Raw genomic sequence first — 57,671 nt, forward strand, 5'->3', positions numbered from 1 at the left:
CGCGATGCAACTCGAATTATTTTGGGTGTATACCTGCCGTACTTCAAGTTGCTTTCAGGTGGTCCATAATTCAATTAAGCGACCATCTGAGTACAAAAACAGATTAAAACTCGCCGGTGACATCTTGCCAACTTTTTAATATCTTCAGTTGGTGCTTTTGGTAATAGCGGGTAAATATTTTAATCACGTTATTAATATCGGCGGTGGTATAACGATAATGCGTAAAATCGTTATCAGTCATCAGGCGGGTTTCAATCATATATTGATTATCGCTGAGCGCGGCCTGTAAATAGATAGAGCCATCAATGGGCGTTTCCGGCTCAAGCACAATAAAACTATCAATATCGTCATATAACCCAATGATAGCCTGCTGTAATACCTCAAAATCTATTCCTACCTGTACCCGACCATTGATCATAATGTTGAAGTTCATAAGGTACCGGTTCTCTTGTAGGGAATTAAGGAGCAACAATTTTAAGCTAACGGAAATAATACTGCGTTCTTACCCGTAATTATAGTGATTATCACCGTCTTATCAGGTCACGGGGTAATTGAATTTGACAATTCATCACGCCTGCTGAATATTGACCCCTTTTTACGCTTAATCCTCGGAGATGGTCTTGGCATTTATTACTCAATTTAGTCAGGCACAGGAAAATGCTATGCGTTTCTCAGCTGCTTTAACGCATTCTGAGTCAGGTTTTTTTTGCCAATCTGAACACCATCAAAGCTGGTACTATTTTCCGGATGCAGACGTTTTTGCACCGGCTGAATTTATTGGATATCAGGATATTGGTGCAGACTATTGCCCGTCGGATAACATTGACGAGCTGCTCCAAATCACTGACGTTCTGAACGACTGGTTTTATCTGTTAGACCGAAATACCTCAATGTATCAGGATCTGGCTCTGCGTCTGAAGGCACTTTTGGCTCAGCCAGCCGGTCAATGGCATGATGAAACTACTGCGGATAACCTGAAAATTTATGTTCCGCTAGCGGAGTGGGTAGTCACGCACTACCCTGATGATATTACTTCTGAATATTACCGGCACAGCGGAATCAGAACGGTATTGGTTAACGGCTATGAGCGCGATCCCAAAGCCCGCGCCGCCTGCATCGAATACTATGGCTGTGCTTGCTACATCTGCCACTTTGATTTCTCTAAAGCGTATGGTGAGATTGGTCGGGAATTTATTCATGTGCATCACCTCAAAGAAGCTGCATTGATTGGTGATGAATATGAAGTAAATCCTATTGCCGATCTTCGCCCGCTATGCCCTAACTGTCACGCGATGGTTCACCGCACCAGACCTGCGATGTCGCCAGAGGCATTAAGAAGTTTGATTGATGAAAACCTAAGTTAAAGCAGGGCTAAGCTAATGATTGAGATTGAATTCGAACAGCCGACGCGTGGTATTTGCGAATGCTGTGGTAACACAACCACGCGCCTGACGCGTTTTGTTTATCAAGATGGTGATGCTTACGCGGTCTATTATGTTCAGTTAGTTGACGGACATCAGGATCACACTGCCGATGTATTAGTGAGCTTGGGTGAATGGGGTGAAGATAGTACTCCGCAACAGCGTTTAGCGTTCGCGGTGAAAATTCGCTCGGCCAATGATAACTGGCAGGTGATGGTCGTCAATCGGCAGCAATCCCCGTGGCGGGAGAGTACGTTCCTTGGTCAAATTCTTGACAGAGAACAGGCTTTAGCTCACTCATGGCTGAGTGAGGTATTTCATATTACAGACCATATTGGCGCTGATGATTCTGATTTTATTTCATTTTTTAAAAACTGAAGCTGTTTCAGGCATCAGGTGCTTCAGGGATAACCGACTTGATTATCCCGTTAATATTTAACCCTTTCTTTTTCCTATCGGCGTACGTAAACGCTGTGCCAGAATGACCCCGATTAAGGCCACGCCGCCGCCAATAATATGATAGCTGTGTAATGGCTCATGCAAAAAGGTAATGGCGATTATCGCGGTAAACAGCGGTGTCAGGTTCATAAACAGTGCGGCTTTATTGGCTCCCAGCTTCATTACGCCATGAATCCAAAAATACGGAGCCAAAACGGATGCCGGAATGCCGGCGTACAGCACCAGCGGAATATTGGTGGCGTTCAGCGCAACATCTTCGGTCATTAAAAAGTTAGGCAGCAGAACTAATGCACCAAAGAATGCCTGCATATACAGTGACTGCCAACTGGTTAGCGGAATTGCCCAGCGCTTAGTGAGTACGCCATATAGAGCATAAGAAATGGCTGCCGCCAGCATCATTAATTCGCCTTTACCAACGCCCATTTGTAATAGCTGACCGGGATTGCCGCCGCTGATTAACCACACGATGCCGCAGAAAGACAAGATACCGCCGAGAACGGTTCCCAATGTTGGCGGGGTCCGTAATACGATAATACTGATCAACACTGTCAGCAGGGGAATAAGTGAAACAAAAATCCCGATGGTCAGCGCGCTGATGGTATAGGCGGCGTAGTAAGCCAGGCTTTGGTAAAGCGCCATACCCAACACGCCAAGTACCAATAATTTCCCTAGGTTAGGATAAATATTTGCTCTGTTGCGGATCAGGCCGGGAAGAATAAAGGGGGCCATGACAGCCAGCGCCAATGCCCAGCGATAGAAGGAGATCGCCGCCGGATCGATCGCCCCGGCAGACAACTTATTCACTATCGCATTAATTGCCCAGATAATGACGGCAAACAGAGGAAAAAAAATAGCCATGAACAGAAAATTCTCATACCGCTAGAAATTAAGGGAGAGAGTGTACAGCTGTCTGGTTTGAAAGATATACTTAATATCAGACAAACGGTAACGTCTTTCAGACAATCGATCGGATTGTTCCCTTAATGAGGGCTATATGGCCACAGAACAACGCTTAGCTTCTTCCGAGTCTCACCCTGACAGCATTCTTTTTTTCCGTTGTGAAGACGTCAATGCCGATACTGAGTTTCAGCCTCATAGTCATGACTGGGGGCAGATTATTTGTGTTAAGTCAGGCGTATTTGCGCTTAACGTTGGCGGCCAGCGTTTTCTGGCACCGTCTGGATTTGCCATTTGGATTCCGGCAGGTATGGACCACTCCAGCCATAACCGCAAACCCACCAGATTTCGGTCAATTAATATAACCCAGCGTTTCTGCCGGGAAATGCCAGAACAGCCTTGCCTGCTGGACGTTAGTCCGGTTTGTAGTGCGATCGTTGAGTCCTGTTTTGAACGCAATATTATGGTGCCGAAAACCCATGCCGACCGTCGCTTATGTCGGGTATTGGTTGATCAACTTACCGCGGCTCCGGTACAGCATACTTATCTCCCTGACAGCGATGATAAGTATCTGTCGCCGATTTTGCGTGCGCTGGAGTCTACGCCATCTGATAATACGCCTTTGGCGGAATGGGCCAAAAGGGTCTACACCACGGAAAGAACGCTGGCCCGCCGTTGTCAGCAAGAGCTTGGTATGTCATTTAGTGAGTGGCGCCAGCGGTTACGGTTTCTGTATGGAATTTCGCTGCTGGAACAGGGCAAAACGGTAAATGAAGTGGCGTTAGACGTCGGTTACAGCTCTGCTTCTGCGTTTATTGCCATGTTCCAGCATATTTCCGGCACCACGCCAGAGAGATATCGCAAAGGGTAATAGCCATAATTACCGATATATTCAAAAATATTGCTCCTCGGTCGCGAGGAAAAATCAATATTCTGATGTTGATTACGCGCACCAAATTTGCACTGAATTAAACGACTTTATCAGCAAGCTAATCAGGCAATACTTAGGCTATTGCCTGAAAGGTCTGCCATTCATCCAGCAGCAGCCATCCGGCGGTTATTGCCAGCGAGCCGGCCATCAGGCCGTTAAATACTCTTAATCTCCAGCCGACCTGTAGCGTTTCCTGAAGCTTATCGCCCATCCACGCCCAAACATAGACGCAGGGGAATCCAACAATAGCAAACGCCGCCGAGATCAAAATAGCGCTATTAATAATATTGCCATCTTTAGCGGTAAACAGAATGGCTGCGTTAACCAGCATTAGCCAAGCCTTCGGGTTAACCCACTGAAATAACATTGCGCCGACCAGCGTCATTGGCGTCGCGTTCTCTCGTCCTACCGGGCTTCCCGCCAGCCATATTTTCCACGATAGCCATAGCAGGTACAGGCAGCCAAATATCGCCAGCGGCAGCCGGATAGTGGAGATATGAGTCATTATGGTACTCAGAGAAAAGGTAATGCACAGGCAGAGAACGCCACAGCCAAGACTGATCCCTATCAAGTGAGGAAGCGTGCGCTTCAAACCAAAATTTACGCCTGAAGCCGCCAGCATCAAATTATTCGGGCCGGGGGTAATACTCATCACGATGATGTAACTGATTAGCGCGATATCTGGCATAGGTGTTCCCGCATAAACTAACAAAGTATCCAATTATTTTGGCTATATATTAGGTATGAAACTTAGCAGGTAACAGATACAGAAAATAGATATTTTGATGGGTACAGTTATGCTAACGTTATCCCTTATGTTTCAAATCCGGAGGCTGGCTGATGATACCTACTGACAATGAATTTACGCTGTACCAACAGCTGGCCGACGGTTTTATTGATGCGATTCGGCGTGGTGCACTTAAGGCGGGTGACAGGTTGCCGTCGGTTCGCAAAACGGCCCAAAGCCGCCAAATCAGCATTAATACGGTATTAACCGCCTATCGTAGTCTGGAGGACTGCGGGTTTATTGAGGCGCGGCCTCAGTCCGGGTATTACGTTCGGGCCAAACTGGCCGATGTACGTAAGATTCCCATGCCGGCAACTGCGGTATCATCACCAAAAACGGAAGTTCTTGACCTTATCGATCTGGTGTTTGCTGCCCAACAAGATGCAGAATTTATTAACGTTTCACTGGCCTGCCCTCAGGGCGGAGAATTTTACCCTGAGAAAAAGCTGGCGCGTATTCTTAACCAGTTAGTTCGCCGCCAGCCGGGTATGATTGGTACCTATAGCTTACCGCCGGGCAGTATCCGTTTACGTCAACAGATTGCCCGTCGGGCATTGCTATTGGGAATGTCTATTGGTGCCGATGACGTTATTTTGACCCACGGTTGTATGGATGCGTTACAGCTTTCACTGCGTACGGTGACTAAGCCCGGCGACTGTATCGGGCTAGAATCGCCAACCTATTTTTATATGATTTCCCTGATAGCCAGCCTGGGTTTAAAGGCGATTGAAATACCGACCGATCCGCAAAAAGGCGTATCCGTCGATGCTATCGAAACCTTGCTAAAAGAGGGGAAAGTTAACGCTTTATTACTGATGCCCAGCGTACAAAATCCGCTGGGTTGCAGTATGTCGGTTGATGATAAAAAACGGTTGGCGGGGCTGGTTAATCACTATGAAATACCGCTGATTGAAGACGGCCTGTATGCAGAGTTGGTATTTAACGGCGAGTTAGCGCCTACGGTTAAATCTTTTGACCGTAACGGCTGGGTTATCTTTTGTACCAGCTTTACTAAAACGCTGGCCCCTGATTTTCGTATCGGATGGATGTCCGGCGGGCGATTCAACCAACAGCTACGGCGAATCAAATCCCTTTCATCAATGTGTGAACCTGCGGTGCTGGCAGAGACATTGGGGCTGTTTTTAGAGGCTGGTGGATACGATCAACATTTACGCACCCTGCGTAAGCGCTACGCCTTTCAGGTACAGGAAGCCCGCGCATTGATTGCCCGCTATTTTCCTGAAGGAACGCGTGCGACCCAGCCCTGTGGCGGGTTTGTGATTTGGGTCGAATTGCCCGAAGGGGTGAATGGGGTTGAGCTGTTCCATACTGCGCTGGCTGAGCGTATCAGCCTGAATCCCGGGGTGCTTTTTTCGCCGAACGGGCGATACAGTAATGCGTTTCGCTTATCCTGCTGCTACCCGTTTAATGAGCGTTATAGCTGGGCAATTAAGCGGGTCGGAGAGCTGGCGGCAGTGATGCTTAATAACCACCGGAAAAGCGTTAAATCATAAACCGATACCCGACGCCAATTTCGGTAATTAAATGCTTTGGCCGGCTAGGGTCTTGTTCCAGTTTTTGTCGCAGATGACCCATATAGATGCGCAGATAGTGGCCATGCTCGGTGCTGTTGGGGCCCCAAACGCTGTTTAATAGCTGGCGCTGGGTGAGAACTTTTCCCGGACTAGCAACCAGTTCTGTCAATAAACGGAACTCAATCGGCGTTAAATGAATGATTTCTCCATTGTCTGTCACCTGCCGGTTAATTAGATCGACGCTGATATTGCCAAAGGTGATGACCGGATCTTCCTGAGCTGAGTGTGGCCTGCGGCGCAGGGCAACCCGGACTCTGGCCATCAGTTCACTGACGCCAAAGGGTTTAACTAAATAGTCTTCGGCGCCGGCATCTAATGCGCTGACCTTGTCCTCTTCTGAGACCCTGGCCGATAGCACGATAATCGGGATGCTGCTCCACTGGCGCAGGTCGCGGATAAAATCCAGCCCGTCACCGTCAGGCAGGCCCAGATCGAGAATAATTAGATCGGGCTTACGGGTTCCCGCTTCAATCAGACCACGCTGTAGGGTTTCACTTTCAAACACCCGACAGTTTTCATGCTCTAGAGCCGCTCGTACAAAGCGGCGTATCTCTTTTTCATCTTCAACAATTAACACCACCGGGGATACTGAAATCATTGTTCTTCCATTCCGGTTATCAGCACTGGCTGAGGATCGAGTGGCAGAGTGAAATAAAAGCAGGCTCCGCCGTCAGGGCTATTTTCAGCCCGTATAGTACCATTATGTAATTGAATAATAGCCTGACAAATGGCTAATCCCAATCCGATACCATGGATAGCCGATTCTTTACTTCCCCGAGAGAACTTATCAAAGATAGCCTGTTCCTGACCATCAATAATGCCATTGCCGTTATCTCGAACTTCGACTTCAATCGACTTGCCGTCGGTATGTTGATAAGCCCGAATACTGATAGCGGCTCGTTCTCCGGCGTATTTAACCGCATTCTCCAGCAGGTTGAGAAAGACCCGCTCAATTAATGATGAGTCACAATTAATTAATGGCAGGTCCGGCGGTAAATCGATATTGACCTGATGCTGATCGAGTAAATGGTCCAGCGTGTGTAAGGCGCTGCCAACAATTTCCTCCAGCGATTGCCACTCTTTCTTCGGTGTAAAACCGCCGGACTGAATTCGCGCCATATCCAGCAAGTTATTCACCAATTGAGTTGTATTTAATACATATTGACGAATTTTCTCAGCCTGAGGGGCATGTTCTGAACCGACTGCTTTCAGGTTGAATGCCAGAATATCGGTTTGGCCGAGCAGTACGGTCAACGGCGTGCGTAGATCGTGAGACAGGGCAGCCAGCAGTGAGTTACGCAGCTGTTCTCTTTCAGCATTGAGTTTGGCGATTTCCGCCGTGCGGGTTAAGTCTAAACGCTCCAGCGCATTGGCGATCAGCACCGTATAGGTTTGTAATAGCCGCTGCTGTTCCGGGATCATCAACTGACGCAGGCTGGCGGGTTCAATTGCCAGCACGCCGAAGGTTTTGTTTTGCGTGGTTAACGGCTGAAGCTGGTAGGGTACGCTGGGTAGGGTATCCGTTCCTGAACCTGCCGGAGAGCGTTTATCAAAGCACCAGCGTGAGATGGCGCTATCTACGTTAATTACGCCATGATTATTTAAGCTGACAGGCACTAAACCACCGCTTTCATCGGGTAACAGCAGGCTATTTTTAGCGTTAAAGCTGCTGGAAATAAAATAGCTGCTGCTCTTGGCAATATCTTCAATAGTCAGGGAGCGGCTGAGCATTTTAGACATTTCATACAGATGCTGAGCGCGCTGTTCACGCGTGCGGGCCACTTTAGCCTGATAGCGGACTCCGGCAGTTAAATTACCGATGACCAGGCCGACCATCAGCATTACGCCGAAGGTGACAATATATTGCACATCGGTCACAGAGAAAGACCAGCGGGGCATAACAAAGAACAGGTCAAAGCTGGCGACGTTGAGAACCGTTGCCAATACTGACGGCCAGCGTCCATAGAACAGGGCCACCATCACTACGCCCAGCAGATAAATCATCACGATGTTGGCCAAATCGAACATCGGTAACTGCCAATATGCTAATAGCGTAATCAGCCCGCACAGCAGCAGGGCGACAAAGCAGCCTTTAATTTCCAGCCCCCACTTTTCGGCAAACGGTCGAGAGTCATTGTCTCCGATATGGCGGGGCGGCGGGGCTTCGTCTACGGCAATAATCACCAGATCGAGATCGGGGCCGAGTTTCCCCAGACGATCGGCAAAACTTGCCCGCAGCTTCCAGCGTTGCTCACTGCGGCGACCGATAATGATTTTACCTAGGTTATGTTCTCTGGCGTAACGTAGTACGGCTTGCTCTTCACAAGGGTCGGACAGGGTAGTTGTTTCCGCCCCCAGCTCTTGAGCCAGCTTTAAGGAGCGCAGAATAGCCCGCCGCTGATTTTTGGGGATCTGATGTAAGCGTGGCGTTTCGACATAGACGGCATGCCATATACATCCGAGTCGGGCTGCTAAGCGGGCCGCGGTGCGTACCAGCTTATCACTGCCACTGTGGCGTCCGATGCACAATAAAATAGCATCCCGGGTGTGCCATACGCGCTCGTTATCACCCGTTTTGCGAAACGCCTGCATCTGGTCGTCAACCCGATCGGCGGTACGCCGCAGCGCCAGCTCACGCAAAGCGATTAAATTACCTTTACGGAAAAAGTGTTCAATGGCGCGTTCAGCCTGCCCCGGTAGATAAACTTTGCCGTCGTTTAGCCGCTGGCGTAAATCGTCGGGTGGAATATCAACCAGAATAATATCGGTTGCGTCATCAAATATCCGATCGGGAATGGTTTCCCGTACCCGAATCCCGGTAATGCCACCGACAACGTCATTCAGACTCTCCAGATGTTGCACGTTGACGGTAGTAAATACATCGATTCCTGCGTTAAGCAGCTCTTCAACGTCATTCCAGCGCTTAGGGTGTCGGGAACCTTTGACATTGGTATGGGCCAGTTCATCAATCAGAATAACCGCCGGATGGCGGGCCAGCGCGGCGTCTAAATCAAACTCTCTGACATGGCGGTTTTGGATATTAATCCGTTTGAGCTGCAATATTTCCAGCCCGTCGAGCAGGGCTGCCGTTTCAGAGCGGCCGTGAGTCTCAATCACTCCGGCAACCACGTCCAGCCCCTGAGCTCTCAGCCGTTGGGCTTCTTGCAACATGGCATAGGTTTTCCCTACGCCGGCACAGGCCCCAAAGAATACTTTTAGCTTGCCGCGGGCCTCTTCAGCAACCTGAGCGAGTAGCTTATCGGGATCGGGCCGCTGAAGTTCGTTATCCGTCATAGGTATCCTTATTGTCTGGCCTGAGTTTCGATATCCAGCGCCAGATTAAGTTGCAGCACGTTAACCACCGGTTGACCAAAAACAGCAAGGGGCTCTGATGTATTGAGTTTAATCAGTTGCTTGACTCTGTCCAAGGGAATTTGGCGCGTCACAGCAATTCGCTGAGCCTGATAGTAAGCACCTTCAGGTGAAATCTGAGGGTCTAAACCACTGCCTGATGCGGTGACCAAATCAACCGGAATCAGGCCTGACTGAGCCGGATTATGCTGTTGAATTTGCAAAATATCCTGCTGTATGCGCTGTTTTAGTAATGGATTACTTCCTGCAAGGTTACTGCCACCGGAAGCCAGAGCATTATATGGCGTTTCTGCCGTTGCCGAAGGGCGACCGTGAAAGTAATCCGCGCGGGTAAAGTTCTGGCCAATAAGCGATGAGCCTATAATGTGGTTATGGTCGGTTACCAGTGAACCCTGAGACTGCGCAGGAAAGACCAACTGCGCTAGTCCGGTAACGGCCAGAGGGTAAATAATACCAGTAGCCAGCGTTAATAATATCAATAACACAAAGGCAGGGCGTAAGTAGCTCATAATGTAGATTCCCAGTTTAAGCCAGACCTAACACGGTCAGTAGCATATCGATAAGTTTAATTCCGGCAAAAGGAACGATCAGTCCGCCCAGTCCATATATCAGCAGATTACGGCGCAATAATGCGGCAGCCGACATGGCGGTATAGTTCACGCCTTTTAGCGCCAGTGGAATCAGGAATACAATAATCAACGCGTTAAATATCACCGCCGACAGAATGGCCGACGTCGGTGACGTCAGGTGCATAATGTTGAGCATGTTCAACTGTGGGTAAGTCGCTGAGAATGCCGCAGGAATAATGGCAAAATATTTGGCTACGTCGTTAGAGATACTGAATGTTGTCAGCGATCCCCGGGTCATCAGCATCTGTTTACCGATGTGTACCACTTCGATAAGTTTGGTCGGATTAGAGTCGAGGTCGACCATATTACCCGCCTCTTTTGCCGCCTGAGTACCCGAGTTCATGGCGACGGCGACGTCGGCCTGAGCCAGTGCCGGCGCATCGTTAGTACCGTCACCGGTCATGGCAACCAAACGCCCCTCTGATTGGTACTGGCGGATAAGCGCCAGTTTGGCTTCAGGGGTCGCTTCTGATAAGAAGTCATCGACACCGGCTTCTGCGGCAATTGCGCCGGCGGTTAAGTGGTTATCCCCGGTGATCATCACGGTTTTTATGCCCATGGTACGCAGTTGGGCAAAGCGTTCTTTGATTCCGCCTTTTACAATATCTTTCAGCGCGACGACGCCGAGTACCCGGTTACCCTCGGCTACCACCAGCGGTGTGCTACCGGTACGGGCTACTTGTTCCACTAATCCGTTAACTTCTGCCGGAAAGACGCCCTTATTTGATGCCATGTAGTTACGGATAGCATCGACAGCACCTTTACGGATATTGCGACCCTGAACGTTAACCCCGCTCATCCGGGTTTGGGCAGAGAAGGGAATAAAGGTCGCATCCAGAGTGCTGAGATCGCGTTCACGCAGGTTAAAACGTTGCTTAGCCAGTACCACGATGCTGCGGCCTTCCGGCGTTTCGTCAGCCAGTGAGGCTAACTGTGCGGCGTCAGCCAGCTCTTGTTCTTTTACGCCATGGGCCGGTAAAAATTCAGATGCCTGACGATTACCCAGCGTAATGGTACCCGTTTTATCCAGTAGCAGAACGTCAACGTCACCGGCGGCTTCAACGGCCCGCCCGCTGGTGGCGATCACGTTAGCCCCCAGCATCCGGCTCATGCCCGCAACGCCAATGGCTGAAAGCAGGCCGCCGATGGTGGTAGGTATCAGGCAAACCAGTAGAGCGATCAGTATTGTGATAGATACGGCAGTACCCGAACCGCTGGCCTCGACGCTGAACTGAGAGTACGGAAATATGGTGGCGGTAGCCAATAAGAACACAATAGTTAAGGCAATCAGTAAAATGGTTAAGGCCACTTCATTTGGCGTTTTGCGACGCTTTGCGCCTTCCACCATGGCGATCATTCGGTCAAGGAAGGTTTCACCCTGATTAACGGTGCTCTGGATAATTAGCCAGTCAGACAGCAGTCGAGTACCACCGGTGACGGATGAAAAGTCACCGCCGGATTCACGAATTACCGGTGCTGATTCACCGGTAATCGCGCTTTCATCAACCGATGCGCCACCTTCAATAATTTCACCGTCGCAGGGAATCATTTCACCGGCTTTTACCAGTACGATATCGCCTTTCTGTAAATTCTCTGAGCTGACTCTTTCTGACGGAGAGTCCAGACGAGGTTCTGCCAGTTTATTGGCCCAACTGGTTTTTTTGGCGCCTTTGAGGCTTTCAGCCTGTGCTTTACTGCGGCCTTCCGCCAACGCTTCGGCAAAGTTAGCGAACAGAACGGTAAACCATAGCCACAGGGCAATGTTACCGGTGAAAATAGCGCTTCCCTGCGTCTGCCCGGCTAAGATCATTAGCCAGATGATGGTAGCAATAATGCTGCCCAGATAGACCACAAACATTACCGGATTGCGCCATTGAATGCGTGGACTCAGTTTTTTAAACGCATCTTTTAGCGCAGTACGCATTAATGCAGGTTCAAATATTGCGCGTTGTTTACGAGTCATTTTGTTGTCTCTTCTATCAGAACTGGAGATGTTCAGCGATCGGACCCAGGGCCAGAGCCGGAATAAAGGTCAGCGCGCCTACCAGTAAAATTGTGCCGACTAATAGGCCGATAAACAGCGGGCCTTGAGTCGGTAAGGTTCCGTTACCCGCAGGTTGGCGTTTTTTGGCTGCCAGTCGACCGGCAATAGCCAGAACCGGAATGATTACGCCGAACCGGCCGAAGAACATCATTACTGCCAGCATTAGGTTATAGAATGGCGTATTAACGCTTAGCCCGGCGAAAGCACTTCCGTTGTTGTTGGCTGCCGATGAGAAGGCGTAGAGTACTTCGGTAAAACCGTGAGCACCCGGGTTCAGAATTCCCGCTTTTCCCGCATCGGTGACTAAAGCGATGGCCGTGCCGATTAATACCAGCGTTGGAGTAACCAGAATGGCCAGTACAGTCATTTTGATTTCATATACTTCGATTTTTTTACCCAGATATTCCGGGCTACGGCCAATCATTAATCCTGAAAGGAATACGGTCAGCAGTACGTACATCAGCATACCGTAGAGCCCTGAACCGACACCGCCGAATACCACTTCGCCGATTTGCATTAGCCACAGCGGCATCATGCCGCCCAGAGCCGTAAATGAGTCATGCATTGAGTTGACTGCGCCACAGGAAGCAGCGGTTGTGACAACGGCATATAACGAGGAAGCGATGATGCCAAAGCGCGACTCTTTACCTTCCATATTGGACTGACTGTCCAGCCCAAGTTGAGTGAAATAGTCTGGTCCGTTAAGTTCGGAATAGGTGACGATCAGCACAGCAACGATAAAGATAATCGACATTGCCCATAACAGAGCGTTGCCTTGACGGCTATCGCCAACTGCCCGGCCAAAGGCCATACACAGCGCACAAGGGATTAGAAATATGGCTAACATTTGTGCCATATTGCTCAGACCGGTAGGATTCTCAAACGGATGGGATGAGTTTGAACCGAAGAAACCACCACCATTAGTACCCAACAGCTTTATTGCTTCCTGTGAGGCTACCGGCCCCATGGGTATTATTTGCTGCGTTCCCTCAAGGGTTGTCAGGTGTAGGTAAGGACTCACATTTTGTATTACGCCCTGACTAACGAAGAACAGGGCAAAAATCAGTGACAGAGGAATAAGTATATAAAGCGTGATGCGAGTTAAATCGACCCAGGCGTTACCAATCGTTAGTGATGAATGGCGGGCGAAGGCTCTGATCAACGCAAAAACCACGGCAATACCGCTGGCGGCGGATAAGAAGTTCTGTACCGTTAACCCGGCCATCTGGCTGAAATAGCTTAACGTACTCTCGCCGCTGTATGCCTGCCAGTTGGTATTAGTAACAAAACTGACTGCGGTATTGAGGGCCAGATCCCATGACAGATTAGGCAACTGCTGCGGATTAAGCGGCAGTCCGGACTGGGTCATCAGCAAAATAAACAACAGCGCGAGACCGCATAGGTTAAATATCACGATGGCCAACGCATACTGGAGGCCGGTCATTTCCTTTTGCTTAATGGCACAACAGCGCCAGAGTTTTTTCTCTATACGCAACAGGCCATAGGCTGGCTCACCTTCGATAAGCTGAACCAATAACTTACTCAGCGGTAATGACAGAGTAAGTAGGACTGCCATAAAAACGGCAATGGTAAGAAACAGGGTCATGTTCATCAGAAATCCTCTGCGTTAAACAGGGCGTAAATTAAATAGCCGAGTAACAGAATGACGAATAACACGCCGGCGATAATGCTAAAGCTCATGATATGCCTCCGGGCAAGCTAATTTGGATGTCGCCAGATTAGGTAGTCGGGTGCAAAGATGTTGATAAAAGAGTTTATAAAGGTGTAAAAAAAGTATAAAAATGGTCAGATTTGTCCGGTATATATTGCTGTTATTGGGTATTTACCCAAACGAATTAGTTGTTATAGTAACCGGTAAAATCTTCAGGAACGAAGGGGCGTGGTAAAGCAACCTTACCGGCGCAGATACCCGATTTCGTTTTTATGCTCTCAACATATCAGGATTAAAAGGCATGGTGATCTTAAGACGAGTTTCTTGGGTATTTGGCGTTCTGTCAGTACTTGTTCCTGTCGCACTATTTTTATGGCAATGGATTCAGCATCAAAAGCTGCTTGAGTCCGGCGTTATCGTTGATGAAATTGGCTGGTCTTTGAGCGTACTCTTTGTTGATGTCTTTGCCGCGGGCGTTTTGGGGTTCTTTGCCGTTCTCTTTAATGCTATTGCGCTGTATCGGGTTCCAGCCGGAGTTGAATTTAATCCGGTGTCCCGAATTATAGAGATGGTCATACTGTCTCTGCCGGTTTTTGTCTGTTTATTCTTTTTAGGTACATTTATGATTCATGGCTAAGGGCTTTCTTAGTGATGAATAGTTAGCACCTGTGTTATTCCACTCTTCTATTTGTGCTTCGGTCGTTGTCTCGTTTTTAACGAAATGACGGCCGGAAAAATTTCACCCTAAAAGCGATTGAGTCCGGTGCCAGAATGATTAATTCTGGTTGTTATCCACCCGATTCCCTCCCGTTATTATAAAAAAATCACCAAAAACCATAATATGAGTTGAAATCAGGGTATATAAGCTCAGATAATCGTTTGCTTAACCGAATCTCACCCAAATTTTACTTCCAGAGGACATGTTATATGTCGAGTATTGACGATCAGAAAGGCAAATCTGCAGGCCAGTCCGGTGGCTTTGATCGCTATTTTAAAATTTCTGAGCGAGGCAGTAATGTCCGTCAGGAAGTATTGGCAGGACTAACCACATTTTTAGCAATGGTATATTCCATTGTTGTCGTGCCTAATATTCTTGGTCAGGCGGGATTCCCGGTTGAAACCGTATTCGTTGCGACTTGTTTAGTCGCCGGTGCCGGTTCTATCGCGATGGGCGTATGGGCCAACTTACCGATGGCGGTAGGCTGTGCGATTTCACTGACTGCGTTTACCGCTTTCAGCCTGGTGTTAGGCCAAGGGCACTCTATTCCGGTGGTTTTAGGTGCCGTATTTGTGATGGGTATTCTATTTACCCTGATTTCTGCAACCGGTATTCGGGCATGGATTCTGCGTAATATTCCGATGGGGATTGCTCACGGTACCGGTATTGGTATCGGACTGTTCCTGTTGTTGATTGCCACCAGTGGGATTGGTGCAGTAATTAAGAACCCGATGGACGGTCTGCCGGTTCAGTTTGGTGACTTTAAATCTTTCCCTGTGATGATTGCATTTGCCGGTCTGGCAGTGATTATTGGTCTGGAAAAGCTGAAAGTTCCCGGTGGTATTCTGCTGGTGATCGTTGGTATTTCTGTTCTGGGCCTGATTTTCGACCCTAATGTGACCTATAAAGGTTTAGCATCAATGCCAACGCTGGTGGCGGCAGATGGTACCTCTCTGATTTTTAGCCTGGATATTAAAGGCGCGCTGCAAATGACCGTATTGCCAAGCATTCTGGCGCTGGTTATGACGGCGGTATTTGATGCTACCGGAACCATTAGGGCAGTGGCCGGACAGGCTAATTTGTTAGATAAAGACGGCCAGATTATTAACGGCGGCCGCGCGCTGACAACGGACTCGGTAAGTAGCATTTTCTCTGGTCTGGTCGGGGCTTCCCCTGCTGCGGTGTATATTGAATCGGCAGCCGGAACCGCTGCCGGTGGTCGTACCGGGTTAACGGCGTTAGTGGTAGGCGTATTGTTCTTATCGCTGCTGTTTTTATCACCGTTAGCCAGTTTGGTGCCGGGTTATGCAACTGCTCCGGCGCTGATGTACGTGGGCTTACTGATGTTGAGTAACGTTTCTCGCTTAGATTTTGGCGATTTTGTCGATGCCATGTCCGGCCTGATTTGTGCCGTGTTTATCGTATTAACCGGCAATATCGTTACCGGCATCATGTTAGGTTTTGCCTCACTGGTTATCGGGCGTATTTGTTCCGGTGAGTGGCGTAAACTGAATATCAGTGTAGTTCTGATTAGCATCGCGCTAGTGGCCTTCTATGTTGGCGGCTGGGCTATTTAAGCCCGCTGAATAAAGAACATATCATTGGCCTTATAAAATTCACTTATAAGGCCAATGAAGCAGCTGTTTACACCTCTATATTTTCCCGCCTGCTTTCTTATTTTATGATTTCCTTCGCTATTATTTAGCTGAATAAGCCGAGCGGGACTCTTTTTCTCGCCGCTTTAATGCAGCTCGAATTATTTAGCCTATAGACGATTCGTGCTTGTTGGTTTAAAAGGCATTTTTTCCTTTTGGCTGAAAAAAGGTTAATGGTATTTTAATCTGTGTTTTTGGGTTCGGCTCTGTCTGTTAGCGCGTTGTCATCAGCGATAAGGAATTTATGGAAATCTTTTTTACTATTCTTATTTTGATTTTGGTCGTGTCACTTTCCGGCGTGGTAACCAGAATGTTGCCATTCCAAATTCCTTTACCATTGATGCAGATAGCCTGCGGAGCACTGTTGGCCTGGCCGACTTTTGGCTTACACGTTAACTTCGATCCTGAGCTGTTTTTAGTCTTGTTTATCCCGCCGCTGCTGTTTGCTGATGGCTGGAGAACGCCGATTCGCGAGTTTTTACACCACGGGCGTGAAATTCTCGGGCTGGCCTTAGTGCTGGTGTTGTTAACCGTTGTCGGTGTGGGTTATCTGATCCACTTACTCATTCCGAGTATTCCTTTAGTTGCCGCCTTTGCATTGGCTGCTGTGCTGTCTCCGACCGACGCCGTAGCCCTTGGCGGAATCGTCGGTGAGGGGAAGATCCCTAAGTCGATTATGGGCGTGCTGGAAGGTGAAGCGCTAATGAATGACGCCTCCGGTCTGGTTTCTTTGAAGCTGGCGGTGGCCGTTGCCATGGGCGTCATGGAGTTTACCGTATCGGGGGCGGCTCTGGACTTCACTATTGTCGCCATCGGTGGTGTGCTGTCGGGTATTTTGGTGACCTGGCTGTACAGTAAATCACTGCGTTTGTTAAGCCGCTGGAGCGGTGACGATCCGGCGACTCAAATTGTTCTGATGCTGTTATTACCTTTTGCCTCTTATTTGATTGCTGAACACCTTGGGGTGTCAGGCATTTTAGCCGCGGTTGCTTCAGGTATGACTATCGGCCAGTCGGGGGTCATTCGTAATGCGCCTCTGACTATGCGGCTCAGGGCGAATAGCGTCTGGGCGATGTTGGAATTTGTGTTTAACGGCATGGTCTTTATCATGCTGGGTCTGCAACTGCCGGATATCTTGTCTGCATCGATTCTTCAGGCAGAAAGTGACCCAAGCATTGAAACCTGGCATCTGTTTTTAGATATTGTCTGGATTTACGTTGCCCTGATGATTATGCGTTTTTCTTGGCTATGGCTGATGAAAACCTTAAGTAATCGCATCTTTAAGAAACATCCGTTGCTGTTCGCCACTTACACCATGCGCGATATGCTAATTGCCACCTTTGCCGGGGTGCGCGGTGCGATTACGCTGGCGGGTGTTTTATCTATTCCTTTATTGCTAAGCAGCGGTCTGCCTTTTCCGTCCCGCTATCAGTTGGTGTTTTTAGCCACCGGCGTGATTCTGTTTTCTTTGGTGGTCGGGGTTATTGCTTTACCGCTATTGCTCAGAGGGTTGGTCGTTACCGATCGTGCCAAAATTGAGGAAGAGGAGAGCATTGCTCGGGCCTCAATGGCAGAGGTAGGCATTGTCAGCCTGGAAAAACTGCGCGATCGTATTCAGGCCAGCAGTGAGGAAAACGTCGATCCTCATCTGTTAACCGAAGTTAGCTCAAGAATTATTGGCACACTGCGTAAAAGAACCTATACCAACGACGAAAAAGTTCGGGCTCTGGAAGAGGAACAGCTTGAACGTCGCTTCCGTTTGACCGCTCTGCGCGCCGAAAGAGGGGAGCTATATCACCTGCGTGCGACCCGGGCGATAAGCAATGATACCTTGCAGAAGATGCTTTACGATCTCGACCTGCTGGAGGCTTTACTGATCGACAAGCAGCACTAAGACTTTTATGTGCAGGCCCCTTATTCACCGGGGTCTGCTGGCGTGACCGCGTTTTGAACGATCGCCGTGTGCGGTGTAAGCTGAATATAGATTTAAAAACGAGGGGTTAATATTAAACAGTGATGTTAGCTTCTGGGTAAACAGTGAGTTTTGGGGGGCTTTAGAGTCTATCTTTCCACTTCACGTTGGCTTCATCGGTGCTTCATTAAACTGCGCTAGCATCTCTGTTAACTGATTTCAGACCAATGTCACTATGCTTGAGATATTAAAACCGCTTAAACATAAAGTTATCTTAGTTGCTGGGTTTATTGCTTTGGGCGATTACCTCGGTCTGGTTGAGGTGAACCTTTTTATCTTGGCCGGGCTCTATATTTTAACTGCCTATGGCGTAGTCACCTTGGTTAAGCTGTTTTTGTTTAAGCAGCAGTTATCGAAACGGCTCACCTTACTGCGCATTTTTACCACTTTTATTCTCTCTTCTATGATGATTTCTACTCTATTTGTCGATCGTATTGAGTGGAATCGTTTATACGATCTTGGCCACTCAGGCCCGATTCGCTGTGAGTTTCAAGATAGCTTTGGTTTTAGCGGCGAAGGGTATTATCGATATGTTGAGTACATTCCTTTAGGTGTCGCTGACATTGTTATTAATCAGCATATCTATAATCAGGCGTGGATGATTAAAGAGCATCGGGACAAACAGACGATAGCGGCTCAGGTGGATTGGGATAAGCAGGAACAAACGAATAGATTTAACCATGCAAGAATCAGCCGGTTAGCCTATTTGGTGATGGGGCATGGCTTAACGATGAAAGTAGGGTGTGGGCGATAAAAGCTAAGGCCTAGATAAACAAAAAGCGCCACCGGTTGCCCGGCAGCGCTTTTAAAGCATGAAAACTGACTAGTATCAGTTCATACCGTATTTTTTAAGTTTCTTGCGCAGCGTACCGCGGTTGATACCCATCATTGTCGCTGCACGAGTTTGGTTACCGCGAGTGTACTGCATAACCATGTCTAACAGAGGCTGTTCTACTTCAGCCAATACCAATTCATACAGATCGTTCACGTCTTGACCGTTCAGTTGAGCAAAGTAGTTCTTTAATGCTTGTTTAACCGAATCACGCAAAGGTTTTTGGGTAACTTGGTCTTGTGAGTTTACGGTGGCGACTGTTAGTACGTCAGAATTTACGCGTTGTTCGAACATAGTTCTGTTAGCTCTTTTATCTGTTTAGGCAAAATTTTCAAAATATGCCCCCAATACCTCCAGCTGTTCGCTGGCATCCTCTATGGTATTGAAGGTGCGCCGAAACTGGTCATTTGGGGCATGTTCCCGGAGATACCAAGAAACGTGCTTACGTGCAATGCGGAGTCCTTTGCCTGGACCATAAAAGTCGTGCAACTCTCTCACATGCTCGTTTAACAAGCGTTCCACTTCTGCCAACGGCATGGGTGGTAACAGCTCCCCTGTGTCCAGGTAATGTTGGATTTCCCGGAAGATCCACGGTCTTCCCTGAGCAGCTCGTCCTATCATCAGAGCGTCAGCTCCGGTGTAGTCCAAAACGGCTCTGGCTTTATGCGGGTCAGTAATATCCCCGTTAGCAATAACCGGTATATCTACATTCTGTTTAACCGTACGGATGCTGTCGTATTCTGCTTCGCCGTTGAATAAACAATGACGGGTGCGGCCATGTATTGTAATGGCCTGAATACCACTGCGTTCCGCCAGTTGGGCAATTTCAACGCAGTTACGATTATCGGGATCCCAGCCGGTACGAATTTTTAGCGTCACCGGAACGTCAACTGCGTTCACGACGGCGTTAAGAATTTTACCGACTAACTCCGGATACTGTAACAGTGCTGAACCTGCCAGCTTACGATTCACTTTTTTTGCCGGACAGCCCATATTGATATCAATGAGCTGTGCGCCGTTTTCTACATTGATGCGCGCCGCTGCCGCCATATCTTCCGGATCGCATCCGGCGATTTGAACGGCCCGAATACCGAGCTCATCAAGGTGGACCATACGCAATCGTGACTTATCGGTTCGCCAGACTTCTGGATTAGAAGACAGCATCTCCGAAACGGTCATTCCTGCACCCATCGCATAACATAACGTTCTGAACGGACGGTCCGTGATTCCCGCCATCGGGGCGGCAATTAAACGATTTGTTAGTTGAAGGTTACCAATGCGCATCGACAACGAAAGACCATATATGTCTGCAAGGGCGCGTATATTACGCATTTTTTGACGCAGATGAAAGGCCAAACTTTGAACAATTCGCGACTAAAATCAAAGAAAGAAATGCGTGTTAATGGTCAAGTTTTTATTCATTATGTTTAACAATAAGTTAGGTTTTATCCGGCTAATTATTATTTTGTTATATTTCATAACGATTATCGCCATTGAGCACTTTTTGAACAAAAAATATCACTTTTTGAGATGAGATATTATATTTTTCACGCTTATTGTGGGGGACGGTATTGGTTTACAGAAGGGAAAAATCGCCTAACGGTGGGGCGTTAAATGACGAAATAGCTGCAATAAAAAATCCGCTGACGCCGGGTAAATGGCATCAACGGATCACGCTAATTCAACTCTTCGGTAGATTGGTTTTACTTTCTGATACCCGTGATGCGGCACCATTCTTCTTTTTCAGCTACCGGATCAAGCTGAAACAGCGCCTGATAAGCCTCAGCAACCCCTTCTGCCTGAGTCGCCAGCACGCCGGACAGGCCTAAATGACCATGAGCTTTGGGTAACTGACCGATAATAGGGGCCAGTTCTCTGAGAGGGCCGGCAAGGATGTTAGCTACCACCACGTCGGCTTTTAAGTTCTCAGGCTGGTCCTTAGACAGATAAAGCTCTAAACGCTCTGAGACTTGGTTACGTTGGGCATTATCGCGGCTGGCTTGAATAGCCTGAGGATCGATATCAATACCAATGGCTTTAGCCGCACCTAACTTTAGGGCTGCAATGGCTAAGATGCCGGAGCCACAGCCAAAGTCGATGACCGTTTTTCCTTCAAGATCTAGTCCGTCTAACCATTGGAGACATAATGCGGTGGTCGGGTGAGTTCCGGTACCAAATGCCAGACCGGGATCAAGCATAACGTTAACCGCATTGGCATCCGGAACGTCGCGCCAGCTCGGGCAGATCCACAGGCGTTCGCCAAAACGCATCGGGTGGAAGTTATCCATCCATTCACGTTCCCAGTCTTTGTCTTCTAACTGTTCGATTTTATGTATAAAACCGAGGCCGAGTAACGGGTTGTATTCCAGCATCGCAACAACCTGCTTCATATCTGTTTCAGCATCGTACAGACCAATAACGTCGGTATCGCCCCACAGGCGGGTCTCTCCCGGAAGCGGTTCAAACACCGGCACATCGTGGGTGTCCTGAAAGGTGACTGACACCGCACCGCTTTCAACCAGCGCATCGCCAATGGCTTCAGCCTGAGCACCGGTGGTATTTAACTTGAGTTGTATCCAAGGCATAGCAAATTCTCTTACGGGGGGATAACAGCGCTATCCCACAGATTAATAATAAACTCCCAGTGATTGATTGGTTTTAAACACAGTCAATCCTAGGCCCGGAGCACGCTATACTTAAAAACGTCGCCCCTCGGCCGCTAAAAAATGATCATATTCCGACGTTCTATTTGCGGACGAAACTTACGCCACAATTAAATTAAACTACTTTGTTCGTACTCTCGAGATAACCAAATTATCTCGATTATTTATACTGTACGCACCGATCCAGCAGCTAACCGTTCACCAAACAAATTGGCCAGCAGAAAGGTTACTGCCCCCAAAATCAAAGAAGGAACGATCGGATGTAACCCGTACATATGGATATTAAAGGTGGCCAGAATGGTGTAACACACCGCACCACAGACCATTGAGGTCAAAGCACCACAGGCATTAGCCCGTTCCCAATACAGACCAAAGACCAATGGCCACAGGAACACCGCTTCCAGACCGCCAAAGGCTAGCAGGTTCCACCAAATAATCATTTCCGGCGGTCGCCATGCAGCCAGTATCAGTAGTAGTCCTAAAACCAGCGTTACCGTACTTGAAATACGCGATAACCGACGTTCGTTATGAATCTGTTCAGGTTTAAGGCTGAGATAGAGATCCTTGATTAACGTTGCCGAAGACTGCAACAGTTGAGCATTGATCGTTGACATTATTGCCGCCAGCGGCGCGGCTAAGAATATTCCGGCGGCGAATGGCGGTAGTACGGTGATCATCAGGGTTGGAATTACCTGATCCGGAATGGTTAAGTCCGGTAAAATTGCCCGACCCAGCGCACCGGCAAGATGCATACTGAACATCAGAATAGCGACAACAATGGTACCGATGATAATGCCACGGTGTACCGCTTTACTGTCTTTATAAGCGATACAGCGAACCGCAGTATGGGGCAGGCCAATCACGCCGAAGCACACTAAAATCCAGAATGAGGCCATAAACGGCAGGGAGAGGAAATCATCTGCGCCGGTTGGGGTAAGCAATTTCGGATCAATCTGCTGAAGTTTATCGACTGCACTGTTTAATCCGCCGGCCGCGTAGATGACAGCGACCAGCAGCAAAATAGCGCCAACCAGCATAACCAGCCCTTGTAAGGCATCATTCAATACGCTGGCGCGGAAACCGCCGAAAGAGGTGTAAAGGGCGATAGTTACGCCGAAGATCAGTAACCCGATATCGTAAGGAATGCCGGCTGCGGTTTCCAGCAGTCGGGCACCACCGATAAATTGAACGGTCATTGCGCCGATAAAGGCTAACAGTAAACTGATACTGGCAAACCAAACCAGCAGCTTACTTTTGTAGCGGGCGTATAGCACGTCGTTAAGCGTGACGGCGTTATAACGGCGGGCCAGAATGGCAAACTTCTTCCCTAACACGCCAAGGGATAGCCATACGGCAGGCAGTTGAATCATCGCCAACAAGACCCAACCCAGGCCATATTTATAAGCCGCACCGGGGCCACCGATAAATGAGCTGGCGCTGATATAGGTCGCGGTTAGCGTCATGGCCAGAATAAATCCGCCCATAGAACGATCGCCAATAAAGTAATCGTTGAGGAAATTTCCTTTCTGACGCTTGGTGTAGGCATAAATAGACAGGCCAAACACCAGTATCAGGTAGGTTGCCAGAGGTAAAATGATATCAATCTGCATCATTGTCCTCCAGAGGAATGTCGCGGAAGACGTAACGCACCATAAACCAGCACAGTAAAATGAATACCAAAGGGATCAGCAGACAAGACATTTCGAACCAATAAGGTAGTCCGGTAATGCCCTGTTGGTTACCCGGTAGGTATGCGGCCAGAAACCAGGCTATCAGGTAGGCAATGGTAAGCCCCAATGCCCAAAGCGCTTCTTTATGGGCTTGAATAAAGCGAGGATCCGTCATGTTCTTCATCGCCATTGGTTAAAAATAAACTGAGGGATAGGATTGTACGGAAAGGAATACGTTTGCCTAGGACTTTTTTATGTCGTCCCGCAAACGTTCGGTTTCAATCGATAATCAGGGAGCTGTGATGTGCTTTAGAGAAGAAAAGGGGCAATAACGCTCGTCTTTGGCTGTTAAAGTGCTCGATAAACATCATGATGAAAGCCTCCGCGGATTAACATTCGTATCTTATATAAAGCTGCTTGGCTGTTCACGCTAAGTACTGCTGTCGCTTCGATATTCACTCTTTCCGCCCCCTAAAATTTCAATAGCATCCATTATGCCCCTTATTGTGTAATTTGTGACCTGAGTTGTGAAATTCACATTAATATCTTCTTTTTAAATATTTTATGTTGATTTAAAAGATTTTGAGGTTGAGTATTGGTTGGTCTTGTAAACACAAAGGAAAGCATAATGAAAGCACTGGCAAGATTTGGTAAGGCCTTTGGTGGCTATAAAATGATTGATGTACCGGAACCGATTTGCGGTCCCGATGATGTAATTATTGAAATTAAAGCGGCGGCAATCTGTGGCGCAGATATGAAGCACTACAATGTTGACAGCGGTTCTGATCAATTTAACTCTGTTCGTGGTCATGAGTTTGCCGGTCGTATTTCACAAGTGGGTGAGAAGGTAAAAGACTGGAAAGTAGGCCAGCGAGTGGTCTCTGATAATAGCGGACATGTCTGTGGTATTTGTCCGGCCTGTGAACAGGGCGATTTTCTGTGTTGCACAGAAAAAGTCAACTTGGGTTTGGACAATAATCCTTGGGGCGGCGGATTCTCGAAATACTGTTTGGTGCCCGGTGAGATCCTGAAAATTCATCGACATGCGTTATGGGAAATTCCCGACGACGTTGATTATGAAGACGCTGCTGTCCTTGATCCTATCTGTAACGCTTATAAATCGATTGCCCAACAGTCGAAATTCCTCCCCGGTCAGGATGTGGTGGTGATCGGTACCGGTCCGCTGGGGCTATTTTCCGTACAAATGGCCCGCATTATGGGGGCGGTGAACATTGTGATGGTTGGGTTGGAAGAGGATGTGCCGGTTCGTTTCCCGATAGCCAAGGAACTGGGCGCTACGGCGCTGGTCAATGGCTCAATAGAGGATGTGGTGGCGCGCTGTCAGGAGATTTGTGGCAAAAACAATTTAGGCCTAGTGATTGAATGTTCTGGTGCCAATATCGCCCTTAAACAGTCTATCGAAATGCTGCGCCCTAATGGGGAAGTGGTCCGTGTTGGTATGGGATTCAAACCGTTGGATTTCTCCATTAACGATATTACTGCCTGGAACAAAAGCATCATTGGCCATATGGCTTACGACTCAACCTCTTGGCGTAATGCGCTTCGGCTGCTTGCCAGCGGGGCTATCAAGGTGAAACCGATGATCACCCACCGTATCGGCCTGTCTCAATGGCGTGAAGGTTTTGACGCGATGGTCGATAAGACCGCGATCAAAGTCATTATGACCTATGACCTATGATTTTCATGGATAACCTTTTTTAAAGGATATTTGCCTTATGGAACAGACAGCAAAGCCGCATTGCGGCGCTCGGCTCGATCGCTTACCAGATTGTCATTGGCATACATCGATGTTTGCCATGGTCGCCTTTGGTTTACTCGTTTGCTGGAGTAATGCCGTCGGTGGCTTAATTCTGGCTCAGCTAAAAGAGTTAGGTTGGACAGATAATTCAACCACCGCCACATTTTCCGCAGTGACTACCGCTGGAATGTTTGTTGGCGCATTAGTGGGGGGAATTATCGGGGATAAAACAGGGCGAAAAAACGCCTTTATTCTATATGAAGTGATTCATATTGCGGCCATGGTTGTGGGTGCTTTCTCACCGAATATGGACTTCCTGATCGCCTGCCGTTTTGTGATGGGGGTAGGGCTAGGGGCGTTACTGGTCACTCTGTTTGCCGGTTTTACCGAGTATATGCCCGGTAGAAATCGTGGTACTTGGTCGAGTCGAGTTTCGTTTATCGGTAACTGGTCTTATCCGCTTTGCTCACTTATTGCCATGGGGCTTACACCATTAATCAGTGCGGAATGGAACTGGCGCGTGCAGTTACTTATTCCTGCGGTGCTGTCACTGATTGCGACTGTGATTGCCTGGCGCTATTTCCCGGAATCCCCCCGTTGGCTCGAGTCACGCGGGCGCTACCAGGAAGCTGAAAAGGTGATGAAGGCTATTGAAGAGGGAGTGATGCGTCAAACCGGAAAATCGTTGTCGCCGGTAGTCGTAGAAGATAACGGGAAACCGCCTCGCTCTGTACCCTATTCAGCCTTATTAAAGGGCGCCTTACTGAAACGAGTTATTTTAGGATCTTTTGTTCTGATTGCGATGAACGTTGTGCAGTACACCTTAATTAACTGGCTGCCAACGATATTCATGACGCAAGGGATAAACCTAAAAGACTCAATTGTATTAAATACCATGAGTATGTTTGGTGCACCATTTGGCATTTTCATCGCCATGTTGGTGATGGATAAAATTCCGAGAAAGACCATGGGCGTCGGTTTATTAGTGCTGATTGCGGTGCTTGGATATATCTACTCGCTGCAAACCAGCATGCTGCTTATTACCTTAATCGGTTTCTTCCTGATTACCTTCGTTTATATGTACGTCTGTTACGCCTCAGCTGTGTATGTACCTGAAATATGGCCGACCGAAGCCAAGCTTCGCGGTTCAGGGCTGGCAAACGCCGTGGGCAGGATCAGCGGGATAGCGGCCCCTTATGCGGTAGCGGTGCTACTTAGTGAATATGGTGTGACGGGAGTATTTGTGCTGCTGGGGGCGGTTTCTATCATCGTCGCTGTGGCCATTGCAACCTTAGGCATTGAAACAAAAGGCGCATCGGTAGAAAGCATTGGTATTGGTGTAGCCACCAGTAAATAGGAGACATGATGAAAAATACAAAAGCGATATTAGTAACACCGGGCACCATGAAAATTATTGCCGCTGATGTACCGGTGCCAAAAGAGCATGAAGTTCTGATTAAAGTTGAATATGTCGGTATTTGTGGTTCAGACGTGCACGGCTTTGAATCGGGTCCTTTTATTCCACCGAAAGATCCAAATCAGGAAATTGGTCTTGGGCATGAGTGCGCCGGTACGGTGGTGGCGGTGGGTAAGGGCGTGACTAAGTTTAAGCCCGGTGACCGAGTGAATATCGAGCCCGGCGTACCGTGCGGTCACTGTCGTTACTGTCTGGAAGGGAAATATAACATTTGTCCCGATGTGGATTTTATGGCGACACAGCCAAACTATCGCGGTGCGTTGGCGCACTACCTGTGTCATCCCGAAAGCTTTACCTACAAGTTGCCCGATAACATGGACACCATGGAAGGTGCATTGGTGGAGCCCGCCGCCGTGGGGATGCATGCTGCGATGCTAGCGGATGTGAAACCCGGTAAAAAGATTGTCATTTTAGGGGCCGGTTGTATCGGATTAATGACCCTACAGGCGTGCAAATGCTTGGGGGCCACTGATATTGCCGTAGTCGATGTGTTGGAAAAACGGCTTGCCATGGCTGAGAAGTTAGGGGCAAGCGCTGTTATCAATGGCGCTAAAGAAGAGACGCTTGAAGCCTGTCAACGTTTCTCTGGTGATATGGGGGCCGATATTGTCTTCGAAACCGCCGGATCGGCGATCACTGTCAAACAGGCACCTTATATCGTGATGCGCGGCGGGAAAATCATGATTGTCGGTACGGTTCCCGGCGACTCCGCCATTAACTTCCTCAAGATTAACCGTGAAGTTTCCATTCAAACCGTCTTCCGTTATGCCAACCGTTATCCCGTTACGATTGAAGCCATTTCTTCCGGACACTTCGACGTTAAGTCAATGGTGACGCATATATATGACTATGAAGATGTGCAAAGAGCCTTTGATGAGTCGGTGAGTAACAAACGCGAAATAGTGAAAGGCGTTATTAAAGTTAACCATTAATTAAAAAGTGAGAAATTGACTATGCTGGCAGATATAAACTATTGGGAAAATGATGCACGGAATAAACGTTACGCGATTGCCCACTTTAACGTGTGGAATGCGGAAATGTTAATGGGCGTCATGGATGCGGCGGAAGAGGCAAGATCACCGGTGATTATTTCTTTCGGTACCGGATTTGTCGGTAATACCTCGTTTGAGGATTTCTCGCACATGATGGTATCAATGGCAAAAAAAGCGTCGGTTCCAGTGATTACCCATTGGGATCACGGGCGTAGTATGGAAATTATCCATAACGCTTGGACGCACGGTATGAATTCACTGATGCGTGATGCTTCCGCCTTTGATTTTGAAGAAAATATCCGCCTGACCAAAGAAGCTGTCGATTTCTTCCATCCCTTGGGTATTCCAGTAGAAGCCGAGCTGGGGCATGTGGGTAATGAAACGGTTTATGAAGAGGCGCTAGCGGGTTATCACTATACCGATCCGGATCAGGCTGCTGAGTTTGTTGAACGTACCGGGTGCGACTCTCTGGCTGTGGCTATCGGCAACCAGCACGGAGTTTATACCTCCGAACCGAAACTGAATTTTGAGGTAGTAGAGCGGGTGAGTCAGGTCGTTTCTGTTCCGTTGGTGCTGCATGGTGCTTCTGGGATCTGCGATGAAGATATCAAAAAAGCCATCTCATTAGGCATTTCGAAAATTAATATTCATACCGAACTATGTCTGGCCGCAATGGATGCGGTGAACGATAACCAGCATCAACCATTCCTACACCTGCAACGTGAAGTACGTAAAGCCGTGAAGGAAAGGGCGCTGGAGAAGATCAAACTGTTTGGCTCTGATGGCAAAGCGGAATGATGATATGGACAAGATTGAGGTTATTTGTATAGGTGCGGCGATTGTTGATATTCCATTGCAGCCGGTCAGCAAAAATATCTTTGATGTGGATTCTTACCCGTTAGAAAGAATTGCCATGACCACGGGCGGTGATGCTATCAATGAGGCGACCATTATTTCTCGCCTTGGGCATCGCACGGCATTAATGAGCCGCATCGGTGATGACGCCGCCGGCCATTTTATTCTCACCCACTGTCGTAAAGAGAATATTGATATTCAGAGCCTGAAGCAGGATGCCGACCTTGATACTTCTATCAATGTCGGTTTGGTCACCGCAGACGGTGAACGGACCTTTGTTACTAACCGTAATGGTAGTCTGTGGAAGCTGGATATTCATGATGTTGATTTTGAACGTTTCTCTCAGGCAAGGCTGTTATCGCTAGCGAGCATCTTTAACAGCCCGCTGCTGGATGGCAAAGCATTAACGGAGATTTTTACGCGAGCAAAGGCCCATCAACTGACGATTTGCGCCGATATGATTAAGCCGCGGTTAAATGAAACGCTGGACGATATCCGACAAGCGCTTAGTTATGTGGACTATCTATTCCCGAATTTCGATGAGGCTAAATTGCTTACCGGGAAAGAGACTCTGGATGATATCGCCGATAGTTTCCTGAACTGTGGCGTAAAAACGGTGGTGATTAAAACTGGTAAAAAGGGCTGCTTTATCAAAAGTGCCGATATAAAAATGGCGATACCAGCCGTCTCGGGAATTACCGCCATTGATACCATTGGTGCCGGAGACAACTTTGCTTCGGGTTTTATCGCGGCGTTGCTTGAAGGGAAATCTCTGCATGATTGCGCATTGTTTGCCAATGCCACCGCGGCGATATCGGTATTGAGCGTGGGTGCCACTACTGGCGTGACGAATAGAAAACTCGTTGAACAACTTTTGGAAGAATACTAAAGGGTAATAGCATCAGATGAAAATGATACCGCTAGGCAGTACGGATATAACGCTTTCCCGCATGGGATTAGGCACTTGGGCCATCGGCGGTGGCCCCGCATGGAATGGCGATCTGGATTTACAGATCTGTATCGATACGATTATTGAAGCACACCGCTGTGGCATTAACCTTATCGATACGGCACCAGGCTATAACTTTGGTAATAGTGAAGTCATTGTGGGTCAGGCGCTGAAAAAGTTACCGCGAAATGAAATTGTGGTGGAAACCAAGTGCGGCATTGTTTGGCAGCGAGAAGGCAGCCTGTTCAATAAGGTGGGCGATCGCCAACTGTATAAAAACCTCTCTCCAGAGTCGATTCGTGAAGAGGTGGACGCCAGCCTACAACGGCTGAACATTGATTGCATTGATATCTACATGACGCACTGGCAGTCGGTGCCGCCGTTTTTTACGCCGATTTCAGAAACGGTTGACGTGCTCAATGAGCTGAAAAAAGAGGGGAAAATCCGCTCGATTGGAGCGGCTAATGTAGACGCTGACCATATCCGCGAGTATCTCAAACACGGTGAGTTGGATATTGTGCAGGCCAAGTACAGCATTCTTGACCGGGCGATGGAAACTGACCTGCTGCCGCTATGCCGTGAGCATGGCATTGTTGTGCAGGTCTATTCACCCCTTGAGCAGGGGCTGCTAACCGGTACTATCACTCGTGATTATGTACCCGGCGGTGCGCAGGCCAACAAAGTCTGGTTCCAGCGTGAAAATATGCTGCGGGTTATCGATATGCTGGCCCAGTGGCAGCCGTTGTGCGACAAATACCAGTGCTCTGTGCCGACGTTGGCGCTGGCTTGGATCTTAAAACAGAGCGACCTCATTTCGATACTCAGTGGTGCGACCGCGCCTGCGCAAGTTCGGGAAAATGTTGAAGCCCTGACTATTTCGCTGACGGATGAGGATTCGTTAGCGATGCGGCGGATGGCGGAAGCTCTGGATAAAAAGTAACGCCAATATTTATCACCTCTGTTTCTGTGTAACTAAATATAAAAATCTGTGATTCGGACATATTATTTTGAGAGTAAACATATACTGTGAGATACTAACACAATATCATGAGATTTAAGGGAACAGAGGTATTCATTGTGGCGGCAAAAGACAGAATTCAGGCAATTAAACAAATGGTTGCCAATGACAAGAAGGTGGCGGTCTCTAATCTGAGTAATCTTTTTCAGGTTACAGAAGAAACTATCCGTCGCGATCTTGAAAAGCTGGAAGATGAAGGTTTTTTAACGCGTACCTATGGCGGTGCGGTATTAAACAGTGCAGCAATATCTGACAATATACATTTTTATAAACGTGCGAAGTCATTTTATGAAGAGAAACAGACTATCGCCAGGAATGCATTACCCTTTATTAAAAATAAAACCACGATGGCCGCTGATTCCAGCAGCACAGTAATAGAATTATTAAAATTGCTTAAAGACAGGAACGATCTAACGTTATTAACTAATTCAGCAGAAGCTTTTCATGAACTCGCCCAATCTGAAATTAAGGTTGTTTCTACCGGAGGTGAGTTAAATAAAAACACACTTTCATTGCAAGGGCGAATTACTAAAGAAATCATCGGAAAATATCATGTAGATATTATGGTGATGAGTTGTAAAGGTCTGGATATGGAAAGTGGTGCACTTGATTCAAACGAAGCGGAAGCGGAAATCAAGAAAACTATGATTCGCCAGGCAACTGAAGTAGCGCTATTAGTCGATCATTCAAAGTTCGATCGTAAGGCATTTGTTCAATTGATCGATTTTAGCCATATTAATTACATTATAACGAATAAAGCACCAGGCGCAGAATGGATAGCTTTTTGTCATAAAAATAATATACAGCTTATATTTTGATATAGGGTTGTTATAAGCCAGCGAGAATTTTCGCGTCGATATTATTTTCATTTTATGCCTGATAACGCTTGTATAAAAAGAGATGGTAATAGGTGGAAATCGATAATCTCTATTATTCCACCATTAGCATAATTAATGATTTTATATTTAGCTACATTTGAGGCATTCAGATGGAACAATATGATCATATCGGTGCGAGACTGGATCGCTTGCCTTTATCCAAATTTCATTTTCGTATCTTTGGCATTGTCAGTTTTAGTTTATTATTCACGGGTTTTCTCAGTTATTCAGGTAATGTGGTATTGGCTGAATTGGTCAGCATTGGGTGGTCAAATAATTACCTGAATGCGGCGTTTACGTCTGCACTGATGTTTGGCTATTTTATTGGCTCCCTGATGGGGGGCTTTATCGGGGATTACCTTGGTAGGCGAAAAGCCTTTCGTATGAACCTGCTGATTGTTGGAATTTCTGCAACGGCTGCCTCTTTTGTGCCTGATATGTATTGGCTAATCTTTTTCCGTTGTCTGATGGGAATCGGAATGGGTGCACTGATTATGGTGGGCTATGCATCGTTTACTGAATTTATTCCTGCAATGGTGCGGGGGAAATGGTCGGCGCGTCTCTCTTTTGTAGGTAACTGGGCCCCAATGCTCTCGGCTGCAATTGGGGTGGTGGTTATCGTATTATTGAGTTGGCGGGTAATGTTTTTTCTCGGCGGCGCAGCCATGTTGTTGGCATGGTATCTTTCTGGAAAATACTTTATTGAGTCACCAAGATGGCTGGCAGGGAAAGGCCAGCAGGGTACTGCGGAAGAACTCTTGTTGAATATTGAGTCGCAAATAGAAGTTGAAAAAAATATTTCCTTACAATCTTACCCGCGTAGATCGACACAGTATAAATCTGGTGGAGAAAGCTGTTCATTCTGGCTGTTGTTTAAAGGCCAGATGCTGCGCCGAACGTTGGTTGCAATCACCGTGCTGATTGCCATGAACATTTCGTTGTATACCATTACCGTATGGATCCCGACTATTTTTGTTAACTCCGGGTTCGATGTAACAAAATCTATTTTTATGACTGCAATTATGATGATAGGTGCGCCTCTTGGGATTTTTATTGCGGCGATGATTATCGACCGGTTTCCTCGACGACTATTTGGCTCATCGCTTTTGATTATTATCGCTATTTTGGGTTATTTCTATTCAATTCAGACAGAAGAGTGGGCAATTTTAAGCTACGGTCTGCTGATGATCTTTTTTCTGTATATGTACGTTTGTTTTTCCTCAGCGGTTTATGTTCCTGAGCTATGGCCGACACATCTGCGCTTACGAGGATCGGGTTTTGTGAATGCGGTAGGGCGGATCGTGGCGGTATTTACACCTTATGGCGTAGCCATCTTACTGACGCAGCACGGGGCCATCACAGTTTTTATCGTGTTAGGCGTTATGCTGGTGATATGTGCATTGATCCTGTTTTTCTTTGGCATTGAAACCCGCATGGTCTCTTTGGAAGAGATTTCCAGTCAGAGCTAAAAGATCGCTTGTCTATTCTTTGTATTAGCCTGATAAATGAAAGAGCTGACTGTAAGGGCAACTCATTCATAACTGATATTGGTGAGACAGAACTATCTGAGCATGATAGCTAGTCTATTTTTTGCCCTGATCTTATTAGAACAATGCTCTGGCCTCCCGATCAGAGCATTGTTATTAAACTGAATCCATCATTTAAAATGATAAATTAGCAATATTAATGTATTTGATATTATTTCGATTGTGGGTGAAATTAAACCTCATTTTGTTATCAAAGGGAAAATCCGCGTAAGACTATCTGGAAGTCTGCCACCTGAGAGCAAGGCGTGTAGGTATCTGGGTGAAGGCATTCGGAATTGAAAGAGGTCAGGTATGAGAAAAATACTATTTTCACCATTGTTAGCCGTTTTATTCATGGTGGCAACGCTGTCAGCGAGTGCTCAGACAAACCATAATCCAAACATCAAACAGCCGGATGAGCCTTTTACCAGCATCAGCCTTTTTGAAGTTACGCAGCAGGATGCGGATCAGTTTGTCGCAGATTGGAATAAACGTTCAGCCGTTGTTGGCCAAATGCCCGGTTTTGTCACAGCAACATTGTATAAGTCGATATTGCCCGATCATAAGTATCAGTTAGTCGATGTCGCTCAGTGGCAGTCATACAATGCATAGGTAGATGCCCATATTACCCTAGCCAGCAGAATAGCAACGCTATTCAGGGTTTTTACCGTCCGGCGGTTTCTTATGTTCATCTTCAGGCAGAGGAAATCGTCCCTGGTCAGCCACCTAAAGGAACTCCTCTGCGGATCATAAAAGACCCGGCCATCACTAACCCCGGCTCTCCCTTTGTTTTTATTAACCTCATGGAAATGGCGCAAAACGATATCGAGCCATTTATCTCCGATTGGAAGGTACGCTCGCAACTGACGCGTAAGCTGGTCGGAGCTATGGGGGCCACTCTTTATAAAACCATGTTGCCAGACAGTCGTTATCAAATCGTCAATATTAGCCAATATCAGTCATACAACGCCTTCGTTGATGGACAAAACGATCCGGTCTACACCAAAAAACTGGTTGCCGATCTGAATCAAACCGCAAGCATTCAACTGATACGCGGATTCTTCCGTCCGGTGGCTGATTACGTACATGTCTACGAATAGCCTCTAGTCTGATATTTTTGAACGCATGCAGAAACTCGCGGTAAATTAATCAAGGAGTCAGTAATGATAACTAAACGTCTTGGCAAAAACGGTCCGCTGGTTTCTGCATTGGGTATGGGGTGTATGACACCGCAAAAATCCGGCAGTGATTAGGAAAGCATTGCTACTATTCATGCAGCGTTGGATGCTGGCCACAATTTTCTGGATACCGGCGACTTTTATGGAATGGGTTATAGTGAATCATTGATTGGTCGTGCGCTTAAAGGGTGGCGAGATAAAGCCTTTCTCAGCGTTAAATTTGGTGCCATGTTCTCACCGTCGGGTGCTTTTCTCAGTATTGAGGGGCGACCTGCTTCGGTTAAGAATTTTGCTACCTATTCATTACAACGCCTCGGTGTAGAGGTTATCGATCTCTACGCAGACGTTTGCCCAGAAATATTTTGGCATAAAGCCTGTGGCTTGAGCAAAAATAAGGCAATGCGGCGAGGATTGACTTAATTATTAGGGATATCAACAGATTGTTAGTTAATATCCCTTTTTTAGTTGTTAAGCGATGGTGACTGATTCGCCATAGATGGCTAACCGGTGACTAAATTATCTAACTCACTCTGAGGTTTACAAAAGCGCCTGACGGCAATCTGTTGGGATTTATACGATATATATAAGAAAACAAACAGGCTAAGATAAATAACAAATCCTAGATAAACCAAGAAACCCGCCATTGAGAATGCAGCAAGCAGTAATAGTAGAATGAGTCCGTGTAATAGCACATTAAACAAAATAGTAATCAAAATCCCAATTATACAGGCAATCAATGCACTTTTAATTGAAATATTTTGATTGTTTATTTTTTGCTGCCTTTTAACGATTACAAATGAAAGTATAAAATTAATGGGCACAATGACTAATACAGAACCGATAATACTTGCTTCAAAATAGTCTGAGCTATAAATAAATGGATTGATAGCCTGTAGAATAATTGATGTGTTTAATAAGGCATATACAAATGGTACCGTTAGGTTAATACGTTCCGGACCTTTAATTGTGTTTTTATTCGCTTGTTTTTCCAACCAAAATCGAATAATTAAAAACAACGAGATAAGAATAATCAATTGAAAAACAGCATGAATTACTGTTATCCAACCGTATGGGCTTATATATATATCAATAACACTCAATTGTTCAGTTAGTGATATAAAACCTTTAAATACATAATTAAAACAACGGGATGATATTTGCCATTGGGCAATAAAATAGGCGAAAGTTAATATTACATTTAGCCGAGTAGCTGAATACTTTTTCCCACTGTTTAGGGTCAAGAACAGTGCGAAAATAATCGTTGAGTCGAAGAGGAAATCAAATAAGTCAACCAGGGCATAAGTGAGTGCCAGCGGCTGATGGCTAGTAAAGTAAGCATAAAGATATAAGCCAAGATTACCCAGGACAATGCACAGCGGTAATATAAATTGTACGTTCCGTTTCATCATAAATCCTTTTAATAAGAAAGGCCGATATAAATCGGCCTTTCTTCCATATTACAGAACCAGTAATAAATTACTTTTCCTGAATACCCAGCAGTTTCTCCAGATAATGAATGTTGGTTCCGCCTTTCTCGAACCCTTTGTCATTCATAATCCGCAGCTGCAGGCTGACGTTGGTTTTTATACCGTCGATAATCAGCTCGGCCAGTGCGTTCTTCATACGGGAAATCGCAACTTCGCGGGTTTCACCGTAAGCAATCAGTTTACCGATCATGGAGTCATAATATGGTGGTACCGTATAGCCGGCATAAATATGAGATTCCCAACGGATACCAAAACCGCCCGGCGCGTGGAAACGGGTAATCTTACCCGGAGACGGCAGGAAGTTATTTGGATCTTCGGCGTTAATCCGGCATTCGATAGCGTGACCATGAACCTGAATATCTTTTTGTTTGATAGACAGTTTCTGACCGTCGGCAACGCGAAGCTGCTCTTTGATCAGGTCAACGCCAGTGATCATTTCTGTCACCGGATGCTCAACTTGAATACGGGTATTCATTTCAATGAAATAGAACTCGCCGTTTTCATACAGGAATTCGAAAGTTCCTGCGCCGCGATAACCAATTTCGATACAGGCTTTGGTACAACGTTCACCGATATAGCGACGAAGCTCTTCGGTAATGCCCGGTGCCGGCGCTTCTTCAACCACTTTCTGGTGACGACGTTGCATTGAGCAATCGCGCTCTGCCAGATAAACCGCATTTCCCTGACCATCAGCCATAATCTGAATTTCAATATGGCGAGGATTCTCAAGGAATTTTTCCATATATACCATGTCGTTGTTGAAAGCTGCTTTAGCTTCCGCACGGGTCATGTTGATGGATTCTTCCAGATCTTTGTCGCTGCGCACTACGCGCATACCACGACCGCCGCCGCCGCCTGACGCTTTGATAATAACCGGATAGCCGATGTTCTTGGCAAACTCACGGTTTTTAACCATATCATCATCCAGTGAACCGTCGGAACCCGGTACACAAGGTACGCCGGCTTTTTTCATTGCGCTGATGGCAGAAACTTTGTCACCCATGATGCGGATGGTTTCTGCTTTCGGTCCGATGAAAATAAAGCCTGAACGTTCAACTTGTTCAGCAAAATCAGCGTTCTCAGATAAGAAGCCGTATCCCGGATGGATAGCATCGGCGCCGGTAATTTCAGCAGCGGCTATCAGGGCCGGAATATTTAAATAGCTTTTTACCGATTGGGCAGGACCGATACATACGGTTTCATCTGCCAGCAGAACGTGTTTTAAATCGCGATCTGCGCTGGAGTGAACGGCAACCGTTTTGATTCCCAGCTCTTTACACGCACGTAAAATACGTAATGCGATCTCACCGCGGTTAGCGATGACAACTTTTTCAATCTTGTCCAGTTTCTTCTTAGACATAGCTCGCCTCGTTATTCGATGATGACTAGCGGCTCGTCAAATTCTACCGGCTGCCCGCTTTCTAACAGAATCGCTTTTACAACGCCTGCTTTATCTGCTTCGATTTGGTTCATCATTTTCATTGCTTCAACGATACATAAGGTATCGCCAACGGCAACAGTTTGGCCAACTTCAATAAATGCTTTGGCATCAGGGCTTGGGGTGCGGTAGAAAGTCCCAACCATTGGTGAGCGCACGATATGACCGCTGATAGCTGCAGGTGCTGCTTCAACCGGCGCGGCAACCGCGGCGGGTTGAGCAACCGGTGCAGCCATTTGCGGCATGGCATACTGTTGCATCGGCATATAGCTGCCTGCTGCCGGGCTACGGCTGATACGAACTGACTCTTCGCCTTCAGAAATCTCTAACTCGTTAATGCCAGACTCTTCAACTAGTTCGATCAGTTTTTTAATTTTACGAATATCCATAGGTGTGATTCCGTATTCTCTCGTTGCGTGGAATAAAAAAATTATTGCAGTCGGCGGGCTGCCGCCTGCAGGGCAAAGTCATAGCCGTCAGCGCCGAGACCACAAATAACACCGACTGCAATATCGGAAAGATATGAGTGATGTCTGAAAGGTTCTCGTGCATGGACGTTAGACAGATGAATTTCAATAAACGGTATATTGACCGCTAACAGCGCATCCCGAATAGCCACACTGGTATGGGTAAACGCTGCCGGATTAATGAGGATAAAATCGACAGAGCCGCGAGCCTGATGGATCGCATTAATAATTTCGTGCTCTGCGTTTGATTGCAGATGAGAGAACTCAAAGCCTAAGCGCTGAGTTTCGTTATCTAATTTTTTGACGATATCAGCCAGCGTAGTATGACCGTACTTCTCTGGTTCGCGGGTCCCTAATAAATTTAGGTTAGGCCCGTTTAACAGCAAAATGTGCGTTTTTTTCGTCATTGTGCTGGCATCTCCGGCAATCAAACAGTAATCGTTAAAAGTAACTCGATGTCATCCAATTGTCACTATTCTTATTGGAAAATTGTATGACGTCGCAGAAATAAAGTGCGCCATTATATCTATATCGGCGAAATTAGCAGCCTTTTACTGGTCTTATCAGCGAAGATTGTTTAACCATATTCGAGCAAAGCCTTGTCTGGTAAGCCATTAGCGAGAATAAACAGGTATAAGTTATTTGCGTTTTATCATCCATTGGGTGAATTTTTTATAGCGAACGACTAACAACAGTGCTGATATCAGAGCATAAATCACAATTTGTAGCGATAGTACTTTGGTGGATAACAACCCGTGCAGAGGGGCTAATATCGCGACCAGATAGATAAAATTATGTAATCGCTGCCAGTTAGAGCCTAATTTTCGCTGTAAGTTCTGGGTGGATGTCACCGTTAAGGCAAACAGAATGATCCAACTGATAATACCCAGTATCAGATAATTGCGTTTAACCAGCTCGCCGAATAATAAAGACATATTCAGCCCGAGCTCCAAAGCGCTATAGCTGATGAGGTGTAACGAAGCCCAAGCAAAACACCATAGCCCCAGCAATCTGCGACAGCGTACTAAAATCGGCATATGCAGCGCACGGGCCAGCGGTGAAACCAACAGGGTTGCTAGCAATAACTTTAGCGCCATTCTGCCGGTGTAGTGCTGAATATCTTTTGCCGCATCGGCACTGAGCCAGCCCTGATTAATTGATAAAATTAGCCATAAAAAAGGGATAAAGGCCAGTAAGTGTAGCCCCAGTTTTAGCCACTTAATGTTTTTTGGTGTTAGCCGCACTAGAAGTTGCTCCGTAAGTCCAAGCCGCTGTACATAGAGGCGACCCGATCGGCATAACCGTTAAATAGCAAAGTAGGCTGGCGTTTGACGTCCAGAATGCCACCGGAGCCAATCACCCTTTCCGTCGCCTGAGACCAACGTGGATGGTCAACTTGAGGATTTACATTAGCGTAAAATCCATATTCATTAGGCGCACTCAGGTTCCAGGTTGTTGGCGGTTGCTGTTCTGTTAGCCTAATTTCAACGATGGATTTGATGCTTTTAAACCCGTACTTCCACGGCGTGATTAATCGGACCGGTGCGCCATTTTGGTTTGGCAACGTTTTGCCATAAACGCCGACGGTGAGTAACGTTAGCGGGTTCATCGCTTCATCCATGCGCAAGCCCTCAACGTAAGGATATTCCAAACCGCCACCGGTGAACCTGTTGGCCTGACCGGGCATCTGTTCAGGGTCGTATAACGTATGAAAAGCCACATAGCGGGCTTTACTGGTTGGTTCTGCGAATTTAATCAGCTTACCTAATTCAAATCCGATCCAAGGAATAACCATTGACCAGGCTTCGACACAACGCAGGCGATAGATTCTCTCTTCTAGCGCAAAGCGTTTGATTAAGTCATCGATGTTTAGTGTGATCGGTTTGGCGACTTCACCGCTGATATGGATCTGCCAGCCTTCTGTTTTGAGCGAGCCTGAGTTAGCGGCAGGATCGGCTTTATCTAAGCCGAATTCATAAAAATTGTTATAGCCGGTCACTTTATCTTCAGGCGTCAGAGGCAGATCGGCGTGATAGGCGGCAGGTTTAGTGAAGTCGAGCGGCTTACCTGAGGGAGCGGTAGGTTTTTCACTGCCTTTAAGCCATGAAAACAGTTCGGCCTGAGCGCTTATCGGTAGCGTTAACGCGGCGGCGGTAAGACCCAGCGCCTGTAAAACCTTCCGGCGCTGATAAAATATCTCTTCTGGCGTCACGCTACTTTCTGTTAATCGTGATTTCTTGGTCATCGTGATTTCTCTGCTGCAATAGGTTTGTGATGTTATTCAATCTTTATAGACAAAGAATGGCCGTAAAAGTGTCTTTATGCCACGATAGTTTTGCCGAGGGGGATAAAAAAGGAATAATAAGAATAGGCGAGAATATTGATAAGCAGCGTAACGCCATTGATTTAGTTGGCGTTACGCTGTGTGTTGGCTTAGCGAGTTTTTACGATAACGCGGCCAGTTACTTTATTGTTTAATAAACTTTCTGCTGTTTTAGGAACATCAGCCAAGGAAATTTCCGTGGTGGCGAGCTGGTAGAAACTCTCTGGCAGGATTTCAGCCAGACGTTTCCAAGCCTGAGCACGGCGGGCTGGCGGGGTCATTACTGAATCAACGCCCTGCAGGCGGACATTACGCAGAATAAACGGCATCACGGTTGTTGGTAGTTTATATCCGCCAGCCAGACCACAGGCTGCAACAGTAGAGCCGTAGTCCATTTGTGCAATGATTTTAGCCAGCATGTCACCGCCAACAACGTCGATTGCGCCGCCCCAGCGCTGTTTTTCCAGCGGGCGAGGTGCATCACTAAAGCTGTCTCTTTCAATAACAAAATTGGCACCAAGAGAAAGTAAATATTCGGCATTTTGCTGGCGGCCGCTGACGGCACACACCTGATACCCTAATGCATGCAGTAAGGCCACGGCAGCACTGCCAACGCCACCGCTGGCACCGGTAACCAAAATTTCACCGCTTTCAGGCGTAATTCCGCCGTCCTCCAGTGCCATTACGCATAACATGGCGGTAAAACCGGCAGTGCCTATCACCATGGCTTTACGCTGGTCTAACCCGCTAGGCAGCGGAACCAGCCAGTCACCGTTAACTCGAGCCTGTTCGGCTAACCCACCCCAGTGGGTTTCACCAACGCCCCAGCCGGTGAGTAAAACATTTTGTCCTACCTGATAGCGCGGATCTTCACTGGCACTTACCGTTCCGGCAAAGTCGATGCCGGGTACCATTGGAAAGTCACGAATGATTTTGCCTTTTCCGGTCACGGCTAGAGCGTCTTTATAGTTAATGCTGGACCAGTTTACATCGACGGTGACATTGCCAGCCGGTAGTTGTTCGGTTGAAATCTCACGTAATGAGGCTAGAGTTAGCCCATCTTGTTGCTCAAGAACCAGTGCTTTTATCATATTATCGCTCTTATCCAGAAGGTTAGAAGGGACGGATTGGGCAGAAAGGCGTTCATCCGAGATCGGGTCTTTGGGCTATTATTCGCTTTTGCTCTCTTCGGGGCAATAAATTAAGGCCACGGGATTTAATCAAGCCGAGCTGATTGTGGTGCACAAAAAGGTTGAATGATGAATCTTAATAATGTTAGTTGCTTGATCCTTATGAAAAGAATGACTCTTTCTTTCCAAAATAAGGGATTGGACAACTAATTAATCATAAAGCTGGCTATAATCTTAAGGTATTAGTCAAAAACTCAGCGGTGTGATGATGTTATCCCACCATAAATTTATCTTACAGATTAGAATCAAATTGTTATGGGAATGAGATTTACCGCCAGACTGTCGATTTTTATTTCTCTATTAGTCTTCCTAACCATGGTTGTCGCGCTGCTTACCAGTATGTTAAGCGTCTACTTTGTGGGGGAAGACAAGATGGGGAAACACTGGCGAGCCTTGGCTTCCACCGTCGATCAGGCTTTGATTTATCAAAAGCCTGAGTCATATGATGGTTGGCTTCCTGTCATTATGTATGCGACGGGAGTACGACACTTGACCATTAGTGACGGGCAAGGTCAGGTGGTGTATACCCATTCCACAGAGAGTAAGGCCGGATTCTGGGACTATTTTCATAGCTTGAGTGAGGCCGACCTTCAGTTGCCTCAGCATCCGAAATATAGCCTAAAGATCGTCTATGCTAACCCCATTCTCAGCACTATCTTCTCTGTGCCAACCATGCTGTCTATTTTGGCGGTAGTGGTGTTTATCTCATTGGTTCTATGTTGGTGGATCCGCTGGTTAAAGCGTCAATTTAAAGGGCTTCTATTATTGGAAGAGCGTTCGTGGCGGATTTTAGCCGGTGAGCGTGAAGATGTAGCAATCGGTAATATTCATGAATGGCCGGTGAATACCAGCGGAGCTATCGATCGCTTATTGTCAGATTTGAAAAATATGAGTGAGGAACGGCTACGGGTTGATAAGCTTATCAGAGCCTTTGCCGCACAGGATTCACAAACGGGTTTAAATAACCGGTTATTTTTTGACAATCAGCTAGCGACACAGTTGGAAGAAACCAACGTGCACGGCGTTGTGATGATGATTCGCCTGCCCGAGTTGGAGCTGTTAGTCGAAGAGCATGGTAAAGAAGCTATCGACGACCTGCTCTATATGCTGGTAAATATGCTTTCTACCTTCATTATGCGACACCCCGGTGCATTGCTGGCTCGCTATTTTAGTAATGATTTCAGCGTGATGTTGCCGCACCGTTCATTAAGAGAGGCTGATTCTATTGCCGCTCAGTTGGTGAATGCTATCGGTACATTGCCTATTGTTCCCGGTATTGAGCGAGAGTCACTGATTCATATTGGCGTTTGTGCTTATCACAGCGGCCAGCTTGCTGAGCAGGTGATGGATAATGCCGAACAGGCTGCCCGTACGGCTGAGTTGCAGGGTGGAAACGGCTGGTTTATTTACGATAGCCCGGTGCCGGAGACTGCCAGAGGAAGCGTTCGCTGGCGTACGTTGCTAGAGCAAGTATTGGCTCGCGGCGGTCCTGAAATTTACTATAAGCCGGCAGTGACTATTAACGGTGACTTGAATCACCGGGAGATACTGGTTCGTATTCGTGACGGCAGTGAGGAACTACACCCGGCAGAGTTCATGCCATTAGTGCAGCAATTTGGTCTGACGGAGCGATTCGATCGTCAGGTCATCAGTAAGTCATTACCTCTGCTTGATTTGTGGCCAGATGATTCTATTGCGGTTTCAATCACCGTCGACTCCCTGCTAAAACACTCTTTTCAGATATGGTTACGGGATAATTTGCTGGAAAGAACAAAAGATCATCGTAAGCGAATTATATTTGAACTTGCAGAGGCAGATGTAGGTCAATATAGCGACCGTTTACGTTCTGTTATCCGGTTATTAAACGCAGTGGGCTGCCGTTTGGGAATTGTGCAGGCGGGCCTGACGGTGGTGAGTACTCATTATATTAAGACGCTGCCGATTGAAGTGATTAAACTTCATCCGGGTCTGGTACGAAATATTGACCGGCGACCAGAGAATCAATTATTTGTTGATAGTTTAGTCAGCGCCTGCGAAGGCACTAATATTATGGTTATGGCGGCAAGCGTAAGAACGAATCTTGAATGGAAAACGCTGTGTTCTCGGGGAGTTATCGGTGGACAGGGTGAATTTTTTGCCTCACCGAAGAAGATTCCGACTTCTCAAGAAAAAAATACTGGGCGTTATCGTCATTTTTAACTCTGAATTATGTATGTTTTTCACGTAGAATAGCGTTCCTTGCTTATCTATCTTTATTTGCCTGTGCGTGATGTTGCGCGTAAGCCGATAAATTAAGTTAAAAAGTTTATGCGCTGTGTGTTGATTGACCCTAAATACAACATGCGGATTGAGCTCACGTAGGATGCGGCCATTAAGATGCACGCTTTTTGTGCCTTGTAGCAGTCCTTCGTGGTTGGTTAAAGTTGGCGGCTTAATATACCGCCTCTGCTTTCAGGATTACTCTCTAGAATGTTTAAGAAATTTCGTGGCATGTTTTCTAATGACCTGTCTATAGACTTGGGTACTGCGAATACCCTGATCTATGTAAAAGGGCAAGGCATCGTATTGAATGAACCATCAGTGGTCGCTATTCGTCAAGATCGCGTCGGCTCGCCGAAAAGCGTTGCGGCTGTTGGCCATGAAGCTAAACAAATGCTGGGGCGTACTCCGGGCTACATTGCTGCGATTCGTCCAATGAAAGATGGCGTTATCGCTGACTTCTTCGTGACGGAAAAAATGCTTCAGCACTTTATTCGTCAGGTTCATAGCAATAGCTTTTTACGTCCAAGCCCTCGCGTATTGGTTTGTGTTCCGGTTGGTGCAACTCAGGTTGAGCGTCGTGCTATTCGTGAGTCAGCTCAGGGCGCAGGTGCTCGCGAAGTATTCCTGATTGAAGAACCAATGGCGGCTGCTATCGGTGCCGGTTTACCGGTTTCTGAAGCAACAGGTTCAATGGTTGTCGATATCGGTGGTGGTACCACTGAAGTGGCGGTCATTTCACTTAACGGTGTGGTTTACTCTTCTTCTGTACGTATCGGTGGTGACCGCTTTGATGAAGCGATCATTAACTATGTGCGCCGTAACTATGGTTCACTGATTGGTGAAGCAACGGCAGAGCGTATTAAACATGAAATCGGTTCGGCTTACCCGGGCGATGAAGTGCGTGAAATCGAAGTTCGTGGCCGTAACCTTGCAGAAGGTGTACCGCGCGGATTTACGCTGAACTCCAATGAAATTCTTGAAGCATTACAGGAGCCACTGGCAGGTATCGTTAGTGCGGTTATGGTTGCCTTAGAGCAATGTCCTCCAGAACTGGCATCAGATATTTCCGAGCGCGGAATGGTTCTGACCGGTGGTGGTGCTCTGCTGCGTAATTTAGATCGCTTACTGATGGAAGAAACAGGTATTCCTGTTGTTGTCGGTGATGATCCTCTGACATGCGTTGCCCGCGGTGGCGGTAAAGCGTTAGAAATGATCGATATGCACGGCGGCGATTTATTCAGCGAAGACTGATTTCAGTTTTTGTTCTCTGATTGCAGATATTTTCAAGGATTAGGCTTTGGTTCCTGTGCTTTGGAGCCTGTTTCCCCTTGTCAGTGAAGGTATCTGCTATATCAGGTAACAAAAAGAAATAAGTTGTCCCTGCATGAGGGGTTTTTAGCCCCTTTCTATCGTCAAGGATAATGCAATTTATGAAGCCCATTTTTAGCAGAGGCCCGTCCCTGCAGCTCCGTCTATTTTTAGCTGTTATCTTTGCTATTGTGCTGATCGTTGCCGATAGCCGATTAAACGTTTTTTCAAAAGTACGCACCTTTCTGGATACTGCGATTAGCCCGTTCTTTTTTGTGGCTAATGGACCGCGTGACGTTCTGGACGGTGTTTCTGACACTTTTACCTCCCGCGAAGATCTACAGAAAGACAATCAGGCCCTACGACAGGAGCTTTTGCTGAAAAGTAGTGATCTGCTATTGCTCGGGCAACTACAGCAGGAAAATAATCGTTTACGTGAACTGTTGGGCTCGCCGTTACGCGGTGATGAACATAAGATGATCACGCAGGTGCTCTCTACTGAATCCGATCCGTACAGCTATCAGGTGGTGATCGATAAAGGTTTTCAGAATGGGGTCTATGAAGGCCAGCCGGTTATCAATGACCGGGGGGTGGTCGGTCAGGTCGTCGCCGTTGCCCGCAATACCAGCCGCGTACTATTGATCTGTGATACATCCCACTCTTTACCCATTCAGGTTTTGCGTAATGATATTCGGGTTATTGCGGTAGGCTCAGGCTGCACTGACGATCTGCAACTGGAGTATTTGCCTCGCGATACGGATATTCGTGTTGGTGATGTGTTGGTGACTTCCGGATTAGGCGGGCGTTTTCCTGAAGGTTATCCGGTTGCCGTGGTTTCTTCGGTGACGATTGATGACCAGCGCGCCAATACCGTTATTCAGGCTCACCCTACGGTGGGTTTACAGCGTTTACGCTATTTATTACTGCTTTGGCCTAGTGATAGGGATGACGATAAACCCTTACCTCCGGATGAGGTCAGACGCATTGCTAAAGAGCGTTTACGTCAAATGATGCCTCAGGTGTTACCACCTGAAACGACTCCGGCACCGGTCACTGAGACTAATACAACCACGCCTGCAGCCACCGGCACCACCACACCGGTTTCAGGTGCAGCACCGGCATCCAATCGAAATAATAATCGACCAGCTCCTATCACCCGACCAGCGTCAGGCCAGCCGGCCAGAGGCGGGCAATGAGCCATTATAATAGCTCTGGCCTTTGGGTGATTTGGCTATCATTTCTGATCGCTTTAGTTTTGCAGACTATGCCATGGCCGGACGAGCTATATTTATTTCGCCCGTCATGGGTGACATTAATGGTTATTTATTGGGTTATGGCGTTACCTCATCGGATTAACGTAGGTACCGCCTTTGTTTTAGGTCTGATTTGGGACCTAACATTAGGATCCACGCTGGGCGTCAGAGGCTTATCCTTGGGGATTATTGCCTATGTGGTCGCCTTCCGCTGTCAGCTATTACGTAATATGGCGCTGTGGCAACAGGCTCTGGTTGTGGTGCTATTGTCTCTGGTGATGGGCGTTATCGTATTTTGGGCTGAGTTTATGGTTCGTAATGTGACTTTCCGCCCTGAAATTTTCTGGAATAGTGTCACTAATGGCCTGTTGTGGCCGTGGATTTTTCTGTTAATGCGTAAAATACGCCGGCGCCTTGCCGTTAGATGAGACTTGGTATGCAACCTATTTATCTGGCTTCAGCCTCTCCCCGCCGCAGTGAATTACTGACACTATTACAAATCCCATTTGAACGCTTGGTTATTGATGTTGAAGAACAACAACGGCCCGGTGAAGCTGTAAATGACTATGTTTGCCGGTTGGCAAAGTCTAAGGCCCAGGCCGGTGTCTTAGTGGCTGAGAAAGATTATCCGGTACTGGGGGCCGATACCATCGTGGTGTTGAACGGCAAAGTGCTGGAGAAACCGAAAGATCGGGACGATGCAGCCCGTATGCTGAGTTTGCTATCCGGAAATCAGCATCAGGTTGTTACTGCGATTGCTTTTGCTAATCAAAGACATGTGATGTGCTATTCTGTTATTACTGATGTGATTTTTCGCACGCTAACTCAACAAGATATCGAATCATATATTGTTAGCGGTGAACCAATGGATAAAGCCGGATCTTACGGTATTCAGGGCTTTGGTGGCAGCTTTGTCCGCGCAATTAACGGTAGCTATCATGCAGTTGTAGGCTTGCCCCTAGTCGAGACCCGTGAGCTTCTGACTAAGTTTGTTCAGGCGAACATCGGCGATATAAATAAGGAATTAGAATGACAGCTGAATTATTAGTTAACGTAACGCCGTCAGAAACCCGCGTGGCTTTTATTGACGGTGGAATACTGCAAGAAATCCATATCGACCGCGAATCTAAACGCGGAATTGTGGGTAATATTTATAAAGGGCGCGTTAGCCGCGTATTACCCGGAATGCAGGCTGCGTTTGTCGATATCGGATTGGATAAAGCTGCTTTTCTTCATGCATCAGACATCATACCGCATACTGAATGCATCGCTGATAATGAACAAAAACAGTTTAACGTTCGTGATATTACCGAACTGGTTCGTCAGGGGCAGGATTTAGTCGTTCAGGTGGTAAAAGATCCGCTGGGCACTAAAGGCGCTCGACTAACGACCGATATCACTCTTCCTTCCCGCTACTTAGTTTTTATGCCGGGTGCATCTCACGTGGGGGTTTCTCAACGTATAGATAGTGAAGAAGAGCGCGAGCGGTTAAAACAGATTGTGTCCGAATATTGTGATGAAATGGGCGGATTTATTATTCGTACCGCGGCGGAAGGTGTAAGAAGCGAAGAGCTGGCACAGGATGCTGCCTTTCTGAAACGCTTATGGGGTAAGGTTCTTGAGCGTAAAGGCCGTGGCGGAACTAAAAATAAGCTATACGGTGAACTGGCGCTGACCCAGCGCGTGCTGCGTGATTTTGCCGGTGAGTCATTGGACAGAATTCGCGTTGACTCCCGTCTGACTTATGATTCTCTGGTGGAGTTTACCACTGAGTTTATGCCGCAAATGACCGCTAAGCTCGATCGCTATATCGGTAAGCAGCCAATCTTTGATTTATATGACGTTGAGAACGAAATTCAGCGAGCATTAGATCGCAAGGTTGAGCTCAAGTCCGGTGGTTATCTGATTATCGATCAGACTGAAGCCATGACCACTATTGATATTAATACCGGCGCATTTGTGGGTCATCGTAATTTAGATGAAACCATTTTTAACACCAATATTGAAGCAACTCAGGCGATTGCCCGGCAGCTTCGGTTACGTAATCTTGGCGGCATTATTATTATCGATTTTATCGATATGACGTCGGAAGATCACCGCCGCCGGGTCCTGAGCTCATTAGAGCAGGCGCTGGCGAAAGATCGCGTAAAGACCGGGGTCAATGACTTCTCTGCTCTGGGGCTGGTTGAAATGACCCGTAAGCGGACTCGTGAGAGTCTGGAACACGTGCTATGTGGTGAATGCCCCAGCTGCCGTGGGCGTGGAAGAGTTAAAACCGTTGAAACAGTATGTTATGAAATTCTGCGGGAAATTGTCCGGGTGCACCATGCCTATGATGCCGATCGCTTCTTAGTCTATGCTTCTCCAGATGTCGGTGAAGCGCTGAAAAGCGAAGAGTCTTATTCTTTAGCCGAAGTTGAGCTGTTTGTCGGTAAGCAGGTTAAAATACAAATAGAGCCACTGTATAACCGAGAACAGTTTGATGTGGTGATGATGTAGTTGATACAGATAATTTTTATATATTGGTCTCAGTTTGACCGGTGTTTAAGCCAACGGATGGCTGTTGATTGTTAAAGTCGCTGTATTAGGGGAATAGGGGGAAGGATGAGGCGAACCAGCCACATGCTATTAAAAGTACTCACTGTACTATTAGTGTTACTTACGCTGATTGTCGGTGGCTTGCGCGTTACTTTACCCAATATTAATCAACACCGTGAGTTTATTTTAGATAGCGCATATAAACTGACCGGAATTCCTATGCAGATAGAGCATATGGACGGTAGTTGGGAAATGTTTGGCCCGACGTTAGATTTACGCGATATCACCCTACAAACGACCGTCGGGAACATTGATATTTCCCGTGTCACATTAGCCCTTGATGTTTGGCAATCTCTGCTCCATTTCCGCTGGCAGTTCCGAGATCTTACATTTTATCAATTGAATGGCGATCTGGACTACACGTTTGGGCAATCCCAGCAAAGTGAAGGTGACTCGCAAGCGGCGACGCTAGAAAACATCTTCTTAAAGCAGTTTGACAATTTTACCCTCAAAGATAGCCATCTTTCTTTTTTAGGGCTGTCTGGCGATCGTATTTCGTTGAATATACCTCGTTTAAGCTGGCTTAATGACCGAGCCCGTCACCGGGCAGAGGGGCAGCTTGATGTTACTACGCCGGCAGGTAAGCACGGGTTATTGCAGGTTCGCTTGGATTTAAGGGACCAAGAGGGGCTATTGGATAACGGGACTGTTTATTTACAGGCTGATAACGTTGATATGATGCCATGGCTAAGCCTTTGGTTTAAGACTAATTCTGGATTTGATAATGCCCAATTCAGTCTGGCATCTTGGTTGTATATTAAAGATGGAGAAATTGATGGCGGTGATGTTTTACTCAGTAAAGGTAATGCAACCTGGCACAGTAACGATCAGAACCATCGGTTAGACGTTGAACAACTGTCGGTAAATATGAGTCGACAGCCAAATGGCTGGCGCTTAGATGTACCCTCCCTCAATTTAAAAACTGACGGAGCTGAATGGCCGAAAGGTAAAGTAAGCCTGTTCTGGCAGCCGGAAGCCGTTTTAGCTTCCGGTGAAAAGCGTGAAGAGCAATTGCGTATTCGTGCCAGTGGCCTGAATCTTGATCGAATCAACCCACTATTACCCATATTTAGCTTTCTGACTCCGGATGTGCTTGACGTTTGGTTTAAGCTTAATCCCAAAGGTGACCTGCCGCTGGTTGCGTTAGATATTCCATTGCAGACACCGGAACAGACTCAGTTTTTAATTAACTGGAAAGATGTTAACTGGCAGCCATGGAAACAAATTCCTGGCAGTAACCACACCGATGGTTCTATTCGAGGTAGTGCCAGTAGTGGAAGCGTCAATGTTATTCTGAATAACAGTACTCTGCCTTACGGCGATATGTTCAAAGCACCGCTGGAAGTCAGTCAGGCGAATGCCACGGTAAATTGGAGCCATGATAAAGACCATTTTCGCCTATGGGGCGATAAAATAGATGTGCAGGCTAAATCTCTGTGGGTTAACGGCGGTTTTGATTTTACCGCCGTTGAAGGAGAGCAGCCGTGGCTTAGCATATTAGCCGGTATCAGGCTTTATGACGGCGGCGATGCGTGGCGCTATTTTCCGGTACCTTTAATGGGTAAAGATTTGGCCGACTATCTCTCATCGGCGATTATTGCCGCGAAGTCTGATAACGCGACGCTGATTTACTCCGGTAATCCGCAGAAATTCCCTTATCCGGATAAAGACGGCCTGTTTGAGGTTTATGCTCCGCTGACCGAGGCGATCTTTAAATTTCAGCCAGACTGGCAGCCTCTGTCTGAGATGTCTATAGACCTAGATTTTATTAATGATGGCCTATGGATGAAGGCTCCGAGGGCCAAGCTGGGAAATGTTACCGGAACGGATATTGAAGCCATTATTGCAGACTTTTCTAAACAACATTTGACGGTAACGGCTGATGTTAACGGTGAAGGGCGGGATGTTCGTGACTATCTGAATCACTCTCCGATGAAAGATACTATTGGTTCAGCGCTGGATGAACTGGATATTGGTGGTAATGTTCGTGGGCACTTACAGTTAGGCATTCCGCTGGACGGTGAGGATGTTATTGCGAAAGGTAAAATAAGCTTAAGTAATAACAGTCTGTATATTAAGCCTATTGAATCTACGTTAGAAAATCTTAGCGGCAGTTTTGATTTTAATAACGGAAACCTGACCAGTGGGCCGCTGGCCGCAAACTGGTTCGGGCAGCCGGTTAGTCTTAATTTTAGTACTCAAGAAACCAAAAAAGATTATAAGGTGAATATTAATCTCAACGGTAATTGGGCGCTGGCTAAACTGCCGTGGTTACCCGATAGCATTAAGCCTAAGCTGTCCGGTAATGCTAGTTGGAAAAGCGCTGTCGATATTACACTGCCGCCGAAAGGTACGGCTAAATATGATGTGGCGTTTAGCGGTGACCTGAAGAGTGTAAGCAGTCGCTTACCAGCTCCGTTAAATAAGAGTGCAGGCACTTCGCTACCGATAAAGCTTGAAGCTAACGGCGATCTGAACGGATTTAGAATGAACGGATCCTTTGCTGGTAATCAGGATATCGATAGCCAGTGGGCGTTCGGAAAAAATGGCACTAAGTTATCCCGCCTAACGTGGACCGCGAATAACGCGAAAACACTGGAATTACCAACAACGGATATGCTGTACATTCAGCTACCTGCTTTTGATGCTGAAAAGGTACTTCCGGTGCTAGCGCCGTTGTTAAATAGCAATAATCTTAGTGGCATTAATACACCCGGTGGTTTGCAATTACCTCAACGATGGATGTTTTCTGCTCCGCAGATGGCACTGGCCGGGCAATACTGGAATGGGTTGACGGTAGATGTGCAAAATCAACTGAATGCGACAAATATAGCCATCAAAGGGAAAGAGATTAATGGTTCGTTGGACATTCAGCCTGGCCAGCCATGGAATGTAAATATCGATTATTTTTACTTTAACCCCAAGCTAGATAGCCTGCTGAATTCTGACAAAAATGATGCCCATCAAGCCACTAAGGGGGAGCTCGCTGCCTTTAATCTTGAGCGGTTACCGGGAATGAAAATTCGCTGTAAAGATTGTTGGGGAATGGGGCAGCGCTTAGGGATTGTGAATGCTGACGTAAGCTTTCGTAATAACAGTATCAGTATCGCTAACGGGCTGATTGACGCCGGGGTTGCCAAGTTATTATACAGCGCTGATTGGCTGCGTTCACCTGCGGGTTCGGCAACTCGAGTTGACGGCCAGCTTTCTGGTGATAATGTGAGCCAAAGCATGCAGTATTTTGGCGTACATACACCACTCCAAGGTGCTCCATTTGATATCTCATTCGATCTTACATGGCAGGGTGAGCCATGGGCGCCTAGATTGGATACCTTAAATGGCCAAACAACCGCTAAGTTAGGTAAAGGTCAGATCAACGATGTCGGTGGGCATGCCAGCCAAATCCTTCAGCTTCTGAGTTTCAATTCGCTGCTGCGTAAGCTACGGCTCGACTTTAGCGATACCTTTAGCAATGCTTTTTTGTTTGATAGCATTACCGGTAGTACTAAAGTGGTTAACGGTATAGTGAAAACCAATGATTTACTGATTGATGGGCTATCGGCTGATATCGCCATTGATGGTAGCGTTGATTTAGTTAACCAACGATTGGCTCTTAATGCGGTGGTAGCACCTGAAATTTCTGCTACTGTAGGCGTTGCAACGGCATTTGTGATTAATCCGATAGCCGGCGCTGCGGTATTTGCAGCCAGTCAGGTGCTGGGGCCGCTATGGAATAAGGTTTCTTTTATTCGCTATAAGATTGATGGCGATTTTGGTAATCCGGTGGTAGATGAAGTACTACGTAAACCGATAGAGGATGGAAGTTGATGAGAAAGTCTAATGTTGCCTTATTACAATTATGCAGTGGGGATAATATTCGCGCTAACTTAGCGCAGATTGAACAACAAATTAAGCAACTGCAACCTCATGTGAAATTGGTGATGACGCCTGAGAATGCGTTATTGTTTGCGGATACGCCTGTTTATTATAAAAATGCGGAAACAGAAGGCAGTGGTCCTCTACAGGACGCTATTCGGGAAATGGCTATTCGTTATGGCGTCTGGATTCTTATCGGCTCAATGCCGTTAGTCAGTAAAGATGATCCTAATCGCCTGACCGCCAGTAGCTTATTGTTCGACGATCAGGGAGAGCTGAAGGCCCGTTACGATAAGCTACATATGTTTGATGTGGATGTGGCAGACAGCCATGGCCACTATCGTGAGTCTGATACTTATGATTACGGTAAGCATATTACCGTGGTTGATACCCCCGTTGGCCGGTTAGGGATGACTATTTGCTATGACCTGCGTTTCCCCGGCCTGTTTCAGGCATTGCGGGCTCAGGGCGCTGAATTAATTTCTATTCCGGCTGCATTTACCCGCGTGACCGGTGAAGCCCATTGGGAAATCTTGTTACGTGCCCGTGCGATAGAGAATCAGTGCTGGGTTTTAGCACCGGCTCAGGTCGGGCGCCATGGCGCTACCCGCCGTACTTGGGGCCATACCATGGCAATTGACCCATGGGGCACGATTGTTGGTTTGAATGCCGATACGGTGGAAGGAATAAAGGTTCATGTTGATACCTCTGGTATGCAAAAGCTTCGCGAGCAAATGCCAGTAATGCAACACAATAGATTTCAGCCGATGCTGATAAACCCACAGACAAAGAGCGAATAATCATTATGAATCTGACATTGGTCAGTGAGCAGTTACTTGCTGCTAATAAATTAAGCCATCAGGACTTATTTAACGTTCTTGGCCAAATGTCTGAACGTCGTTTGGATTATGCCGATCTCTATTTCCAATCCAGTTACCATGAGTCCTGGGTTATCGAAGATGGCATTATTAAAGATGGCTCTTACAACATCGATCAGGGCGTTGGCGTGCGAGCGGTTAGCGGTGAGAAAACAGGATTTGCCTATGCAGACCAAATTACGCTGAACGCATTAACGCAAAGTGCCCATGCTGCGCGCAGCATCGTCAGTGATAAAGGTAACGGAAAGAGTCATGTTTTAGGGGCTGTGAATTATGTTTCCCTCTATCCGGCCTTAGATCCGCTACAAAGCCTGTCCCGCGAAGCTAAAATTGAGCTATTGCATCAGGTTGATAAAGTTGCCCGTAATGCTGATAAACGAGTTCAAGAAGTGACGGCAAGCATCAGCGGTGTTTATGAGCAGGTACTGGTTGCCGCTACTGATGGAACCTTAGCCGCAGATATTCGTCCACTGGTTCGTTTCTCTGTTAGCGTATTAGTTGAAGAAGATGGAAAGCGTGAGCGCGGTTCTAGCGGCGGCGGTGGTCGGGTTGGCTATGACTATTTCCTTGAAAATACCGATATGGGAATCCGGGCTGAGGTTTACGCTCAGGAAGCCGTGAGAATGGCGTTAATCAATCTTTCGGCTATTGCGGCTCCCGCTGGTGCAATGCCCGTCGTTCTGGGTGCCGGTTGGCCGGGCGTTCTGCTACATGAAGCGGTAGGCCATGGGCTGGAAGGTGATTTTAATCGTAAAGGCTCATCTGTTTTCAGCGGGCGGGTAGGCGAGTTAGTGGCTTCTGAGCTATGTACCGTTGTTGACGACGGTACTATGGTTGGGCGCAGAGGCTCTGTGGCTATTGATGATGAAGGCGTTCCGGGCCAGTACAATGTATTGATCGAGAAGGGCATTCTAAAAGGTTACATTCAGGATAAGCTCAACGCTCGCCTGATGGGGTTATCACCAACCGGAAACGGTCGCCGTGAGTCTTATGCCTGCTTACCGATGCCACGCATGACTAATACTTATATGCTAGCCGGGCAGTCAACGCGTGAAGAGATCATCGCCAGCGTAGAATATGGTTTGTATGCGCCGAATTTTGGCGGAGGTCAGGTCGATATTACTTCCGGTAAATTTGTATTCTCTACTTCTGAAGCCTATCTGATCGAAAATGGCCGTATTGGCAAGGCGGTTAAAGGCGCAACCTTAATCGGTTCCGGTATTGAAGCTATGCAGCAAATTTCAATGGTGGGTAACGATCTGGCGCTGGATAAAGGGGTAGGCGTTTGTGGTAAAGAAGGGCAGAGCGTGCCTGTTGGTGTCGGCCAGCCTACCCTTAAGTTAGATAATCTGACAGTGGGCGGTACGGCTTAGTTTATTGATATAACTGGCCCTTCAGCGCGGAGGCTACTAGCGTCTCGGTGACGTTGGGCGCTATAGGCTATTTTCTGTCAGAAAGCAGGATTTATATCCGAACTGAGCTTTAGTTCGGCAATCTGATTAGCTTACGGACGTAGTGTCGTAAGGACTAATCGTTGTGCACTGTTTTTCAGGAGTTAAAATGAGTCTGTCTTATTATCAAATAGCGACCCAAAGCACCGTTCGGGGGCTGAATAATTTAGATCATCTGATCGATTTAGCCGTTATCTTCTGTGCTGAGAAAAAGATTGAGCAATCCGTTTTACTGAATGCGCGACTGTCGCCGGATATGTTCCCGCTGTCCCGCCAGGTTCAGTTAGTCAGCGATATGACAAAAAGCTGTGCTGCCCGTCTGGCTGGCCTTGACGTACCGAGCTACAAAGATGATGAAACCACTTTTGAGCAGCTAAAAGAGCGGATTGCAAAAACCATCGCGTTTATCCAAACCATAAAAGAGCAGGATTTCAACGGCTGTGAAGATCGTAAAGTCACACTCAATTGGTACCCGGATCCGATGACCAGCGAAGTGTTCCTGCTGCAACATTCTCTGCCGAATATCTATTTTCATATTACCACTGCGTACAATATTCTACGCCATAACGGTGTTGCCGTTGGTAAACGGGATTATTTAGGGCAAATTTAATTCGTTGTAACCTTATTATTTGCCAGTAATAGAGCTTTGGGGAATGTCTCCAAGGCTCTATTTTTTATTGCTGCTTCACTTCACACTGGCTTCATCTATTCTACATATTACATTGCTACATTTTTGCCATTAATGAACATGGCAGGAACCAGGCAATGTCCGCGATTGATATTTATCCTTATCCATCATCTAACTATGCGTTTTCATGGTATACACCGCGTTGGATGCATAGCCTGCCTTTACCGCTATTAGAGTTCTGGAGTTTTGGTATTAAAGAGGCGTTAAGCTGTATTTTTGCCGTCACTTTTTTTATTACCTTAGCGTTCTCTAAGCTGGTCCCGTTAGGGAATTTACCCCGTTATGATTTTGTTTTGATTATCGCTCTGGCGGTGCAATTTTTAATGGTGTATAGCGGACTGGAGACTAAAAGAGAGCTGATGGTTATTTCGTTATTTCATCTGCTCGGGCTGGCGTTAGAGATATTTAAAACATCGCCGGCAATTGGCTCATGGAGTTATCCCGAATTTGCCTATACCAAAGTATTCGGCGCGCCGTTATACAGTGGATTTATGCATGCTGCGGTGGCCAGCTTTATGTTGCAATCCTGGTGCCACCTTTCTTTAAGGTTGACGGGATATCCGCCTCACCTTGTGGCTATATTATTAGCATCCGCTATCTATCTGAATTTTTTTACTCATCATTTTATAGGTGATTATCGTTGGTTATTAACCATTGCGTTAGTGATTGTTTTTTGGAAAACAAAAGTTCACTTTAAACCCATGGTTCGTGAATTTTGGATGCCATTACCGCTGGCATTTTTATTCATCGGTTTCTTTGTCTGGATAGCTGAAAATATAGCCACGCTGTTTGGCGGATGGCAGTATCCGAATCAGGTGAATAGCTGGGCATGGGTCCATTTAAGTAAAATAGGCTCATGGGGACTATTAGTTGTAATAACTTTTGTTATCGTTGCTGAGTTGAAGTTATTCAGTAAACGTAAAGATAAATCTCAGCTGACAGATTAAAAAATAAGGACTATTTTCTCGAAGACATTATTTGGATACAGATAGTGACATTTAATTGAGTGATTATGTTGGTTAATTTTTTAGGAGTGTTAGGATGGTGAAATTGGTTTGTTTAATCTAATGTATTAGTTAACGGTCATCATTTTTGATTAAGAGAATATGAAGAGAAATACGCTGGGAATATTAGTTTTTTGTGTGTTGTTGATTATTGTCGGCATTGTGTTCAATAAGATGTATTCCACTGATGATACGTCTGCAATATCAACATCACCGCCAGCGACGACACAATCAAAGCCCGTGAGTTCATCTTCTGTTGATATAGATCAGCTCACCCGGCAAGACGTTGTCGTGAGTTATTTACGTAAGAATGATCGATTACCGGACTATTATGTGACAAAGCAACAGGCCCGTGCACAGGGATGGAATTCTCGAGAAGGTAATTTGTGCAGCATATTACCCGGTAGGGCAATTGGCGGAGATCGCTTTTCTAATCGGGAAAAAGCCTTACCTACCGCATCCGGGCGGATATGGTTTGAGGCAGATATTAATTATCGTTGCGGCCATCGAGGCGCAGAGAGATTACTTTATTCTAATGACGGCTTAATTTATGTGACCCACAATCACTATAAAAACTTTACTGAGGTTATACGATGATGAAAAAGGTTATTTTTGACTTTTCAAACATAGGGTCAATGTCTGATTTTTACCTGCAATTTGTCGATATATTTCTGCTACCGGATTGGTTTGGTAATAATCTTGATGCGTTATGGGACATGCTGACCGTACAAATTAATCTACCGGTAGAAATAGTATTTTTGCATTTTGATAAACAGTCGCTGGATTTTAGATCGCTATTTTCCCTGTTTAAAGATGCAGAAGAGGATTTAGACGGGCTACTGACTTTCACCCATTGAGCGTGACAATGGTTTAATTGTCAGCCTATTCCCGGCTATTTTGCATAAAATTTTCTTTGGTTATTCCCAGTTTTTTCATTTTACTGTTAAGCGTATTACTGTTTACTTTAAGCAGTTGAGCTGCGCCACCTTCCCCCGACACTTTTCCATTAGTGTGTTTCAGCACATCAATAATATGGCGTTTAACTATTTCATTCAGCGATAAAATACTCGGTTCGGCCCCTGATAATTCCTGCTCATACTCCCCAGGCTTTATATCCAGAATATCGCTATGAGATGAGATTAAGGCTTTTTCTAAACGGGCAATCAATTCTGCAATATTTCCCGGCCAGCCATAGGTGAGTAATGAACGCTGGAAACGGGTTGATAATAATGGCAAACGTCGCTGATATTTTTTTCCCAGCTTTAGCAGATAGTGGGTGACCAGCTCAGGAATATCTTCTTTTCGTTGCCTGAGGGGCAGTAGCGAGATACATAAACAAAACAGTCTGTCGAAGGCACAGCAGCTCAATAAATTATCAGAATCTACCAGCGTTTGATTGGGCAGCGTGCGGGTAATAATAATGTGAGACAAACGATCTTGCTCTTGCCCGATCTGGATATTTTTCATTATCTGAATGCGTATATTTTCAGGTAAACACT

Annotated in this window: 54 protein-coding genes (1 of these 54 only partly in view); 32 read left to right on the forward strand and 22 right to left on the reverse strand. The window is 46.8% G+C overall.

The genetic code is table 11. The features are described 5' to 3' along the window. Positions 1 to 103: 103 nt before the first annotated feature. A complete protein-coding gene (locus YWE_RS28795) occupies positions 104 to 433 on the reverse strand; it encodes a hypothetical protein (RefSeq protein ID WP_051323597.1) in 330 nt (109 codons plus the stop codon). A 229-nt stretch (positions 434 to 662) separates the two neighbouring features. On the opposite strand from YWE_RS28795, the gene YWE_RS0125570 reads away from it, so the two are divergent. Further along, on the forward strand, positions 663 to 1,364 hold the full coding sequence (locus YWE_RS0125570) for an HNH endonuclease (protein WP_051323598.1): 702 nt from the start codon (positions 663 to 665) through the stop codon (positions 1,362 to 1,364). Between the two features lie 15 nt (positions 1,365 to 1,379). Then, positions 1,380 to 1,799, forward strand: a complete 420-nt coding sequence (locus tag YWE_RS0125575; RefSeq protein WP_029096979.1) for a hypothetical protein — start codon at positions 1,380 to 1,382, stop codon at positions 1,797 to 1,799. Positions 1,800 to 1,856: 57 nt separating this feature from the next. Here the strand turns inward: YWE_RS0125575 and YWE_RS0125580 are convergent, their stop codons facing one another. Further along, the gene (locus YWE_RS0125580; RefSeq protein WP_029096980.1) at positions 1,857 to 2,738 is read right to left on the reverse strand and encodes a DMT family transporter; all 882 of its coding nucleotides are present in this window, start codon (positions 2,736 to 2,738) and stop codon (positions 1,857 to 1,859) included. A gap of 136 nt (positions 2,739 to 2,874) precedes the next feature. On the opposite strand from YWE_RS0125580, the gene YWE_RS0125585 reads away from it, so the two are divergent. Beyond that, complete coding sequence (locus tag YWE_RS0125585) at positions 2,875 to 3,648, forward strand: AraC family transcriptional regulator (protein WP_036017165.1); 774 nt, start codon at positions 2,875 to 2,877, stop codon at positions 3,646 to 3,648. Positions 3,649 to 3,781: 133 nt separating this feature from the next. Here the strand turns inward: YWE_RS0125585 and YWE_RS0125590 are convergent, their stop codons facing one another. Continuing rightward, positions 3,782 to 4,396 carry a LysE family translocator gene (locus YWE_RS0125590; protein ID WP_029096982.1) on the reverse strand — a complete coding sequence of 205 codons (615 nt, stop codon included), beginning with the start codon at positions 4,394 to 4,396 and terminating at the stop codon, positions 3,782 to 3,784. Between the two features lie 152 nt (positions 4,397 to 4,548). Between YWE_RS0125590 and YWE_RS0125595 the strand changes: the two genes are divergently transcribed. Then, on the forward strand, positions 4,549 to 6,009 hold the full coding sequence (locus tag YWE_RS0125595) for an aminotransferase-like domain-containing protein (RefSeq protein ID WP_036017167.1): 1,461 nt from the start codon (positions 4,549 to 4,551) through the stop codon (positions 6,007 to 6,009). Here the strand turns inward: YWE_RS0125595 and kdpE are convergent. Genes kdpE through YWE_RS28800 form a run of 6 tightly spaced genes read right to left on the reverse strand, consistent with a single transcriptional unit; the run spans position 5,999 to position 13,836 of the window. Then, positions 5,999 to 6,688 (reverse strand): two-component system response regulator KdpE, encoded by a 690-nt coding sequence (kdpE, locus tag YWE_RS0125600; protein WP_036017168.1) that lies wholly within the window; start codon positions 6,686 to 6,688, stop codon positions 5,999 to 6,001. The two genes, YWE_RS0125595 and kdpE, sit on opposite strands and share 11 nt — an antisense overlap. After that, the gene (gene kdpD, locus YWE_RS0125605) at positions 6,685 to 9,384 is read right to left on the reverse strand and encodes a two-component system sensor histidine kinase KdpD (protein WP_029096985.1); all 2,700 of its coding nucleotides are present in this window, start codon (positions 9,382 to 9,384) and stop codon (positions 6,685 to 6,687) included. The genes kdpE and kdpD overlap by 4 nt, the downstream gene beginning before the upstream one ends. An 8-nt stretch (positions 9,385 to 9,392) precedes the next feature. Then, positions 9,393 to 9,971, reverse strand: a complete 579-nt coding sequence (gene kdpC / locus YWE_RS0125610) for a potassium-transporting ATPase subunit KdpC (RefSeq protein WP_029096986.1) — start codon at positions 9,969 to 9,971, stop codon at positions 9,393 to 9,395. Positions 9,972 to 9,987: 16 nt separating this feature from the next. After that, a complete protein-coding gene (gene kdpB / locus YWE_RS0125615) occupies positions 9,988 to 12,054 on the reverse strand; it encodes a potassium-transporting ATPase subunit KdpB (RefSeq protein WP_029096987.1) in 2,067 nt (688 codons plus the stop codon). A gap of 16 nt (positions 12,055 to 12,070) precedes the next feature. Further along, a complete protein-coding gene (kdpA, locus tag YWE_RS0125620) occupies positions 12,071 to 13,747 on the reverse strand; it encodes a potassium-transporting ATPase subunit KdpA (protein WP_029096988.1) in 1,677 nt (558 codons plus the stop codon). Further along, on the reverse strand, positions 13,747 to 13,836 hold the full coding sequence (locus YWE_RS28800; RefSeq protein ID WP_036017170.1) for a K(+)-transporting ATPase subunit F: 90 nt from the start codon (positions 13,834 to 13,836) through the stop codon (positions 13,747 to 13,749). Before YWE_RS28800 ends, kdpA begins: the two co-directional genes overlap by 1 nt. A 272-nt stretch (positions 13,837 to 14,108) precedes the next feature. On the opposite strand from YWE_RS28800, the gene YWE_RS0125630 reads away from it, so the two are divergent. The 4 genes from YWE_RS0125630 (at position 14,109) to YWE_RS0125645 (ending at position 18,906) form a co-directional block, all read left to right on the forward strand. Continuing rightward, positions 14,109 to 14,444, forward strand: a complete 336-nt coding sequence (locus tag YWE_RS0125630; protein ID WP_051323599.1) for a hypothetical protein — start codon at positions 14,109 to 14,111, stop codon at positions 14,442 to 14,444. Between the two features lie 290 nt (positions 14,445 to 14,734). Further along, complete coding sequence (locus tag YWE_RS0125635; RefSeq protein WP_029096990.1) at positions 14,735 to 16,102, forward strand: NCS2 family permease; 1,368 nt, start codon at positions 14,735 to 14,737, stop codon at positions 16,100 to 16,102. A 322-nt stretch (positions 16,103 to 16,424) separates the two neighbouring features. Continuing rightward, the gene (locus YWE_RS0125640; RefSeq protein ID WP_029096991.1) at positions 16,425 to 18,074 is read left to right on the forward strand and encodes a Na+/H+ antiporter; all 1,650 of its coding nucleotides are present in this window, start codon (positions 16,425 to 16,427) and stop codon (positions 18,072 to 18,074) included. A 253-nt stretch (positions 18,075 to 18,327) separates the two neighbouring features. Next, positions 18,328 to 18,906 carry a hypothetical protein gene (locus YWE_RS0125645; RefSeq protein WP_029096992.1) on the forward strand — a complete coding sequence of 193 codons (579 nt, stop codon included), beginning with the start codon at positions 18,328 to 18,330 and terminating at the stop codon, positions 18,904 to 18,906. Positions 18,907 to 18,981: 75 nt separating this feature from the next. On the opposite strand, the gene fis is transcribed toward YWE_RS0125645, so the two are convergent. The 5 genes from fis to YWE_RS0125675 all read right to left on the reverse strand — a co-directional run bounded on the left by fis (position 18,982) and on the right by YWE_RS0125675 (position 23,492). Then, positions 18,982 to 19,278, reverse strand: coding sequence for a DNA-binding transcriptional regulator Fis (fis, locus tag YWE_RS0125650; protein ID WP_029096993.1), 297 nt, complete (start codon positions 19,276 to 19,278; stop codon positions 18,982 to 18,984). 24 nt (positions 19,279 to 19,302) lie between these two features. Beyond that, a complete protein-coding gene (dusB, locus tag YWE_RS0125655) occupies positions 19,303 to 20,268 on the reverse strand; it encodes a tRNA dihydrouridine synthase DusB (RefSeq protein ID WP_099044304.1) in 966 nt (321 codons plus the stop codon). 419 nt (positions 20,269 to 20,687) lie between these two features. Further along, a complete protein-coding gene (gene prmA / locus YWE_RS0125665) occupies positions 20,688 to 21,569 on the reverse strand; it encodes a 50S ribosomal protein L11 methyltransferase (protein WP_029096995.1) in 882 nt (293 codons plus the stop codon). A 242-nt stretch (positions 21,570 to 21,811) separates the two neighbouring features. Further along, the gene (gene panF / locus YWE_RS0125670) at positions 21,812 to 23,257 is read right to left on the reverse strand and encodes a sodium/pantothenate symporter (protein ID WP_029096996.1); all 1,446 of its coding nucleotides are present in this window, start codon (positions 23,255 to 23,257) and stop codon (positions 21,812 to 21,814) included. Next, positions 23,247 to 23,492: a YhdT family protein gene (locus YWE_RS0125675; RefSeq protein WP_029096997.1), complete on the reverse strand. Its 246-nt coding sequence runs from the start codon at positions 23,490 to 23,492 to the stop codon at positions 23,247 to 23,249. The genes panF and YWE_RS0125675 overlap by 11 nt, the downstream gene beginning before the upstream one ends. 453 nt (positions 23,493 to 23,945) lie before the next feature. On the opposite strand from YWE_RS0125675, the gene YWE_RS0125680 reads away from it, so the two are divergent. The 11 genes from YWE_RS0125680 (at position 23,946) to YWE_RS28810 (ending at position 34,369) form a co-directional block, all read left to right on the forward strand. Continuing rightward, positions 23,946 to 25,016 carry a zinc-binding dehydrogenase gene (locus tag YWE_RS0125680; protein ID WP_029096998.1) on the forward strand — a complete coding sequence of 357 codons (1,071 nt, stop codon included), beginning with the start codon at positions 23,946 to 23,948 and terminating at the stop codon, positions 25,014 to 25,016. A 37-nt stretch (positions 25,017 to 25,053) separates the two neighbouring features. After that, complete coding sequence (locus YWE_RS0125685; protein ID WP_029096999.1) at positions 25,054 to 26,433, forward strand: MFS transporter; 1,380 nt, start codon at positions 25,054 to 25,056, stop codon at positions 26,431 to 26,433. An 8-nt stretch (positions 26,434 to 26,441) separates the two neighbouring features. Next, a complete protein-coding gene (locus tag YWE_RS0125690; protein WP_029097000.1) occupies positions 26,442 to 27,485 on the forward strand; it encodes an NAD(P)-dependent alcohol dehydrogenase in 1,044 nt (347 codons plus the stop codon). A gap of 21 nt (positions 27,486 to 27,506) precedes the next feature. After that, positions 27,507 to 28,343, forward strand: coding sequence for a ketose-bisphosphate aldolase (locus tag YWE_RS0125695; protein WP_029097001.1), 837 nt, complete (start codon positions 27,507 to 27,509; stop codon positions 28,341 to 28,343). A 4-nt stretch (positions 28,344 to 28,347) separates the two neighbouring features. Continuing rightward, on the forward strand, positions 28,348 to 29,289 hold the full coding sequence (locus YWE_RS0125700; protein ID WP_029097002.1) for a sugar kinase: 942 nt from the start codon (positions 28,348 to 28,350) through the stop codon (positions 29,287 to 29,289). Between the two features lie 16 nt (positions 29,290 to 29,305). Further along, the gene (gene ydjG / locus YWE_RS0125705) at positions 29,306 to 30,289 is read left to right on the forward strand and encodes an NADH-dependent methylglyoxal reductase (RefSeq protein WP_029097003.1); all 984 of its coding nucleotides are present in this window, start codon (positions 29,306 to 29,308) and stop codon (positions 30,287 to 30,289) included. Between the two features lie 137 nt (positions 30,290 to 30,426). Beyond that, positions 30,427 to 31,185, forward strand: a complete 759-nt coding sequence (locus YWE_RS0125710; RefSeq protein ID WP_029097004.1) for a DeoR/GlpR family DNA-binding transcription regulator — start codon at positions 30,427 to 30,429, stop codon at positions 31,183 to 31,185. A gap of 170 nt (positions 31,186 to 31,355) precedes the next feature. Next, positions 31,356 to 32,714 (forward strand): MFS transporter, encoded by a 1,359-nt coding sequence (locus YWE_RS0125715; RefSeq protein WP_029097005.1) that lies wholly within the window; start codon positions 31,356 to 31,358, stop codon positions 32,712 to 32,714. Between the two features lie 369 nt (positions 32,715 to 33,083). After that, positions 33,084 to 33,383: an antibiotic biosynthesis monooxygenase family protein gene (locus YWE_RS28805; RefSeq protein WP_051323601.1), complete on the forward strand. Its 300-nt coding sequence runs from the start codon at positions 33,084 to 33,086 to the stop codon at positions 33,381 to 33,383. Continuing rightward, positions 33,362 to 33,871 carry a hypothetical protein gene (locus YWE_RS30910; RefSeq protein ID WP_127526505.1) on the forward strand — a complete coding sequence of 170 codons (510 nt, stop codon included), beginning with the start codon at positions 33,362 to 33,364 and terminating at the stop codon, positions 33,869 to 33,871. Before YWE_RS28805 ends, YWE_RS30910 begins: the two co-directional genes overlap by 22 nt. Positions 33,872 to 34,030: 159 nt before the next feature. Then, a complete protein-coding gene (locus YWE_RS28810) occupies positions 34,031 to 34,369 on the forward strand; it encodes an aldo/keto reductase (protein WP_227660015.1) in 339 nt (112 codons plus the stop codon). An 80-nt stretch (positions 34,370 to 34,449) separates the two neighbouring features. Here the strand turns inward: YWE_RS28810 and YWE_RS0125740 are convergent, their stop codons facing one another. The 7 genes from YWE_RS0125740 to acuI form a co-directional block, all read right to left on the reverse strand. Then, the gene (locus YWE_RS0125740) at positions 34,450 to 35,355 is read right to left on the reverse strand and encodes a hypothetical protein (RefSeq protein WP_029097008.1); all 906 of its coding nucleotides are present in this window, start codon (positions 35,353 to 35,355) and stop codon (positions 34,450 to 34,452) included. A gap of 70 nt (positions 35,356 to 35,425) precedes the next feature. Next, positions 35,426 to 36,796, reverse strand: coding sequence for an acetyl-CoA carboxylase biotin carboxylase subunit (accC, locus tag YWE_RS0125745; protein ID WP_036017172.1), 1,371 nt, complete (start codon positions 36,794 to 36,796; stop codon positions 35,426 to 35,428). A gap of 11 nt (positions 36,797 to 36,807) precedes the next feature. Next, positions 36,808 to 37,263 carry an acetyl-CoA carboxylase biotin carboxyl carrier protein gene (gene accB, locus YWE_RS0125750; protein WP_029097010.1) on the reverse strand — a complete coding sequence of 152 codons (456 nt, stop codon included), beginning with the start codon at positions 37,261 to 37,263 and terminating at the stop codon, positions 36,808 to 36,810. Between the two features lie 41 nt (positions 37,264 to 37,304). Continuing rightward, entirely contained in the window at positions 37,305 to 37,748 is a 444-nt protein-coding gene (aroQ, locus tag YWE_RS0125755) for a type II 3-dehydroquinate dehydratase (RefSeq protein ID WP_029097011.1), read from the reverse strand. A gap of 231 nt (positions 37,749 to 37,979) precedes the next feature. Then, positions 37,980 to 38,585, reverse strand: coding sequence for a protein-methionine-sulfoxide reductase heme-binding subunit MsrQ (gene msrQ / locus YWE_RS0125760; RefSeq protein ID WP_029097012.1), 606 nt, complete (start codon positions 38,583 to 38,585; stop codon positions 37,980 to 37,982). Then, positions 38,585 to 39,586: a protein-methionine-sulfoxide reductase catalytic subunit MsrP gene (gene msrP, locus YWE_RS0125765; RefSeq protein WP_029097013.1), complete on the reverse strand. Its 1,002-nt coding sequence runs from the start codon at positions 39,584 to 39,586 to the stop codon at positions 38,585 to 38,587. The genes msrQ and msrP overlap by 1 nt, the downstream gene beginning before the upstream one ends. 188 nt (positions 39,587 to 39,774) lie before the next feature. Beyond that, positions 39,775 to 40,752 (reverse strand): acrylyl-CoA reductase (NADPH), encoded by a 978-nt coding sequence (acuI, locus tag YWE_RS0125770; protein ID WP_029097014.1) that lies wholly within the window; start codon positions 40,750 to 40,752, stop codon positions 39,775 to 39,777. A gap of 363 nt (positions 40,753 to 41,115) precedes the next feature. On the opposite strand from acuI, the gene csrD reads away from it, so the two are divergent. From csrD to YWE_RS0125840, 13 genes are all read left to right on the forward strand, one after another. Then, positions 41,116 to 43,053 (forward strand): RNase E specificity factor CsrD, encoded by a 1,938-nt coding sequence (csrD, locus tag YWE_RS0125775; protein WP_029097015.1) that lies wholly within the window; start codon positions 41,116 to 41,118, stop codon positions 43,051 to 43,053. Positions 43,054 to 43,323: 270 nt separating this feature from the next. After that, positions 43,324 to 44,367, forward strand: a complete 1,044-nt coding sequence (gene mreB, locus YWE_RS0125780; protein ID WP_029097016.1) for a rod shape-determining protein MreB — start codon at positions 43,324 to 43,326, stop codon at positions 44,365 to 44,367. 179 nt (positions 44,368 to 44,546) lie between these two features. After that, positions 44,547 to 45,620 (forward strand): rod shape-determining protein MreC, encoded by a 1,074-nt coding sequence (mreC, locus tag YWE_RS28815; protein ID WP_036017174.1) that lies wholly within the window; start codon positions 44,547 to 44,549, stop codon positions 45,618 to 45,620. After that, positions 45,617 to 46,105 (forward strand): rod shape-determining protein MreD, encoded by a 489-nt coding sequence (mreD, locus tag YWE_RS0125795; protein ID WP_029097018.1) that lies wholly within the window; start codon positions 45,617 to 45,619, stop codon positions 46,103 to 46,105. The genes mreC and mreD overlap by 4 nt, the downstream gene beginning before the upstream one ends. Before the next feature lie 8 nt (positions 46,106 to 46,113). After that, positions 46,114 to 46,710, forward strand: a complete 597-nt coding sequence (locus tag YWE_RS0125800; RefSeq protein ID WP_029097019.1) for a Maf family protein — start codon at positions 46,114 to 46,116, stop codon at positions 46,708 to 46,710. Next, positions 46,707 to 48,176, forward strand: a complete 1,470-nt coding sequence (gene rng / locus YWE_RS0125805; protein ID WP_029097020.1) for a ribonuclease G — start codon at positions 46,707 to 46,709, stop codon at positions 48,174 to 48,176. The genes YWE_RS0125800 and rng overlap by 4 nt, the downstream gene beginning before the upstream one ends. 105 nt (positions 48,177 to 48,281) lie before the next feature. Then, positions 48,282 to 52,103 (forward strand): AsmA2 domain-containing protein YhdP, encoded by a 3,822-nt coding sequence (gene yhdP / locus YWE_RS0125810; RefSeq protein ID WP_029097021.1) that lies wholly within the window; start codon positions 48,282 to 48,284, stop codon positions 52,101 to 52,103. Then, on the forward strand, positions 52,103 to 52,951 hold the full coding sequence (gene nit1, locus YWE_RS0125815; protein ID WP_029097022.1) for a deaminated glutathione amidase: 849 nt from the start codon (positions 52,103 to 52,105) through the stop codon (positions 52,949 to 52,951). The genes yhdP and nit1 overlap by 1 nt, the downstream gene beginning before the upstream one ends. A gap of 5 nt (positions 52,952 to 52,956) precedes the next feature. Continuing rightward, a complete protein-coding gene (gene tldD / locus YWE_RS0125820; protein ID WP_029097023.1) occupies positions 52,957 to 54,402 on the forward strand; it encodes a metalloprotease TldD in 1,446 nt (481 codons plus the stop codon). A 187-nt stretch (positions 54,403 to 54,589) separates the two neighbouring features. Further along, the gene (locus YWE_RS0125825; RefSeq protein WP_029097024.1) at positions 54,590 to 55,090 is read left to right on the forward strand and encodes a DUF1993 domain-containing protein; all 501 of its coding nucleotides are present in this window, start codon (positions 54,590 to 54,592) and stop codon (positions 55,088 to 55,090) included. A gap of 155 nt (positions 55,091 to 55,245) precedes the next feature. Beyond that, positions 55,246 to 56,115: a DUF817 domain-containing protein gene (locus YWE_RS0125830; RefSeq protein WP_211231067.1), complete on the forward strand. Its 870-nt coding sequence runs from the start codon at positions 55,246 to 55,248 to the stop codon at positions 56,113 to 56,115. 159 nt (positions 56,116 to 56,274) lie between these two features. Further along, positions 56,275 to 56,769 (forward strand): ribonuclease domain-containing protein, encoded by a 495-nt coding sequence (locus tag YWE_RS0125835; protein WP_036017176.1) that lies wholly within the window; start codon positions 56,275 to 56,277, stop codon positions 56,767 to 56,769. After that, on the forward strand, positions 56,769 to 57,029 hold the full coding sequence (locus YWE_RS0125840; RefSeq protein ID WP_029097027.1) for a barstar family protein: 261 nt from the start codon (positions 56,769 to 56,771) through the stop codon (positions 57,027 to 57,029). Before YWE_RS0125835 ends, YWE_RS0125840 begins: the two co-directional genes overlap by 1 nt. Before the next feature lie 25 nt (positions 57,030 to 57,054). Here the strand turns inward: YWE_RS0125840 and YWE_RS0125845 are convergent, their stop codons facing one another. Continuing rightward, positions 57,055 to 57,671, reverse strand: the 3' portion of a protein-coding gene (locus tag YWE_RS0125845; RefSeq protein ID WP_029097028.1) for an AAA-type ATPase lid domain-containing protein. Its footprint extends 865 nt past the window's final position; the window shows 617 of its 1,482 coding nt (coding positions 866–1,482); its start codon lies off the right edge, out of view; it ends in the stop codon at positions 57,055 to 57,057.

The organism is Budvicia aquatica DSM 5075 = ATCC 35567, from assembly GCF_000427805.1.
Lineage (GTDB): Bacteria > Pseudomonadota > Gammaproteobacteria > Enterobacterales > Enterobacteriaceae > Budvicia > Budvicia aquatica.

What these genes read in the sequence shown, in the direction of transcription:
- rng (WP_029097020.1), top strand. Translation starts at nt 46,707, where the DNA reads ATGACAGCTGAATTATTAGTTAACGTAACGCCGTCAGAAACCCGCGTG.
- YWE_RS28800 (WP_036017170.1), bottom strand. Translation starts at nt 13,836, where the DNA reads ATGAGCTTTAGCATTATCGCCGGCGTGTTATTCGTCATTCTGTTACTC.
- YWE_RS0125675 (WP_029096997.1), bottom strand. Translation starts at nt 23,492, where the DNA reads ATGACGGATCCTCGCTTTATTCAAGCCCATAAAGAAGCGCTTTGGGCA.
- YWE_RS0125580 (WP_029096980.1), bottom strand. Translation starts at nt 2,738, where the DNA reads ATGGCTATTTTTTTTCCTCTGTTTGCCGTCATTATCTGGGCAATTAAT.
- YWE_RS0125640 (WP_029096991.1), top strand. Translation starts at nt 16,425, where the DNA reads ATGGAAATCTTTTTTACTATTCTTATTTTGATTTTGGTCGTGTCACTT.
- YWE_RS0125575 (WP_029096979.1), top strand. Translation starts at nt 1,380, where the DNA reads ATGATTGAGATTGAATTCGAACAGCCGACGCGTGGTATTTGCGAATGC.
- mreC (WP_036017174.1), top strand. Translation starts at nt 44,547, where the DNA reads ATGAAGCCCATTTTTAGCAGAGGCCCGTCCCTGCAGCTCCGTCTATTT.
- YWE_RS0125740 (WP_029097008.1), bottom strand. Translation starts at nt 35,355, where the DNA reads ATGAAACGGAACGTACAATTTATATTACCGCTGTGCATTGTCCTGGGT.
- kdpC (WP_029096986.1), bottom strand. Translation starts at nt 9,971, where the DNA reads ATGAGCTACTTACGCCCTGCCTTTGTGTTATTGATATTATTAACGCTG.
- panF (WP_029096996.1), bottom strand. Translation starts at nt 23,257, where the DNA reads ATGCAGATTGATATCATTTTACCTCTGGCAACCTACCTGATACTGGTG.
- YWE_RS0125680 (WP_029096998.1), top strand. Translation starts at nt 23,946, where the DNA reads ATGAAAGCACTGGCAAGATTTGGTAAGGCCTTTGGTGGCTATAAAATG.
- YWE_RS0125830 (WP_211231067.1), top strand. Translation starts at nt 55,246, where the DNA reads ATGTCCGCGATTGATATTTATCCTTATCCATCATCTAACTATGCGTTT.
- msrP (WP_029097013.1), bottom strand. Translation starts at nt 39,586, where the DNA reads ATGACCAAGAAATCACGATTAACAGAAAGTAGCGTGACGCCAGAAGAG.
- YWE_RS28805 (WP_051323601.1), top strand. Translation starts at nt 33,084, where the DNA reads ATGAGAAAAATACTATTTTCACCATTGTTAGCCGTTTTATTCATGGTG.
- YWE_RS0125715 (WP_029097005.1), top strand. Translation starts at nt 31,356, where the DNA reads ATGGAACAATATGATCATATCGGTGCGAGACTGGATCGCTTGCCTTTA.
- fis (WP_029096993.1), bottom strand. Translation starts at nt 19,278, where the DNA reads ATGTTCGAACAACGCGTAAATTCTGACGTACTAACAGTCGCCACCGTA.
- ydjG (WP_029097003.1), top strand. Translation starts at nt 29,306, where the DNA reads ATGAAAATGATACCGCTAGGCAGTACGGATATAACGCTTTCCCGCATG.
- YWE_RS0125645 (WP_029096992.1), top strand. Translation starts at nt 18,328, where the DNA reads ATGCTTGAGATATTAAAACCGCTTAAACATAAAGTTATCTTAGTTGCT.
- YWE_RS0125685 (WP_029096999.1), top strand. Translation starts at nt 25,054, where the DNA reads ATGGAACAGACAGCAAAGCCGCATTGCGGCGCTCGGCTCGATCGCTTA.
- mreD (WP_029097018.1), top strand. Translation starts at nt 45,617, where the DNA reads ATGAGCCATTATAATAGCTCTGGCCTTTGGGTGATTTGGCTATCATTT.
- YWE_RS28795 (WP_051323597.1), bottom strand. Translation starts at nt 433, where the DNA reads ATGAACTTCAACATTATGATCAATGGTCGGGTACAGGTAGGAATAGAT.
- YWE_RS0125800 (WP_029097019.1), top strand. Translation starts at nt 46,114, where the DNA reads ATGCAACCTATTTATCTGGCTTCAGCCTCTCCCCGCCGCAGTGAATTA.
- nit1 (WP_029097022.1), top strand. Translation starts at nt 52,103, where the DNA reads ATGAGAAAGTCTAATGTTGCCTTATTACAATTATGCAGTGGGGATAAT.
- tldD (WP_029097023.1), top strand. Translation starts at nt 52,957, where the DNA reads ATGAATCTGACATTGGTCAGTGAGCAGTTACTTGCTGCTAATAAATTA.
- kdpD (WP_029096985.1), bottom strand. Translation starts at nt 9,384, where the DNA reads ATGACGGATAACGAACTTCAGCGGCCCGATCCCGATAAGCTACTCGCT.
- accB (WP_029097010.1), bottom strand. Translation starts at nt 37,263, where the DNA reads ATGGATATTCGTAAAATTAAAAAACTGATCGAACTAGTTGAAGAGTCT.
- kdpA (WP_029096988.1), bottom strand. Translation starts at nt 13,747, where the DNA reads ATGAACATGACCCTGTTTCTTACCATTGCCGTTTTTATGGCAGTCCTA.
- YWE_RS0125595 (WP_036017167.1), top strand. Translation starts at nt 4,549, where the DNA reads ATGATACCTACTGACAATGAATTTACGCTGTACCAACAGCTGGCCGAC.
- yhdP (WP_029097021.1), top strand. Translation starts at nt 48,282, where the DNA reads ATGAGGCGAACCAGCCACATGCTATTAAAAGTACTCACTGTACTATTA.
- YWE_RS0125695 (WP_029097001.1), top strand. Translation starts at nt 27,507, where the DNA reads ATGCTGGCAGATATAAACTATTGGGAAAATGATGCACGGAATAAACGT.
- kdpB (WP_029096987.1), bottom strand. Translation starts at nt 12,054, where the DNA reads ATGACTCGTAAACAACGCGCAATATTTGAACCTGCATTAATGCGTACT.
- YWE_RS0125630 (WP_051323599.1), top strand. Translation starts at nt 14,109, where the DNA reads ATGGTGATCTTAAGACGAGTTTCTTGGGTATTTGGCGTTCTGTCAGTA.
- accC (WP_036017172.1), bottom strand. Translation starts at nt 36,796, where the DNA reads ATGTCTAAGAAGAAACTGGACAAGATTGAAAAAGTTGTCATCGCTAAC.
- csrD (WP_029097015.1), top strand. Translation starts at nt 41,116, where the DNA reads ATGAGATTTACCGCCAGACTGTCGATTTTTATTTCTCTATTAGTCTTC.
- YWE_RS0125690 (WP_029097000.1), top strand. Translation starts at nt 26,442, where the DNA reads ATGAAAAATACAAAAGCGATATTAGTAACACCGGGCACCATGAAAATT.
- YWE_RS0125835 (WP_036017176.1), top strand. Translation starts at nt 56,275, where the DNA reads ATGAAGAGAAATACGCTGGGAATATTAGTTTTTTGTGTGTTGTTGATT.
- YWE_RS0125570 (WP_051323598.1), top strand. Translation starts at nt 663, where the DNA reads ATGCGTTTCTCAGCTGCTTTAACGCATTCTGAGTCAGGTTTTTTTTGC.
- YWE_RS0125590 (WP_029096982.1), bottom strand. Translation starts at nt 4,396, where the DNA reads ATGCCAGATATCGCGCTAATCAGTTACATCATCGTGATGAGTATTACC.
- aroQ (WP_029097011.1), bottom strand. Translation starts at nt 37,748, where the DNA reads ATGACGAAAAAAACGCACATTTTGCTGTTAAACGGGCCTAACCTAAAT.
- YWE_RS0125635 (WP_029096990.1), top strand. Translation starts at nt 14,735, where the DNA reads ATGTCGAGTATTGACGATCAGAAAGGCAAATCTGCAGGCCAGTCCGGT.
- YWE_RS0125700 (WP_029097002.1), top strand. Translation starts at nt 28,348, where the DNA reads ATGGACAAGATTGAGGTTATTTGTATAGGTGCGGCGATTGTTGATATT.
- YWE_RS0125825 (WP_029097024.1), top strand. Translation starts at nt 54,590, where the DNA reads ATGAGTCTGTCTTATTATCAAATAGCGACCCAAAGCACCGTTCGGGGG.
- mreB (WP_029097016.1), top strand. Translation starts at nt 43,324, where the DNA reads ATGTTTAAGAAATTTCGTGGCATGTTTTCTAATGACCTGTCTATAGAC.
- YWE_RS0125585 (WP_036017165.1), top strand. Translation starts at nt 2,875, where the DNA reads ATGGCCACAGAACAACGCTTAGCTTCTTCCGAGTCTCACCCTGACAGC.
- prmA (WP_029096995.1), bottom strand. Translation starts at nt 21,569, where the DNA reads ATGCCTTGGATACAACTCAAGTTAAATACCACCGGTGCTCAGGCTGAA.
- dusB (WP_099044304.1), bottom strand. Translation starts at nt 20,268, where the DNA reads ATGCGCATTGGTAACCTTCAACTAACAAATCGTTTAATTGCCGCCCCG.
- kdpE (WP_036017168.1), bottom strand. Translation starts at nt 6,688, where the DNA reads ATGATTTCAGTATCCCCGGTGGTGTTAATTGTTGAAGATGAAAAAGAG.
- YWE_RS0125840 (WP_029097027.1), top strand. Translation starts at nt 56,769, where the DNA reads ATGAAAAAGGTTATTTTTGACTTTTCAAACATAGGGTCAATGTCTGAT.